Source organism: Mycobacterium shunyiense, assembly GCF_058270035.1.
Genome location: NZ_JBZDPT010000004.1, coordinates 226,888 through 281,427, shown reverse-complemented (window position 1 = coordinate 281,427; position 54,540 = coordinate 226,888). Strand labels below are relative to the sequence as shown.

Genomic DNA, 54,540 nt, shown 5'->3' with positions numbered 1-54,540 from the left:
CTCACCCTCAACCCGTCCGCCCCCAATGTCGTCGATGCCGCGATCACACAGGCCCGTACCGCGTACGCCGCCGGGGTCCGCCAGATCTGGGTGGCCCAGCAGTTCGACATCGACGCCATCACCCTGGCCGCGTTGATCGGGTCCGCGGTGCCCGGTCTCGGCGTCGGCACCTCGGTGGTGCCGCTCAATCCCCGTCACCCACTGGTGGTGGCGTCAGCCGCGCAGACCGCGCAGGCCGGCACGCACGGGAACTTCACGCTGGGTCTCGGCCTGGGCTCGCATGCGCCCGAGCACCGGGCATTCGGCACGGTGTGGCCGGATCCGGTCGGCCGGTTGCGGGAGCACCTCCAGGTGCTACACGCGATCCTGCACGACGGAGCGGTCGACTTCCACGGCACGGAGTTCACCGCCAGCCCCGAGTGGCCCGTGCATGTGCCCGGTGGTGCCCCGGTCCCGGTGTACGTCGCCGCGATGGGGCCGAAAGCTCTGCGAGTGACCGGTGAGCTGGCTGACGGGACACTGCCGTACCTCGCCGGGCCGCGCACGGTGGGGGACTTCATCGTGCCGACGATCTCGGCCGCTGCTGCCGCGGTCGGCCGTCCGCAACCGCGTGTGGTGGCGATGGTTCCGGTACTGGTCAGCGATGATGCCGACAGTGCCCGCGCTGCCGCTGCGGAACGGCTAGCATTCTATGAGGCCATCCCTTCGTATCAGAAAGTGATTGCCCGAGAACAGGTTTCCAGCGTTTCTGAACTCGCCGCGGTCGGGACGACCGAACAGGTGCGCGCGCAGTTGCAGCGCTACCTCGACGCCGGGGCCACCGACGTGGCGCTCAGCCCGATCCGGACCGAGCCGGAAGATCTCGCCGCGATCTGGGCGGTGGCTGCCACCCTGCCCTAGTTGGTGGGAATCCGTTCGCGTATGTCGTAGGCGATGGCCACGGCGCGTGCTGGATCTCCGGTGCCACACACATCGACGGCAACGACGATGTTGGACTTGGCAGCCAGGGCTTGGGTGCAGTCCGGGTTCGCGGTCGACGACGCCGAATCAGGCATGGACAGAATGCGTTCCTGTACTCCGAGAGTTCCGAGAGTCCGGGGCTGCGCCTCGCCGTAGCGGTTCAACGCGGCGGTCATGCCTGCGCAAGCGTTCCAGCGGTCCAGGGCGCCGGCCATGAACTCCTCTGCCTGGGCAGGGTTGTCGAACATCATGGCGCGTTCACGTACCCACGGGCCGTCGCCGGTGAAGGCACGTTCGCGCACAATCGGTGTTTTCGCCAGAAAGTCTTCAGGCACACACTCGTCGGGTGTGGCCGTGTTGTCACGGTCGGGCGTGATCGTGTCGGGGCCGGTGACGCTCAGGCGACCCGCGCCCGACAGTGTCTGGGTGGTCTCCGCGCTCAGCAGGATGGGTTCGAGGTCGGAGGGCTGGAAGACCCGCACCACCTCCGGGCACTGCCAGTACGGGTCGACGGTTCCGCCTTTTGCCACCTGTGTGGAGTTCACGACACCCGTGATGCGGTGTGACGCATCGGGTGTCACCGTGATGACGTAGCCATTCTCGCGCGACCACCGGGCGGGCACCAGCACATAACGTCCGCCGTGCGCTTCCAGGACACGCAGGCACTGGTAGCGATAGACCGGGGCCGCGGGCGGGCCCTCCGCGGGCAGAGTCGATTTCTTGACGAGCGAGCCCGGAATGCCCAGTACCTCGGTGGTGTCCAGCTGCACTGCGGTGTATTCACCGTCGGCGGCCCACAGCACGCCTGCGGCGAAGGCTCCGTCGCGCTTGCCCTGATCGGATGCGTAGATCTTCGTGACCCAGAACAGGGCCGCGACCGTGGTGATCACTGCGAGCACGAGCATCGTCCGCTCGGCGATCTTCGGCAGCCGCCCCAGGCTGCCGACGCCGCCGGTGAGGGCCAGCACCGAATAACCGGCGACGAGCAGCGCGATGCCCGCCACGATCAGTCCCGCCATATAGATCGGGGGAGCGCCTTTGATGACCCAGTTGATCATGCTGTACTCCGACGTCAGCCAGACGACGGCAACGATCAACCCCGCCGCACCTGCGGCCGCTGACAGCCATGCGATGGTGCGGAGTAACGGAATTCGACGTTCTGAAGCTGCCCAACGCCGAACACCCACGGTCAGAGCCACCAGCACGGCCATCACGACGAGCACGCGAAAGGCGGCGAAGAAGAACACCCTGATGGTGGTGACGGCGTAGTCGGCCGACGTGTATCCCAGGGTCGACGGGTCGACGCCGAAGTAGTGCAGTCGGTCGTGGATGAACAGCAGACCGTAGAAGTAGCACAGCCCGGTGATCAGCGATGTCGGTGCCACGATCAGGGCGGCCAGGCTCAGCCACCGTTCGGCGGACTGGGTGAGCGACCTTGTCTCGTCGCTCACGATGGCGGTGTCGCCGGCGATGTGGTGGTGGTGATGGTCGTCGTCGGAAGCGTCGTGGTGGTCGTGGTGGTGGGGGCAAGCGTCGTGGTCGTTGGCGGGGTCGTCGTCGGGTGCGTGAACCCCACGCCCGAGGTCGTCGTCGGGTCCGAGTACGCGGTCGTCGTTGTCGTGATGGTCGTCGTAGGCAGCGGGACCGTCCCGGTCGTCGGGGTGTGCGTCGTCGTCGGGTCTGTGTGGTCCTGTTGTCCGCCACAGGCCACCGCCAGCACTGCCGATAACCCAAGCGCCGCGATCCCCATCGCGCGCCCCACCGTCGATCCGACGTTCATCAGGCCTCCCACCAGTGTCTTTACGATGGTGGCAAATTTGGGAACGTTGCGCGCGAGTATCGGACTACTCGATTCGCGGACGTCCCCGTTGAAGATGGGCGTACCACTCGATCGTCCACGGCGTGCCGGAATGGCGCAGCAAAGTGTCGCGATCTGCGGTCGATTCTTTACAGGATGACAACCGGCCGCCTTCGGGCGGGCTGGCAGCATGGCAGGCCACACGCCACTTCGTCCAAAGGGGTGAACGCCTTGTCCCGCACGCTGTTCGACAGGCAGCCGCCGCTGGAATTCGTTGCGCGACAGGCGATCCGAGATACCCCTGTCAGCCGTCCGGCGATGCCGTTCTACCGCTCACCCCGCAACCTGCCGCCACCCGCATTCGATGCGTGGAGCTGGCAGTTGCACGGCCTCTGCCGGGACCATCCGGCGGAGGTGTTCTTCCCGGAGGAGCTTCGGGGCCGTCCGCTGCGCAGGCGCGAGGACGCGGCCAAAGCTCGATCTGCCGGGCCTGTCCGGTGCTGGACCGGTGTCGCTCGCATGCCCTCTCCGCTCCAGAGCCGTACGGCATCTGGGGAGCGATGACAGCCCGGGAGCGCGCCATCAAGCTGAGCGACGAACGCTAGACCCGCAACGCCTCGAGTCGGCGGATCGCCTCTTCCATGGTCTCGTCGCGCTTGCAGAAAGCAAAGCGCACCAAGTGATTCCACAGATCGGCGTGCGGAGCCTCGGCGTCGCAGAAGGCTGACATCGGGATGGCTGCCACCCCGGTCTTGTGTGGCAGTTCGGCGCAGAACTGCGCGCTGTCCGCATAGCCCAGTGGCCGTGGGTCCGCGCACAGGAAGTAGGTGCCGTGACTGTCGTGCACCTCGAACCCGATGTCGGCCAGTGCGTTGCCCAGTCGATCCCGCTTGGCCTGGAACGACTCCCGCAGGCCGGCCACCCACGCGTCCTCGTGATTGAGCGCGTGGGCCACCGCGGGCTGGAACGGCCCGCCGCCCACATAGCTCAGGTACTGCTTGGCGGCACGCACCCCGGCGATCAATTCGGCCGGCCCGCAGGCCCAGCCGATCTTCCAGCCGGTCACGTTGAACATCTTGGCCGCGCTGGAAATGGTCACGGTGCGCGCGGCCATACCGGGGTAGGCGGCCAGGGGAAGGTGCGCGACGCCGAACACCAACTGCTCGTAGACCTCGTCGGTGATCACCAGCAGGTCATGTTCGATGGCCAGCGCAGCGATGGCGCGCAGCTCGGCGTCGGAGGCCACGGCGCCGGTCGGATTGTGCGGCGAGTTGAGGATCAGTGCCCGGGTGTTGGGCGTGATGGCGCGGCGCAGGCCCTCGGTGTCGATCGCGAACCCGGCACCATCGGCCGTCAGCGGCACGGCCTTCCGTACACATCCGGCCATGGCGATCACGGGGGAGTAGGAGTCGTAGAACGGCTCGATCACCAACACTTCGGAGCCCGGTTCGACCAGGCCGAGGACGGATGCGGCGATGGCCTCGGTGGCACCGACGGTCACCAGCACCTCGGTGTCGGGGTCGTAGTCGATCCCGTAGTGCCGTTTTCGCTGTGCCGCGATGGCCTGGCGCAACTCGGGGATGCCGAGGCCGGGCGGGTACTGGTTGTGGCCTTCGGCGATGGCGTTCTGCGCCACTTTGAGCATCTCGGCCGGGCCGTCCTCGTCCGGGAAACCCTGGCCCAGATTGACCGCGCCCAGTCGGCCGGCCAGTGCAGACATCTCCGCGAAGATGGTGACGGCGAAGGGCTGCAGCCGTGTGACAGTCATGTTGCATGAGGCTAATGCGGGAATGATTGCCGCGCCCACGGCGCTTTAGACCGGCGTGAGCTACAAACTGAACGCCGACGCCGCACTGCTTCAGCCGATCCAGGTCGGCGACACCGTCGCCACCAACCGTCTGTTCATGGCACCGCTGACGCGTTCGCGCGCCGATGCCGACGGCACCCCGTCGCCGCTGGCCGCGCAGTACTACACGCAGCGTGCCGGAGCAGGCGTGATCATCAGCGAGGCCACCGCCATCGCCGAGACCGCCAACGGCGCCTACATGAACACCCCGGGCATCTACACCGACCGCCACCAGCACGGCTGGGCCGAGATCGCCGATTCGGTGCACGCCGCCGGCGGCAAGATGTTCGTCCAGTTGTGGCACGTCGGCCGGATGGCTCACCCCGACATCAGCGGGTTCGAACCCGTCGCGCCCTCGGCGATCGCCGCCGACATGGTCACCCACACCCCCACCGGCAAGAAGCCGCTGCAGACCCCGCGCGCCCTCGAAACCGCTGAGATCCCCGCGATCGTCGAGCAGTTCCGGGCCGCCGCACGCCGGGCGATCGACGCCGGCATGGACGGTGTGGAGATCCACGGCGCCAACGGCTATCTGCTGCACGAGTTCGCCTCCGATGTGGTCAACCAGCGCACCGATGCCTATGGCGGTTCCCCCGAGAACCGGGCCCGGCTGACCGCCGAGGTGGTCGAGGCTGTCGTCGACGAGATCGGCGCGGGCCGGGTCGGGCTGCGGATCTCGCCCGGGAACACCGCCGGCGACATGCACGAGAACGACCCCGTCAGCACCTACGAGGCACTGCTGGAGCGGATCGCGCCGCTGGGCTTGGCCTACCTGCACGTGCTCATCGATCCGGGCACCCGCACCTTCGGCGCCATCCGAGCCCTGTGGTCCGGGACATTCGTCCTCAATACCGGCCGTGCCACCGGCACGGACTTCGCTGCGCTGGAGGGCTATGCGGAGTGGGGCGCGATCAGCGCGGCCGCGGTGGGTCGGGCATTCCTCGCCAACCCGGACCTGATCGACCGGCTGATCCTCGGCGCCGAGCTCAACGAACCCGACGTGTCGACCTTCTACGCCCCCGGTCCGATCGGTTACACCGACTACCCGTCGCTGATGGCGATCGAGGAGCCCCGCTCCGCCTGAGGTGTGCGCTTTGAGCTGTGCGTCTTGAGGTGTGCGTCCTGAGGTGTGCGTCGTTTTCTACGCCTGGGTCGCTGCGTCGCGTGGTGTGCAGCCCTGGTGTCGAAAACGGCGCGGGGAGGCGCGGGGTGCGGCCTCGTGTGGCGGCGCTTCACGCCCGTTTTCTACGTCAGGGTCGTTGCGCCGCGTAGTGCACAACCCTCAGGTCGAAAACCGCGTCGAGGCCGCTCGTCTGATCGAGATCGAGGAGCCGCGCTCCGCCTGAGGTGTGCGTCGTTTTCTACGTCAGGGTCGTTGCGGCGCGGGATGCACAGCCCTGGTGTGGAAATCCGCGACGAGTCCGCGGACAGACCGCGAGGAGTCCGCGACGAGTCGGGTCGACGACCGGTCAAAGAGATGCTGAGCACAGGCCCAACCAACGGGTTGGGCGAGGCTGCTACGCTGCCGTTCAGAGGACTGCACCCGTAATGGGGCGGTTCCACAACCCAACCTGAACCTGGACGCCGATACGGCAGGGGAGCAGACATGTCCGAAGAAGCCTTCATCTACGAGGCGATCCGTACGCCCCGTGGCAAGCAGCGCGGCGGCGCACTCAACGAGATCAAGCCGGTCAACCTGGTTGTCGGCCTGATCCAGGAGATCCGCGCGCGGTACCCCGACCTGGACGAGACGCTGATCAGCGACGTCATCCTGGGCGTGGTGTCCCCGGTCGGCGATCAGGGTGGCGACATCGCCCGCACCGCCGGTCTGGTGGCCAAGCTGCCCGAGACCACCGGTGGTTTCCAGCTCAACCGCTTCTGCGCGTCGGGCCTTGAGGCCGTCAACCTGGCCGCACAGAAGGTCCGTTCCGGGTGGGACGACCTGGTGCTGGCCGGTGGTGTCGAGTCGATGAGCCGCGTGCCGATGGGCTCCGACGGCGGCGCCTGGGCGTCTGACCCGGAGACCAACTACCGCATCGGCTTCGTCCCGCAGGGCATCGGTGCCGACCTGATCGCCACCATCGAGGGCTTCTCCCGCGAGGATGTCGACGCTTACGCAGCCCGCTCGCAGGAGCGCGCCGCGGCGGCGTGGTCCGGCGGCTACTTCGCCAAGTCGGTCGTGCCGGTCAAGGATCAGAACGGCCTCGTCGTCCTCGACAACGACGAGCACATGCGTCCCGGTTCGACCGTGGAGAGCCTGGGCAAGCTGAAGACCGCGTTCGACGGCATCGGCGCGATGGGCGGCTTCGACGACGTGGCGCTGCAGAAGTACCACTACGTCGAGAAGATCAACCACGTCCACACCGGTGGCAACAGCTCGGGCATCGTCGACGGTGCCGGCCTGCTGCTCATCGGTAGCGAGAAGGCCGGCCAGAGCCAGGGCCTGACCCCGCGCGCCCGCATCGTGGCAACCGCCACCAGCGGCGCCGACCCGGTCATCATGCTCACCGGCCCCACCCCGGCCACCAAGAAGGTGCTGGACCGCGCCGGCCTGACCGTCGATGACATCGATCTGTTCGAGCTCAACGAGGCCTTCGCCTCCGTGGTGCTGAAGTTCCAGAAGGACCTCAACATCCCCGACGAGAAGCTCAACGTCAACGGTGGCGCCATCGCGATGGGCCACCCGCTGGGCGCCACCGGCGCCATGATCACCGGAACCATGGTCGACGAGCTCGAGCGTCGTGGCGCTCGGCGTGCCCTGATCACGCTGTGTATCGGCGGCGGCATGGGCGTGGCCACCATCATCGAGCGCGTCTGAGAGGGCTGAACAACAATGGCTGAGAACACCATTCAGTGGGACAAGGATGTCGACGGCATCGTCACCCTGACGTTGGACGACCCGACCGGTTCGGCCAACGTGATGAACGAGCACTACAAGGAATCCATGCACAATGCTGTGGAAAAGCTTGTAGCTGAGCAGGATTCGATCACCGGTGTGGTCATCACCAGCGCGAAGAAGACCTTCTTCGCCGGCGGCGACCTCAAGGGCATGATGAACATCGGCCCGGACGACGCCGCCGAGGCGTTCGAGATGGTCGAGACCATCAAGGCCGACCTGCGCAAGCTGGAGACCCTGCCGAAGCCCGTCGTGGCCGCCATCAACGGCGCCGCGCTCGGCGGTGGCCTGGAGATCGCGCTGGCCACCAACCACCGCATCGCCGCGGACGTCAAGGGCAGCCAGATCGGCCTGCCCGAGGTCACGCTGGGCCTGCTGCCCGGCGGTGGCGGCGTCGCCCGCACCGTGCGCATGTTCGGCATCCAGAAGGCCTTCATGGAGGTCCTGAGCCAGGGCACCCGCTTCAGCCCGTCGAAGGCCAAGGACACCGGCCTGGTCGACGAGTTGGTCGGCAGTGTCGAGGAGCTGGTTCCCGCCGCCAAGGCGTGGATCAAGGCCAACCCCGAGGCCCACACCCAGCCGTGGGACGTCAAGGGCTACAAGATGCCCGGTGGCACCCCGTCGAGCCCGGGCCTGGCCGGCATCCTGCCGTCCTTCCCGGCACTGCTGAAGAAGCAGCTCAAGGGTGCCCCGATGCCCGCGCCGCGGGCCATCCTGGACGCCGCTGTCGAGGGTGCGCAGGTCGACTTCGACACCGCGAGCCGCATCGAGAGCCGCTACTTCGTCTCCCTGGTCACCGGCCAGACCGCCAAGAACATGATTCAGGCGTTCTTCCTGGACCTGCAGGCCATCAACGGCGGCGCATCGCGTCCCGAGGGCATCGCCAAGCAGGAGATCAAGAAGATCGGTGTGCTGGGCGCGGGCATGATGGGCGCCGGTATCGCCTACGTGTCGGCCAAGGCCGGCTACGACGTCGTCCTCAAGGACGTCACCATCGAGGCCGCCCAGAAGGGCAAGGCGTACTCGGAGGGCATCGAGGCCAAGGCGCTCAAGCGTGGCAAGACCACCGAGGAGAAGTCCGCGGCCCTGCTCGCCAAGATCACCCCCACCGCCGATCCGCAGGATCTCAAGGGCGTCGACTTCGTGATCGAGGCCGTGTTCGAGAACCAGGAACTCAAGCACAAGGTGTTCCAGGAGATCGAGGACATCGTCGAGCCCAACGCGCTGCTCGGCTCGAACACCTCCACGCTGCCGATCACCGGTCTGGCGACCGGCGTGAAGCGCCAGGAGGACTTCATCGGGATCCACTTCTTCTCGCCGGTCGACAAGATGCCGCTGGTGGAGATCATCAAGGGCGAGAAGACCTCTGACGAGGCGCTGGCCCGGGTGTTCGACTACACCCTGGCGATCCGCAAGACCCCGATCGTCGTCAACGACAGCCGCGGCTTCTTCACGAGCCGTGTGATCGGCACCTTCGTCAACGAGGCGCTGGCGATGCTGGGCGAGGGCGTCGAGCCCGCGTCGATCGAGCAGGCGGGTTCGCAGGCCGGTTACCCGGCGGCGCCGCTGCAGCTGAGCGATGAGCTGAACCTGGAGCTCATGCACAAGATCGCTGTTGCCACCAAGGAAGGCATCGAAGCCGCAGGCGGCACCTACGAGAAGCAGATGAACGAGGTCGTCGTCGAGAAGATGATCGAACTCGGTCGCCCGTCGCGCCTGAAGGGCGCGGGCTTCTACGAGTACGTCGACGGCAAGCGCGTCGGCCTGTGGCCGGGGCTGAAGGAGACCTTCAACTCGGGTTCGGTGGAGCTGCCGCTGCAGGACATGATCGACCGCATGCTGTTCGCCGAGGCGCTGGAGACCCAGAAGTGCATCGACGAGGGCGTGCTCACCTCGACCGCTGACGCGAACATCGGCTCGATCATGGGTATCGGCTTCCCGCCGTACACCGGTGGTTCGGCGCAGTTCATCGTCGGCTACCAGGGTGCCGGTGGAGTCGGCAAGGCGGCGTTCGTCGCCCGCGCCAAGGAACTGGCCGCCAAGTACGGTGACCGCTTCCTGCCCCCGGCCTCGCTGGAGAGCTAAGCACCAAACGTCAAGAGCCCCCGACGCAAGTCGGGGGCTTTTGCGTCTGGTCGTCGGCCCACGGTGCGGCAGTATTGAGAAATACCGACGACAAGGGGGCGTAATGGCGGACGCGACGTTGATCCCGCTCGAAGTGCTGCTCGGCAATCCGGAGCGCGCGGGCGCACAGATCTCACCGGACGGAACGCGGCTGTCGTACGTGGCTCCGCTCGACGGCGTGCTCAACGTATTCGTCGGCGTCATCGGGGCGGGTGACGATCGTCCGGTCACGCACGACACCGACCGGGGGATCGCCAACTATGTGTGGGCGCACGACAACCGGCACATTCTCTATGTGCGCGACCGCGACGGCAGTGAGAACTTCCGGCTCTACGACGTCGACGTGGAAACCGGTGTCGAACGTGACCTCACCCCGTTCGACGATGTGCAGTGCCGAATCATCAGACTTCCCAAGAAGTTTCCCAACGATGTGCTGGTCGGGATCAACAAGGACAACCCGCAGCTGCACGACGTCTACCACCTCGACCTGACCACCGGGGAGTTGCGGAAGGTGGTGGAGAACCCCGGTTTCGTGGGCTGGCTGGTCGACGACGAACTGCGGGTCCGCGGCGCGATGCAGCCGACCGCCGAGGGCGGCATGACGATCCTGGTGCGCGACGACGAACACTCTGACTGGCGAACCCTGTTGGACGTTCCGCCAGAGGATGCCGAGACGACGGCCCCACTCGCCTTCAACGGCGACGGCACGGCGATGTACCTGCTGCTGTCGGTCGGCTCGAACACCACCCGACTGGTGACGATGGACATCGCGACCGGGGCCGTCGAGGTGCTCGCCGAGGATCCGGTGTACGACGTCAGCAACGCGGTCTTGCACCCGGACACCCGTGAGGTCCAGGCCGCGACCGTGTACGGCGAACGGTTGGAATACCGCATCTTCGACGAGTCGATTCGCGGCGACATCGAGGCGCTCACGCGGGTGAGCCCGGGCGACCTGTCGATCACCGACCGCAGCCACGACGACGGCACCTGGCTGGTCGCGTTCGACCAGGACGCCGGGCCGGTGAAGTTCTACTCCTGGGACCGGGCTTCGCAGACCCCGACGTTCCTGTTCGACCATCGCCCTGAGCTCAACGACTACCCGCTGGTGCCGATGGAGCCGTTCAGCTTCACCTCCCGCGACGGCCTGACCGTGCACGGCTACCTGTCGTTCCCGCCCGGCGTGGAGCGCTCCGGCTTACCCGCCGTGCTCAGCGTGCACGGAGGGCCGTGGGCCCGTGTCGGCTGGGGCTTCGACCCCGAGGCGCAGTGGCTGGCCAACCGCGGCTATGTCGTCGTGTCGGTCAACTTTCGCGGCTCCGCCGGCTATGGCAAGGAGTTCCTCAACGCGGGCAACCGCGAGTGGGGCGCCAAGATGCACGACGACCTGCTCGACGCCGTCGAGCATCTCGTGGGCAAGGGCTACATCGACGCCGAGCGGGTCGCCATCTACGGCGGCTCTTATGGGGGCTACGCGGCACTGATCGGCGCGACGTTCACGCCGGATGTGTTCGCCTGCGCGGTCTCGATGGTCGGTCCGTCCAACCTGAACACGCTGATCGCGTCGTTCCCGGAGTACTGGAAGCCGATGATCCAGTTGTGGCACAAGCGAGTTGGGGATGACCCCGACTTCTTGTGGTCCCGTTCTCCGCTGTCCAGGGTCGACGCGATCAAGATCCCGATGCTGATCGCGCAAGGCGAGAACGACCCTCGGGTCAAGCGGGCCGAATCCGAGCAGATCGTCGCGGCGATGGCCGAGCACGGCATCGACCACGAATACGTGATGTACGAGAACGAGGGTCACGGCTTCGCCAAGCCCGAGAACCGGCTGGACTTCTACCACCGCGCCGACCGCTTCCTGGCCAAGCATCTGGGTGGCCGCGCGGAGTGAGTCAGCCGGGGTTCGAGTAGACCCGGGTGGGGGCGATCAGCACCGCGGTGCGACGCTCCTCGCGCATGACGCGGTCGTAGGTGTCCCAGTCGTCGTGGGTGCCGCCGGCGGCTTCGAAGATGGCACGCAAGAGCAGCCGCAGCCCCTCGGCGTCGGTGCCGGGATCGGGGTCGTCGGGTCCGATGATCTCGGCGGTGCCCTCGACCGTCACCCACTGCCAGCCGGCCCGGGCGACGACGGTGGTGCGGGGATCGGCGCGCAGGTGCTGCAGCTTGCGCGCTCCGCCGATGGCCACGAGTGCGACGACGGGATCGCCGGTGCTCGGGTGTGCCATCACACCGGCATTCACCACCGAGGACTGGATGCTGCCATCGCGACGCAGCGTGCTCAGCACACACAGCCCGTGGTCACGGGACAACATCTCGGCGAATGCGGAAACCTCGGCCACAATGCCTCCCTTCAGTCCGCCACGTCGAATGCGGCATGGACTTTCGTCGGCTTGACCCGCACCACGAGTTCTCCGGGAACCCCGTTGCGCCGGCCGAATTCCTCGGCGCGCTCGGCGCCCATGTATCGGCCGCCGATGCGGGTGGCGGTGGCGAGCAGCTCGTCGGGATCCTCGCTGACCGCCGCGACACCTTGGACCTGGACGAACGCGAACGGCGGGGTGTCGTCGTGGATACACAGCACCACCCGCGAATCCCGGGCCAGTGCCCGGCCCTTGGCGGTGTCCTTACCGGTGTTGAAGACGAGCGCGCCGTCGTCGACCACGAACCACACGGGTGCCGACAACGGCCGACCGTCTGCTGCCACCCAGCTCAGTACGGCGGTGCGGGTGCCTTCGGACAGAAACGCGATCACTTCCTCGGAAAGTTCGCCCATGCCGCCACGCTACGCCCGCCGGCGCGTTCTGATCAGTGAAGCGCGGCAGGCCAGGTAGGCAACGGCATGGTGTCGTAGAGCCGTACCCCCTTGGTGTTGAGCCGGGCCAGCGACTGCGTCACGCCCAGCGGCAGCAACGAGATCAGCCTGCCTGTGCCCACCAATGCGCGTATGCCCCAATTGCTCATGGGCACCACGGTTTTCGCGTTGACGGCCGCGAGCTTTCGGCTGCCTTCGACCGGTGGGCGCATCGTGCGTTCATACGCGGCGAATGCGGCGGCGTAATCGTCGCCGGCCCGGACCATCTCGGCGGCCAGGACGTAGGCGCCGTACACCGCCAGGCTGGTGCTACCGCCGACCGCCGGGCCGGGGCAGTAGCCCGCATCGCCGACGAGAGTCACCCGGCCCCGGGACCATGTGGCCATCTGCAGCTGCGTGATGGCGTCGAAGTAGAACGTCGGCGTCTGCGGTACCTCGTCGAGCCAGCGGTCGACCTCGGGCGCCGTGTGCGCGAATGCGGTGCATAGTTGCGCCTTTTGACGTTCCACGTCGCGGTAGTCGTAGTCCAGTCGTTGACCCGGGCGGAAGATGAACACCGCGCGGGCATCGTCCAGGTGGTCGGCGGTGTAGATACCTGCCATGTGGCCAGGCTTGAAATAGCCGGTCATCTCACCGTCGCGGGCCAGATCCTTCGGCACGGACACCACCGACAGATAGCCGCCGAGGAATCTCTCGGAAACGTTGTCGCCGAACGTCAGACGACGCACACCGGAGTGCAGTCCGTCGGCTCCCACCACCACGTCGAAGCGCCGGGGTGCGTTGTGCTCGAAAGCAACGTCCCCGTCCGGTGAGATCGAGGTGATGGTGTCGCCGAAGAGGTACTCGACGTCGTCGCGGCCCGCGTTGAAGTAGATCTCGCTGAGGTCATCCCGCATGATCTCGACGTGCCGGTCGGACATGGCGCCGATGATCTTCAGATAGTCCAGATGGGCTGGGCGCGATCTGCCTGGTCGACGGATGATCATCTCGGTGGTGCCGGTGGCGTGCGCCTCGATGTCGGACAGCACGCCCATGCGTTCGGAGATCTCCATGGCAGGCCGGAACAGATCGACGGCGTGGCCACCGGTTTTGCGCAGCGCGGGTGAGCGTTCCACCACGGTGATGTCGAATCCATGCCGCGACAGCCAGTAGGCGAGAACCGGCCCGGCGATGCTGGCGCCGGAGATGAGTACCTTCACGATGCCCCCTTACTTAACGGTCGGTAAGTGTTTCGATGGCCAGCTTACCGATCGTTAAGTAAGTTAGGGTGGCTACGTGGCCAAGCCTGCATTGGATACCCGCCAGCGCATCCAGGACGTGGCGCGCGAACTGTTCGCCGAGAAGGGCGTGGTGCGCACCAGCCTGCAGGACATCGCCGACCGCCTGGGCATCACCAAACCCGCCTTGTATTACCACTTCCGGTCACGCGAAGACCTGGTCCGCAGCATTCTGCAGCCCCTCATCGACGAGGGTGAGGCCTTCATCGCCGAGCAGGAACGCAAACGCGGAGCGGCCCGCGCCACGCCGCGGGAGCTCCTGGAGGGCTACTTCGACTTTCACTACCGGCACCGCGCCGATCTCATCCTGATCGTCTCCGAGCTGACCACATTGGTCGATCTGGGGCTGATCGACCAACTGCTGGCCTGGCGCGCCCGGCTCGGTGTACTGGCGTTCGGGCGGCGCCCCACCCTCGAACAATCCACCCGCGCCGTCATCGCCTTCGGCGGCCTGCAGGACTGCTGCCTGCAGTTCCCCGACGTCCCCGGAGATCAGCTGCGCACCGCCACGGTCGACGGAGCGCTGGCCGCGCTCGGGTTGTGAAATCAGCCGAGCTTGCCCACGAGCTGGCCGGCGACTGCGGTGACGGCTGCGGCCGATTCTGTGGATGAGACCGCCACGATCGCCGTGCCCGCCAGTCGGTATTCCGTGGCGTCGCCCGAGCCCCCGCCTGACAAACTGGGATTGGGTTTGCGCTTCTGGGTGAAGCGCACGACATCGGACCCGCTCTCACCCGGAGTGACGACGAACGGTATGCCGTCACCTGCTGACGCCTTGGCGCATGCCGGAACTCCCGCGGCGAGCTGTGCGAACTTCTGCGAGGCGGTGTCCGCATCGGGATATACCGCGATTGTCTGGCTGACGAAGTGCTGACGCGGCCCGCCTGCCCACTGCGAGACGTACTTGGCGGTGGCTGGGGTACCAGCGGCGAAGTACAGCGTGTTCACCGCATCGCATACCGCCGTGGGCCCCGCATCAGGAACTCGCGGCGTCGTTTCGGCCGGATTCAGCGAGTCGAACTCTGCGGCACCGGGATTCGCCTGTTGCACAATGCTGTTCAGGGTGTCGACAGATAACGTCAGGGTGGCGGTATCGGTGGGTGCGGTTGTGGTGTCCACCGGGGTGGCCGTGACGGGGGCGGCATGGGCGGGAGTCGTGGGCGAGGTGGCTCCGAGGGTCGACGGGCCCTGCGAATGACAGGCGCTCACCGTCAGCAGGGCTGCCGTGCAGAGCGTGCCAAGTGTGCCAGTTCTCATTTTCGGGTCTCCAGGTCGAGGTTGTGACGGAATCAGTTGGGCCGCACGACACGGACGGTACCGTCGGACGTCGTCGCTGCCTGTGAGTGTGCGGGCGTACCGGATTCGCTGGTCTCGACCGTGACACCGTTGCCCATGTAGATCGCGACGTGCGCCCCCGCGACGCCCAGGCCGCCGTCGTAGTAGATGACGTCGCCGGGTTGCAGTTGCGAGGTGTCCAGCTTGGGCCCGGTCTGCACCACGGACCCGAATGCTCCGGCCCCCTCGGTCATGTTCCCGAACTGCACCGATGTTCCCTTGCCCGGGTCATACCCGGTGGCCTGGTAGATCGCGTATTCGGAGAGGCCGCTGCAATCGAAGCCGGTGTGTTCGTAGTCGTGCATCTGGTCCGCGTACGGATCCGTCCCTTTGGCCGGTGCTCCTGAAGTGCCGCCGTCCTTGCTGCCGCCGCCCCAGACGTAGCGCGTACCCTGCTGATTCTCGGCCGCACCGATGATCTTGAGCTTCTTGTCGGTGACCGCCTCCGGCAGCGGGTAGGCCGCAGGGGGCTCTCCCGACGGCCGTTGGGTGCCGTCGCCGTTCTTGCCGTTGAGGTAGTCACGCCAGTTCTGATCCCGCGCTTCGCCCGGTGGTTGCGCCGGGTATCCGGGCGGGTTCGTCTCACCTTTGGCATCGACCTTCCACCCGGGCTTGGGAGCCACCTCCGCCGGGTCGCCAGGCGCGTGGGGCACCTTGTATCCGGGGTCGCCCGGTTTGGCGTCCGGACCTGGAACCGGCGCGTTGGTTTCGTCGCTGTCGGGCTTCGGCTGGTCGGGAGGGGGTTGCGGCGGGGTGTTCGGGTCCTTGGGTTTGTCCTCGGCCGGGTTCAGGCCGTCGGTGGCCTTGCGTATCGCATCAGCGAGTTCACGGTCCTGGCTGTCGAATTGGGCCAGCAGGGTCTTGAGCTTGACCGAGTTGGCGGCTGCCAGTTGCCGAATCTCGAGGGCCGTGACCGGACTGAGTTTCGCCGCGACATCCAGCGGGCCGCCGGGACGGATTGACACGGTGCCGTCGTCGGCCACCTGATAGCCGTATTGCGTGAGGTTGTCCACCGCGTCGATCAGGGCGGTTCGACTGGCGGACAACCGCCCGCCGCCGTCGGTGAGGACCGTTTGCAGCCGCTGCAGGGCGTCGGCCACCTTCTGATGATCGGTGAAAGTACGGTTCGCACTGGCATTCGCGGCGTCGGCGGCCGAGCCGTTCCACCCCTCGTCCAGCTTCTTGAGGGTGCCGTGCCCTTCGGCGATCTGCTGCGAAGCCTTGCCGGCAGAGTCCGCCGCGCGATGACCGGCATCGGTCAACTGCTCGGGGTGAGAGTTCTTCACCTCGGAGATCGTCATCGTCATGTCGGGCTCAGTGCCTCAGCATTCCCAGATCGAGCACAGCTGGGGGTTCATGGCGGCGAAGACATCCTCGTCGGCAACGGTCTGCCACTGTGCCTCAGGTGTTCCGGTGGACCACACGCTCAGTTCGGTCACCGTACTTCCCACGACTGCCAGGTATACGTGCGCCGTGATGTGCTTGTCCGGCAGTCGAATTTCGGCTGCGACTTGATTGCAGCCGCCGCGTTGCACGCTCGGGCAGAACTGCTTCGGGGTGGTCATGGTCAGTTGCGCTGTCGGAGAGGTGGTCTGGCATTCGGTCAGCGTGTCCAACGTGGCGGTGAACAACGCGTGCGCGGTCTGGCCCATGGTCCAGGGATCGCCGGGATAGTGGACGATCACTTGTTGCGCCGACCAGTTGTCGTCGCCTCGATCGATCAGAGATCGTGCGTTCTCGCCGCCGCCGAGTTGCGCCGGCGTGCCTCCACACAGGCCGTCGATCTGGAACGTGTTGCTTCCCAACGGCTGTGCCGAGTCGGCCAGATTGGGCCAATGCTGGGAGTCGTTGAGCGGGAGGCGATTGGAGTGCACCCACGCGGTTGTGGGTACGGCTTCGGCGTTCGGCGCTGTCGTGGACACCGGGCTGGCAGGGCTCGTCGCGGGGTGGATCATGCCGGTGGTCGCGGAAGAGCTGTCGGCCCTGGGTGTGCCGACGACCGGAGTGTCCTGACATGCCGTCAGCCCCGCCACCATGGCGCCTACGGTCAGGACGATCGAGACTGCGCGCGTGAGCTTCACCAATTCTCCTGTCATCTCAGTAGCCCTGATGGGTGCCCGGATTGGTCTGCGGAATCTTCGCCCGGATGTCGGATCCGTCGGGATTCACGCCGTACTCCCCGACCAGATAGTTCATCGATGCGGCGATGTTCGCGGCTGGATCGTAGATATTGTTCGACGTCCCGGGCTGGTGGTACTGCGCGAAGGTTCCCGGGACGCATTGGGCGAGTCCGCGTGAGCACCCGTTGCCGTAGCCGTCGGACACGTCGTAGGTCGAGTTCGGCGGTTTCGCGTTGACGTCCCAGTCATTGACCGACATGGGGTTGTAGGACGATTCGTGTTCGGTCAGGGTCAGGTAGGCGTCCATCCAGCGTTGCCTGGCCGCGGGATCGGTCACGCCGCGTTGGTCCAACGCCTGGTTGATGTAGTTGCGGGTGGCGTCCTGCCCCGATGGCCAGGACCCCTTGTCGTAAGTCACCTGATCCACCGGAATGGCCTCGGGCCCGGGCTGGGCCGCCGGTGGGGGAGTGGCGCCTTCGCCGCCGTCGTCCGGCCCACCCGTGTCCTCACCGGCCTTCTTCACCTTCTTGCCCAGGTCGGCATCGGTCTTCTCGTATGTGTCGGCCGCCGAGTTCAGATTGGTCGAAAGTTTGGCGTACTGGTCTGCCACTCGCCGGCATGCGGTGTCTACAGCGGTTCCGGCCTGCCGGCAGGCGTCACCGCTGCTCAAACCGCGAAGCTGGGCGGGCAGTGCGGTGAATTGCAGATTGGTGCCGGTGCCGGCGCTGTCGGTGCCCAGATGGTCGAAATCGCCCGCGGCCGACCGGAGGGTGGCGGGATTCACGCGCAGCGGCGAGGTCATAGCGGAAGCCTAATGGCGCCGCAGGGTCGGGCCTGACACCAATTCCGTTGCGGGAGAACGGCTGTGAACTACCTGTGGATTTACTGCGGAGAGGTGCCGATCGTATGCCGCCGGGTGTAATGCGGCTCGCCGTCGGGCGACCTCATGCGGCGCGGCGGAACAGATAGAACCGCGCTGCGTTCGCCCCGTTGTGGTCCATCGCCAGCTCGTCCCCGCTGGACATCAGCGTCCAGCCCGTGCTGAAGCGCCGGAGCACTTCGTCGAACCCGATCCCGGGCACACCCATGGATGCACCCGGGATGAACGCCACGATCAGCAGTTGTGCATCGGGGGCGGCCACTGCGCTGACCTCCCGGACGTAGGCGTCGCGGTCGTCGGCGTTCATGCCATGCAGGCAGCCACTGTCGACGATGAGATCGAAGCCGCCGCCGATACCTGACCAACTCAGTTGGGTCACATCGGCTTTGGCGAAGATCGCGGGCAGTCCGGCGGCCTTGGCGCGTGCTTTCTTCAGCGGTTTGGCCACGTAGTCAACACCGGTGACCCGCCAACCGTGTCTGGCCAGGTACACCGCGTTGTCCCCGGTGCCGCAGCCCACGTCGAGCGCGGTCCCGGGAGGCGTCAACGCGTGTGTTGTGCCTTCCACGATCGCCATCAGGCTATGCGCCAACGGGTGGCCGTCCCAGGGGGTGAACCCCACCCGGTACAGCCACCGGAACAAGCGTTGACGCGAACTCACCGAGCTAGAGCGAACCCAGGTCGGAGGACAGCCAGTGCTCGGGCTTGAGGAACACTGCCACGCTGTCGCCCTGCTCGCGGCGGGCGAATTCCAGATACGGCTCCACCTTCTCCGGGGCCAAATAGCGCTTGGTCATCTCGACGAGTTGCTCGTCGGTGCCGGGTTCGATGCGGTCGACGGCGCCGTCGACGGCCACATAGCGCACCGACGGCTCGAGCCGCTCGACCATCAGGCTCAGATGGCCGGCTGCCTCGATCAGCCGGTGCTTGCGGGACCCGGTACCGGTCAGCAACCATGGCTGCCCGCCGGGGGTGTACTGATACCAGATCGGGACGGTCAGCGGACCGCGCTTGTCTCCTGCGTACACCGACAGGGCGGCGATGTGCGGTTCGGCCAGAAACTGCTCGCGTTCTTCCTTGGAAAGGGGCATGTTGACAGCCTAGACCGACTTTGAAAAAACTTGCCCGACAACGGTTTCAGCTGATGGCAGATGTCGAATGGCCAGTTTTTGCGCGGCCACGGCCAAATTGTGTGCGACATCTGGCCACTGGGCGCCCGGCGTCGTAAAGTCGGGGTCCATGCGCTTTGGACTCTTCATCCCGCAGGGCTGGCGTCTCGACCTGGTCGACATTCCCACCGAAAACCACTGGTCGGTGATGCGTGACCTGGCCACTTACGCCGACGCGGGCGCCTGGGACTCACTGTGGGTCTACGACCACTTCCACACTGTTCCGGTGCCGACCGACGAGGCCACCCATGAGGCCTGGTCGCTGATGGCTGCGTACGCGGCGACGACGTCGCGCATCAAACTCGGCCAGATGTGCACCGCGATGTCGTACCGCAACCCCGCCTACCTGGCGAAGGTCGCCGCCACCACGGACATCATCTCGGGTGGCCGGGTGCAGATGGGTATCGGTGGCGGCTGGTACGAGCACGAGTGGCGCGCGTACGGCTACGGGTTCCCGTCAGCCGGGGTGCGGTTGGGCCGGCTCGACGAAGGCGTGCAGATCATGCGCGACGCCTGGCGGGACGGGCGGGTCAGCTTCGACGGCAAGCACTATCAGGTCGACGGTGCCATTGTGGCCCCGAAGCCACTGCAGGACAACGGCATTCCGATGTGGATCGCCGGCGGCGGGGAGAAGGTCACGCTGCGCATCGCGGCCAAGTATGCGCAGTACACCAACTTCACCTCCGAACCCGAGGGATTCGCGCACAAGTCTGAGGTGCTCGCCGGGCACTGTCGCGACGTCGGCACCGACTACGCCGCGATCGTGCGCTCGGCCAACTTCAACGCAATCATCGGCGAATCTGAGGCCGACGTAGCCGAACGCGTCGCGCGGCTGCGGGCTCGGCAGGTCCCGGTGGCCGGGGAGGCTGCCGTCGACGCGATGCTGGCCAACGTCACCGCACCCGAATCGGCAAGCGGCACACCCGAACAGGTCATCGAGAAGCTCAAGCGGCTGCGCGACCTCGGGTGTGAGTACGCCATCCTGTACTTCCCCGAGGCCGCGTACGACCGGTCCGGTATCGAGTTGTTCGAGCGTGAGGTCATCCCTGCGCTGGGCTGACCTGATAGAACGCAATGCGCCAGCCTGCCTCGCCGCCGGTCACCAGCACGCTGAGATTCAGCGGGATCACCGTGCCGTCGGGCCGGGTGAAGTCTGCGCGCAGGTAGCCGAGCGCCACATCGTCGGCGGGCCTACGGGTCTCGTGAAACGAGTAGGCCACCGTAAGCCCGGCCGGCTGGGATTCGTAGTAGTCGATCACCCCCTGGCGTCCGACGCTGTGCGGGTGCAGGCCCTGAAAGATCGCGTCTTCGGTGAACACCGCGGCCACCCGTCGCGGATCGTGCGTGGCGATTCCGGCCCGCCACTCGTCGAGTACCTCGCGCAGGATCTGCTCGGTGTTCTCAATGTCCGGCACTTTGACCTCCATCGACGTGCAGGATCTCGCCGGTGACGAATCCGGCCTGCTCCAAGTACAGCACTGCGGTGACGACATCGTCGATATCGCCCATGTGGCCGACCGGGTGTAGCGCGTCGAGGAACTCGTGTGTCTCCGGCGAATGCATGGGTGTGCGGATGGTGCCCAATGCCACCGCGTTGGCGCGGATCCCGCGTGACCCGTATTCAATTGCCAGTGCTCTGGTCGCGGCGTTCAGCCCGCCCTTGGTCAGCGACGCGAGTGCCGACGGCACCTGCGAATTGGCGTGGTCGACCAGGCTTGTCGAGATGGTGACGACATGGCCGCCCTCGCCGTGCGACTCGAAGGCCTTGATCCCGGCTCGGGTCAGTTCGAAGAATCCACGCTGATTCACGCCGGTGACGGCGTCGTAATCGGCGTCGGTGTACTCGGTGAACGGTTTGGCGATGAAGATGCCGGCGTTGTTGACGATGGTGTCGACCCGGCCGAATCGTTGCACGGCGGCGTCGATCACCCGCTGACCGACACCGGGCTGCCCGATGTCGCCGGCGACCGCCAGCACCATCGGATCGTCGCTCTGGCCGATCGTCCGGGAGTTGGCGACGACGGCGTAACCGAGCTTGCGGTAACCCGCCACCAGGGCTTCGCCGATGCCCTGCGAGGCGCCGGTGATGACTGCGACGTGCGGTGTGGTGCTCATTGGGGTGGTCCTTTCTGGTCCGATGTACCGCTCAACGCGGCCGCAGTACGTGGCGATGTCCGTCCGATGTGACGGGATGGCTCGTTGCTGAGAGGTTCTGCCTAATAGGCTGCGACGGTGGAACTGCGCCAGTTGCGGTACTTCGTCGCCGTCGCCGAGGAACTGAACTTCGGCCGCGCCGCCGAGCGGCTGCGTATCGCCGGGCCGTCGTTGTCCCAGCAGATCAAGGCGCTGGAACGCGACCTCAAGGTGCAGCTGTTCGACCGTGACCGGCGCTCGGTTGCGCTGACTCAAGCGGGTGCCGCACTGTTACCCGGGGCGCGGGACCTGATTCACCAGGCCGACGAACTGCGCAGGCAGGCACAAGGTTTGGCGGTGTCAGAGCCGGTGCGGATCGGGTACGTCAACTGGCGCCCCACAGATTTGGCCGAGCGAGCCGCCGGGGTGGCGCAGTTGCGGGTGGACACCTGGGTGATGCCGTCGCACGCCCAGGCCGCGCGGGTGGCCGACGGCACCTTGGACCTGGCGATCTGTTGGGTGCAGAACTCCGACCTCACGGCCTTGGGGCTCGATGCCCGGTTGATGGGTGTCGACCGGCTCTATGCCCTGTCCGCGGGAGCCGACGAGACGCCGGTGAACGCCGCCGACGTGTTGGTCCTGGTGGATGCCGACGACACCAGCTGGTCCTCGTGGAACCGGTACGGCGAGCAGTTCGCCGCCGAGACGGGGGCACGCGTCATGCGGACCGACGACGGCGGCGTTACCGGGCCGACGTTCTTCGAGCATGTCCGTGAACTGCGGCGTCCGGTTCTCAACAATCCCAAGGGGCAGGACGCGGCGCTGCCCAAGGGCCTGGTCCGGCGTCCGGTGCTGGCCCCGGTGCCGTTGTGGACGTGGTCATTGGTCTGGCGTCGCGATGAGGACAGTGCGTCCGTGCGCGCGGTTGTCGAGGCGTTCACGCGCGGCGTCGGTGATCTCGGCGTCCGCGAGGACGGAACGTGGCTGCCCGCCGACGACCCGTATCGCCAGCGCGGCGATCGCGGCGAGTAGCACCACCAGCGCTCCGACCGCCAGCGCGATCCGAAAACCGTTGTGCACGAATGGGGACACCGCGACCGGCCCGATGATCTGGCCGACGGAGTAACCCGCGGTCAGCAGCGCCACTGCGCCTGGGAACTGGAGCTGCCGCCCGGCCGCCAGGGCCAGGGTGCTGATACCGATGAAGGTCCCGCCGAACAGAACGGCACCGAGGACGGCCGCGACGCCGCTTCCGGTGCAGGCCAGCCCGATTCCCCCGGCCTGTAACAGCAGCGCCCCGGTGAGCAGCACCGGATGGGAGTAGCGGGAGCTCAGCCGTGCCCACAGTGCGGCAGAGGGAATCGCCGCCAATCCGACCACCAGCCACGCGCCGATACCGAGCCGGCCCGGCGAGTTCTGTGCGATGGCAGCCACCAGGAAGGTGCCGGCGATGATGTAGCCGATGCCTTCGAGGGTGTAGCTGCCGAAGAGCAGGGCGAAGGGGCGCCACGTGGTCTTGCGTTGGTCGGCATGGGCTTTCACCTCGCTCGGGGTGGTAGCCGGACGCATGAACCAGGCGGCCACGCTCAACGCCGCGGTGCAACCGGCGGCCAACCACCACGCGCCCTGCCACCCTGCCCGGGCCGGCAGGCCGAACACCAGGCCGGCGGACAGGGCGATGCCGACGCCGACTCCGCCGAACGCCCAGCCCGGCAGATGGGCAGGGTGCCCGTGCAGATGGTCCAACACCGTGTTGACGGCGATGACGAACACCAGGGCGCTGGCCACCCCGGCGGCCAGGCGCAGCGCCATCCAACCGAAGGCATTGCCGGTCAATGGCATTGCTGCCAGGCTGACCACCAACACGATGAGCGAGACCCGGCACGCCGACATCGAACGGGACAGCCGGGGCGAGAACGCTCCGGCCACCGCGCCCACCAGATAGCCGATGTAGTTGGCGGTAGCCAGATGTCCGGCAGACTGGGGACTGAGTCCGGCCTGCGCGGTCATCAACGGCAGGATCGGGGTGTAGACGAAACGTCCGATCCCCATCGCGGCGGCCAGCACAGCGGCCGTACGGGCGACGTGCAACCAGGGGGCTTTTGGCATTGCCCCATGGTCTGCGGCGGTGGCCGGCCCTGCCACGTCCAGTTGTCTTACAGCTGGGAGGTCCAGCCTCCCACCGCAGGTATCGACATGGCCCGCGCGGAAAGGTCGTCAAACGTACATCGCGTGACTGGCAAATGGCCGCAAAAGGTATGTCGGGTGAAACGTGCGGTGGATTGGCACCGCGATGTGCTCCATGATCCCCACGTGACGCTGATATCACGGGAGTTCGGGAGCGGAAGCGTATCCGCCCCAACAGTCGGGGCCGACCTGGCCACGGTGCTCAACCCCTTGCCGCGCACGGCTTCCCGCGCGGCCGCCCCGATTGACTGTTCCCGGCCCGTGCACAGCGCTGACGTTGCCCAATCGCGCCTGTTCGAGGACATTCTGATCGGCGAAATCGCCGAGCTGCGGGACCTTCTGGCCGCGACCGAACAGCGGTGGCGGCGGCTTCGGGAACGCAGCCGGGTGGCTGACGCGCCGGTGCCGGAAGCGTTGCTTCGTCTGCACGCGCGCATCGCCGAGGCCGAGCGGTTGCTCGTCCAACTCCGGTGCCGGTTCGGTTACGAGGGAGATTCACTCCGCGTGATTTGAAATTCCGCGGGTGCGCTCCGGACGTTCCGGCGCCGTCGGCGGGGTCGGTCGAATGTCACGACGATCTTGCCGGCGGCGCCGGGTGTCGACGGCATGGAAGTCCGTCGAACTGCTCACCGACAAAGTGCTGCCCGCACCGGCCTGAATCGCGTTCGAACACATATCGCGACCCCACGCCTACGGGGCTGCCGGAAGTGGCACGATTCTGGGTATGGAGAAGATCTCGCTCACCGCGATTGCCCGTCAGCAGTTGGCCTCAGCCCGCACGGCCAACAGTGGACGCAGTGCCCACACCGTCTACGGCGGGCATGAACACCAGCTGCGCCAGACCCTGATCGCGATGACCGAGGGTACCGGGCTCGACGAGCACGAGAGCCCCGGTGAAGCCACGCTGCAGGTGATCGAGGGCCGGGTGAAGCTGGCCAATTCCGACGCCAGCTGGGAAGGATCGCCCGGCGATCACATTGTGATCCCGCGTACCCGCCACAGCCTGCATGCGCTCACCGATTCAGTGGTGCTGCTCACCGTCGTCAAGGCGATGGGGCCGCACACCTGACTCAGCGGTGGCTCAGCACATTGACCACGTTGCCCGACTGATCGGCGAAGAAGAACCGCCGTACACCCCACTCCTCGTCGCTGAGAGGATGCACGATTTCCAAGCCGGCCTCGACCGCGGCGGCATACGCCGCGTCGACGTCGTCGACCTCGATGGAGACGGACGGGTTGACCGGCGCCGTCGCGTCTTTGGTCATCAGACTCACCTGGTGACGGAGTTCGGCGTCGGCCAGGGTGACGATCCAGCCGTGGTTCATCACCTCGGTCAGCCCGAGGGTCTGGGTGTATGCGGCGGCGGTCGCGGCGAGGTCGGACACCGTGAGCACCGGCATCACCCGCGACACTGTCATATCGCCGGCCCCAGCAGGTCGTCGGCATCCTTGATGACGTAGCCGTAGCCCTGCTCGGCCAGGAAGCGCTGGCGGTGGGCGGCGTACTCCGCGTCCAACGAATCGCGTGACACCACGGAGTAGAACACCGCGCCGCCGCCGTTGGCCTTGGGCCTCAGCAAGCGGCCCAACCGCTGCGCCTCTTCCTGGCGGGAGCCGAAAGTCCCTGAAACCTGAACGGCGACAGATGCTTCCGGTAGGTCGATGGAGAAGTTCGCCACCTTGCTGACCACCAGCGTGGAGATCTCGCCGCGGCGGAACGCGTCGAACAGGGCCTCGCGCTCGGCGTTCTTCGTGGACCCCTGGATCACCGGGGCGTCAAGTTCCTCGCCCAGTTCCTCCAGCTGATCCAGGTAGGCGCCGATCACCAGGGTCGGCTCGCCGGGGTGGCGCTCCAGGATGGACTTCACCACCGCGATCTTGGTGTGCACCGTCGAGCACAGCTTGTAGCGCTCCTCGGGTTCGGCGGTGGCGTAGAGCATCCGCTCGTTGTCGGTCATCGTCACCCGCACCTCGATGCACTCGGCGGGGGCGATCCAGCCCTGGGCCTCGATGTCCTTCCACGGTGCGTCGTAGCGCTTGGGCCCGATCAGCGAGAACACGTCACCTTCGCGGCCGTCCTCGCGGATCAGCGTCGCGGTCAGGCCCAGCCGCCGCCGGGACTGCAGGTCGGCGGTCATCCGGAACACCGGTGCCGGCAGCAGATGCACCTCGTCGTAGATGATCAGGCCCCAGTCGCGGGTGTCGAAGATCTCCAGGTGCTTGTATTCGCCCTTGGTGCGGCGGGTGATCACCTGGTACGTCGCGATCGTGACCGGCCGGATCTCCTTCTTCTCACCGGAGTATTCGCCGATCTCGTCCTCGGTCAGCGAGGTGCGGGCCACCAGTTCGCGTTTCCACTGCCGCCCGGCCACCGTGTTGGTGACCAGGATCAGCGTCGTCGCCCCGGCCTTGGCCATCGCGGCCGCCCCGACCAGCGTTTTACCGGCTCCGCAGGGCAACACGACCACGCCGGAGCCGCCCGCCCAGAACGAGTCGGCGGCCATCTCCTGGTAGTCGCGCAGTGCCCAGCCATCCTGGGCCAGTTCGATCGGATGGGCCTCGCCGTCGACGTAACCGGCCAGGTCCTCGGCCGGCCAGCCGATCTTCAGCAGCATCTGCTTGACCCGGCCGCGCTCGCTGTTGTGCACGATCACGGTGTCGTCGTCGATGCGCGCGCCCAGCATCGGGGCGATCTTCTTGTTGCGCAGCACCTCCGCGAGCACGGCACGGTCGAGGCTGACGAGCGTCAATCCGTGCGCCGGGTGTTTGATCAGCTGCAGCCGCCCGTAGCGGCCCATGGTGTCGACGATGTCGACCAAAAGCGGCTGCGGTACCGGGTAACGCGAGAAGCTGACCAGCGCATCCACCACCTGCTCGGCGTCGTGGCCGGCCGCGCGGGCATTCCACAACGCCAACGGGGTGATGCGGTAGGTGTGCACGTGCTCGGGGGCGCGTTCCAGTTCGGCGAACGGTGCGATCGCGGCACGGGCCGCCCCGGCCTGCTCGTGGTCGACCTCGAGCAGCACCGTCTTGTCGGACTGCACGATCAGTGGGCCGTCAGTCATTCGCGGGATCCCATCCACTCATCGCGCGCATCGCGGGAGAATTCATCGGATCCCATTATCCCGAATCGGCGGACACGCGCATTCAGCGCGGGGTCAGCGCGGGGCGGCTGTCGGTGCCGGGGGCGGCGCGCCACCGGCCGGGAGCGGCACCTGCGGCACTCCCGGGGTACCGACCGCACCGGCCAGCCAGGGCAGCGTGGTGCTCAACACCTGTTCGGCGAACGGCCAGTCATGTCTGCCCGGCAGCGCCGTGATCGCGCAGGTGATGCCGTGGCTGCGGCCGAGGTCGCACAGGGTGTGCGCGGCCTCGGTCTGATCGCCGGGGTTGCCCCCGGCGTCCTGCCCGCCGAGGCCCACCGCATCGGGATTGGCCGCATGCGCCCCGTGTTTGACCGGGGCGTCCGAGGAGATCACGAACCAGCCGGACACGCCCTGGTATCTGCCGTGTTTGTCGATCACGGTGGCTGGGTCGTAGGTGGCCCAGGCTGCGGCGTCCCCGCCGTACAGGCGCGCGATGGTCTGCTCCCTGGTCCCCGCGTTCGGGCCGGTGTCCCCGGCGATGTCGACGAACGAACTGAACAACTCCGGATGCATCACGGTCAGGTCCACCGCGCAGGTCCCGCCCATCGACCAGCCGACCACACCCCAGCCGGTGTCGCGCACGCCGAAGGTACTGGTCAGATATGGCGGTACATCCTTGGTGAGATGGTCGGCGACATTCCCGCGCGGGCCGTTGACGCATTCGGTGTCGTTGTTGAAGGAGCCGCCGACGTCGACGAAGACGAACACCGGGGTGTTGCCGCCGTGCTCGGCGGCGAAAGCGTCGATGGTGGCGATCGCGTTGCCGCTGCGCGCCCAATCTGCCGGGGTGTTGAATTCGCCGGCGATCATCATCACCACGGGAAGCGCGGGCGCCGAGGGCGCGAACCAGGCCGGCGGTAGGTACACGAGTTCGTCGCGGTGCTTGAAGCCGGACTCGTCGGCGGGAATCGTGACGGACACCAACTCGCCCTGGGACGGAATCTCACCGCGCTGACGCTGGTCGAGAGCGGTGGCGAGGTCGGTCTCACCCGGTAGCGGGCCGGCCGTCACCTCGTTCCACAGGGTGGTGACCGTGGGGAAGTAGCCGACCCAGAGGTTGACCGCGACTCCCACGCTGAGCAGGCACAACGGAACCGCTGCCACCGAGGCGGCCCGCCGGCGCCAGCGACTGCCGAGCCAACCCAGGGCCAGCACGGCCACGGCCAATCCCGTCAGCCCGATCCAGATCCACAACGCCGCCGGTGCGGGATCGCCCGCGAGACCCTGCGAATGGACGAACCAGCGGGCCCATGCCGTCAGGCCGAGGCCGACCGCGATCGCACACGGCAGCCAGATCAGGCGCCAGCGCCGGGTGCGCCAGCCGATCGCCACGATCAACGCCACGCCCGCCAGCGCCCACAATGTCGGGGGCAGCCAACCGTGCAGCAGCGACACTCCCCGGTAGGCCGGGGGTACCTGATCCGCTGCCGTCAACATCGTTGTCACACCGCCATATTGGTGAACCGCTCTGTGAGCACGCTGTGTCGTGGCTAGTCGGAGTCGGCCGACACCACCGACGTGACGCGGTGGATGGCGAACTCGCGGACCCGTCCGGCGGCCGGATCGAACGCGGTCAACTGGCCGCCGCGCACGTTGACGGGGGACACCACCCGCTGGGTGGCGACCCCGGCCGGGTCGACGTAGCCGATCACCACGGAGGTCTGGTTGATCGCGGCCTCCTGCAACTGGGTGATGGCCATCGCCGGATCGAGGCGCACGCTGGCGAACGGACCGGCAGCCACCTTGCGCAGCACCGCGACGATCGCACCCAGGGTCTGGGCGGTCGGCGGAGTGGACGGCCGGTAGACGCGGCGCCGGGACGGTGCGACGACGCGTGCGCCGCGGGCCTTGATGTCGACGACGGTGCCGGTGGAATCCTCGGCGGCCGGGGCGAATCCGGCCTCGCGCAACACTGTCAGTACGTCGGCGATGGGTGCCTGGGACACCGCCACGGTCGGCGCCAGCAGCCGCAGCTCGAGGCGGTCGGCACCCGGTGAGGCCACCGCCTGAGCCAGCAGGGCCGGATCCTCACATCGCAGGAACGACGTGGCCATGCCGACCCGCAGCTGGCCGTGCCGGCGGGCGACGTCGTCGATCAGATATGTCAACCCTTGCGGCACCGGAGTTTTCGAGTGCTTCTCGAACAGGGTGTGCAGCTCGCTGGCGGTCCGCCCGGCATCGAGGGCGCGCCGGATCGACGTTTCGCTGATCCGGTAGACCATCGCCGCGCCCGCCGATTCGACGGTGGCCACCTCGGCCAGGTGCTCGGCCAGATCCCGCTCCAGCGGACCGGGCACGATCACCGTCAGGTCGGCCTGCAGCAGGAAGTGGTCGAGCGGTTTGGGCAGTGCCTTGGCCATCGCGGCCAGCACGTCCTCGTCGGGATCGCCGGCGAGCAGACCGCGGGCCGGGGTGCTGATCGCCCCGCGGCCCACCATGCCCAGCGCGTGCGCCTCGGCGAGCAACCCGCTGACGGTGTCCGGTTGCAGCCGCAGCGCCCAGCGTGGCCGCCGCCAGACCATCGCCCGGGCGGCCTCCGCACCGTCGACCCCGGCGCCCGGAGCCAGCTCGGCCAACACGCGCAGCAGCAGCCTGCGGTCCAGGGGAGCCGCCGTCGAATACAGCGAATCCGACAGTGCGGCAAACGGTTTGTTGTCCGGCCCGCGGCTGCCGATCAGAGCGGGCCGGGCCGGCAGGTCCAGCCAGGTCGAGGCCAACAGGTGCCAGCGGGTGGCGGTGGTGGATTCGACGAACCGGTCGGCGGCCACCGTCGGCGCCCAGTACGGCCCGGTCCCGTCACCCGGGTCCGGTTCGGGCATCCCGGCCGCGATCAGCCCCGCCCCGGCGGCCAGTTCCAGCAGCAGTCCCAACCGGGGTTCCTCGACGCCGGTGGTCTTGGCCAACCGTTTCACGTCACGCACCCCGAGGCCGCCGTTGCGCAACTCGGGAACCGGTGTGCTGCCGAGGGTTTCGATGATCAGATCGATCTCGCGCAGCAGGTCGATCGCCGCTCCGGCAGCCGCCGCGTCCACGTCGGCCGGTGTCGTCGACGACGTCTGAAGCACCGGCGTGGTCAACTCGACCGGGCCGGGAGCCTCGCCCCGCATCACCTGGCCGACCAACCGCGGCAGGATCACCGTGTCGTCGTCGATCCGGCGCAGCAGCCCGGCTTCCAGCAGCCGCGGCACCGGCCGGTCCGGCGGAGTGTCCGGTGCCGCGTCGCGGGTGCGGCCCACGGGTGAACCCTCCAACAACCGGGCCAGCAGATCGTTCTGCGCGTCGTCGAGCCCGTCGAGCAGGCCGGTGATCTCCTCGGCACTGCGCGCGGCCACCTCGACGGTGGCCTGACCGACAACCCAGGGCAGGCCCGCGGCCACCTCGGGCGCCACCCGGACCTCGGCCTCGCCCCACACCAGGGCCCGCTCGCGCAGATCGTCCAGCGCGTCGGCAAGCTCGTTCGCACCGACCCGGTCGCCCAACAGTTCGCCCAGCTGCGACACCGGCACCGCGTGGGTGTCGGCGTGCAGGACCAGCAGCGCATCCAGGATGGCCAGCCGCCGGAAGTCCAGGGAATCGGTGGCAGCCTTGACCGACTGACGTGAGGTCGCGCGCGCGGCGAGCGCGGCGATAGTTCCCGGTGGCGGCTGGCTCAGGTCGGGCCGCAGCTCCAGGAGGCGGATCAGGGCCTTGTCATCGAGGTCGGACAGCCAGGCACCCAGCGGGAATCCGGGAGTCTGTGCGGCGGTCATATCCTGACCAGCGTAAAGCAGCCCGCGCGATCCCTCTCCCGGCTCTCCCCTGCAAGCGGGGGGGACCCCCGGCCCGCCGGTCTCGCCTCCGGTGAACGAGCCTGCCACAATGTGGAGCGTGGCTGACAACAAGAAGAACCATTACGTCGACAACGGCTGGCCCGTGCTCTCCGACGGCGATGATCACGCCGTGAGTGAGCTCGCCACCGACCGCACCGGCGCGCTGTCCCCGTTCGGCGACCTCACCTTTCCGTTGCCGGCCGAGGAGCTGCCCTTCATCCAGTCGGCCACCGTCGTCAACAGGTAGTAGTGGGACTGTCGCACCTCGACGAGTCCGGCGCGGCGCACATGGTCGACGTCACGGCCAAGGACGTCACCAAACGCATCGCGGTCGCCGTGGGCACCGTGCGTACCCGCCCCGATGTGGTGGCTCTCATCGCCTCGGGCGGCCTGCCCAAGGGTGACGCGCTGGCCACGGCTCGCGTGGCCGGGATCCTGGCCGCCAAGCGGACTCCCGAGTTGATTCCGCTGTGCCATCAGCTGGCGCTGACCGGCGTCGACGTGGACTTCGACGCTCGCGACGCCGAGGTCACCGTCACGGCGACCGTGCGCAGCACTGACCGCACCGGCGTCGAGATGGAAGCCCTGACCGCGGTGAGCGTGGCCGCGCTGACGCTGTACGACATGATCAAGGCCGTCGACCCCGCGGCGCGCATCGACGACATCAAGGTGCTGCGCAAAGAAGGCGGTAAAACGGGAGTATGGGAAAGCCCGTCGGAAAAAACTCAGCGGTGACGCGGTCGGCGCGGGTCATCATCGCCTCCACCCGTGCCGCGGCAGGGGTCTACGACGACCGGACCGGCCCCCTCATCGTCGGCTGGCTCTCCGATCGCGGTTATGACGTCACCGAGCAGATGGTGGTCGCCGACGGGCACGCGGTCGGCGATGCCCTGCGCGCCGCGCTGGCCGAGCGCGTCGACCTGATCATCACCTCCGGTGGCACCGGCATCTCACCCACCGATGCGACACCGGAATCCACGATCGCTGTACTCGACTATCAAATCCCTGGCCTGGCCGACGCCATCCGTCGCGCCGGCGTGCACAAGGTGCCCACGGCGGTGTTGTCCCGCGGGGTCTGCGGCGTCGCCGGGCGCACTCTGGTCATCAACCTTCCCGGCTCGCCGGGTGGGGTCAAGGACGGGCTGGGGGTGCTGGCCGGAGTGTTGGAGCATGCGCTGGATCAGCTGAGCGGTAAGGACCACACGAGATGAACGCATCCGTCATACGCGTCGATCTGACCGAGACGCCGATCTCGTTGACCGAATACGAGGCGCTGGTGGCCCATGAGGCCGCCGGAGCCGTGGTCGGCTTCTCCGGGGTGGTGCGTGATCACGACGGTGGCCGTTCGGTCATCCGGCTCGACTACTCCGCGCACCCCAACGCACTTCAGACCTTGGAGGAAGTTGCCGCCGAAGTCGCCGCTCAGACCACCGGGGTACGGGCGATCGCGGTCAGCCACCGCATCGGCACCCTACAAATAGGAGACGCCGCCCTGGTGGCCGCTGTGGCAGCGGACCATCGCAGGGCGGCGTTCGAAACCTGTGCCCGTCTCGTCGATACCGTCAAAGAGCGGCTTCCGGTGTGGAAGCACCAGTACTTCTCCGACGGCACCGACGAATGGGTCGGTTCGGCCTGAAACTCAGCCGTTGATGACGATGTTGCCGTCGATGCCCTGCTTCTCGATGGCCTGCTGGATCTGATCGAAGTAGCTGACCGGCTGTACCGCAGGAGCGGGAGCGGGTGCTTCTTCAGGAGCCGGAGCCGGGGCCTCAGGGGCGGGTACCTGCAGCGAGGCGTCGGCGATCGGAGCGGACTCAGGGGCCGGGGCGAGCGCGGCGTCCATCGGAGCGGCTTCGGGGGCCGGGGCCGGAGCCTCAGGGGCCGGCGGGAGGTCCTCGGGTGCCGGCGGCAGCGGGGCGTCCATCGGAGCCGCCTCAGGTGCCGGGGCGGGAGCCTCGGGCGGAGGCGGCAGTTCGCCGTTGACCGCAGGTGCATCCAGCGGGGCAGCAGGAGCGGGCTCATTGACCACGTTGCGCGGGGTGGCGCCCGAGAGGCCGCGTCCACAGACCGGCCAAGCGCCCTTGCCCTGGCCGGCGAGCACGCGCTCGGCGACGGCGATCTGCTGTTCCTTGGTGGCCATGTAGGCGTTGGGTGCGTACTCGCCGCCGCCGTGGGATGCCCACGTGCTGGGGGAGAACTGCAGGCCGCCGTGGTAGCCGTTGCCGGTGTTGATTGCCCAGTTACCACCGGACTCACAACGTGCCACGGTGTCCCACTCGCCGTCGGTCGCCGCCATCGCCTGGCTGGCCATCGCGAGGCTGCCGCCTGCGATCGCAGCGCCGGTCACCGCGATCTTCGCGACGTTCTTGGCTGATGAAGACGTGGTGGGCTTGCGATGCCGTCCACTCATAAGCGTGAAGGTCCTCTCGTATGCGCCCACGAGGTCAGCTGTCGGGTTCGGGTGGGAGAGGTCACCCGGCCGTCGTCGTCGAAACTCTGACGGCTTCACCCCAAGGGGCCGCAAGCGGCTCCTGGTCCTGAAGTAAATCGGTGGACCGGTGGGTCCCCCGCCTCCATCCTTGTTGTTCGTCGTTAACCCCTGCCCGATGGATGGAGCTCGGCGCTTCGGTATGAGGGTGGGCCAACTGATTAGGGTCCGTTGACTTGGGAATGAACGGTAACTGCTGCCCGCTATCCCGTCACCTTTAGCGGCCTCGGGCGTTTTCGATCCGAGCAAACTCTAAAAGTTGTTTAAAGGTGCAGGTTATTTCTGCGTTGTCGCAGGTGGGCGAGGCGCTCCACCCCGCCGTAGCCAGCTCGTGACCATTTCGTTATGTGATGCAAATCACGTTAACCGCCGGCGAAGGGGGGTAACACATCGATCGTCTGGTGCGTTGATATCGGCTTGTCCATATCGCGGACGGCCACCCCGTCCGCCAGGTATGAGCAGCGCTTTAGCACGCGCCCGAGCTCCGCGTCGCGACCGCTGAGATGCTCGACGAGCGTCGCGATCGTGCTGCCCTGCGCCAAACCTAACGTTTCCGTATCAACTCCCGCCGCCGCGGCGGCAGCAGCGAAATAGCGGACTGTGACGGCCATGGTGTGCCCTGTCATCTAGCCGCCGATCGCGCTCATCGGCCGGGCGGGCTGCACGAAATCAGGGTTGTTGATGCCGTGCCCGGCGGGCTTGCCCCACATCGCCGTCCGCCAGGCCGCCTCGATGTCGGCGTCGTCGGCGCCACCGCGCAGCAGGGCGCGCAGATCGCTCTCCTCGGTGGAGAACAGGCAACTGCGGATCTGGCCGTCGGCGGTCAGCCTGGTGCGGTCACAGGCCGAACAGAAGGCGTGCGACACCGAGGCGATCACCCCGACGGTGCCCGCGGGGTGTCCGGCGCCTGCGGCTACCTGCCACAGCTCGGCGGGCGCCGAGCCGCGCGGCTTCGGATCGGTCCGCAGGTCGAAGTGCTTCCGGAGGGTGGCCAGGATGGTGTCGGCGTCGATCACCGTGCCGCGCTGCCAGGTGTGGCCGGCGTCCAGGGGCATCTGTTCGATGATCCGTAGTTGGTATCCGTGGTCCAGGCAGTAGCCCAACAGGGTCACGGCGTCGTCGAGGCCCGACACCGGATCCAGCACCGCGTTGACCTTCACCGGCGCCAACCCGGCCGCCTTGGCGGCCGCCAGACCGTCCAGCACGTCGGCCAGCCGGTCCCGACGGGTGATGCGGGCGAAGTGCGCGGCGTCGACACTGTCCAGCGAGACGTTGATCCGGTCCAGCCCGGCCTGTTTGAGGCCTGCGGCGCGCCGGGCCAGCCCGATGCCGTTGGTGGTCAACGTGATCTCCGGGCGCGGCTCCAGCGCTGCCGCGGCGGCCACCACGTCCTCCAGATGGCGGGTGACCAACGGTTCGCCGCCGGTGAACCGCACGCTGGTGATGCCCAGGCGGGTGACCGCGATGCGCAACAGCCGGCTCAGTTCGTCGGTGCTGAGCAGCGCGTCACCGGGCAGCCAGTCCAGGCCCTCGGCGGGCATGCAGTACGTACAGCGCAGATTGCACTTGTCGGTCAGCGAGACCCGAAGATCGGTGGCCACCCGGCCGTAGGTGTCCACCAGAGGGCCGCTGGCCGGGGCCGGTCCGAGCGATGGGCGACCGGACCCGCTCACGGCGGGCAGCCCGAGCGAGGTCAGCGTCATACCGCGGCCTTCAGCGAGTCGACCGGGACGATCTCCTTGCCCAGCGGCACCAGCGAGACCGGGATCAGCTTGAGATCGGCCAGCGCCAACGGGATACCGATGATCGTCACCGCCATGGCCACCGCGCTCACCAGATGCCCCAGCGCCAGCCACCAGCCGAACAGGACGATCCAGATGATGTTGCCGACCAGGGCGCCGGGCCGGGTGCCCGGCTTGTCCACGATGGTGCGGCCGAACGGCCACAGGGCATAGGAGGCGATGCGCAGCGAGGCGAACCCGAACGGGATCGTGATGATCAGGACGAAACAGATCAGCGCGGCCAGCAGGTATCCCAGCGCCAGCCACAGGCCGCCGAAGATCAACCAGATGATGTTCAGAATCACTCGCATTACCGGCGCATCTCTCTTCCAGAGGTGGTTTCAAGCCTACCGAGTAATAGGGGTGAAGCACCCAGGGAGGGCCGAGTAAGATCGCTCCATCGCGTCCCGGCGCTGACGGGGCGCGAACTTTATGTGTGTAGGTAGTTCTGACAAGACGAGCGGGTGAGTGCAGTGCCGACCGGCAAGGTGAAGTGGTACGACGCCGAAAAGGGCTTCGGCTTTGTGTCCCAGGAGGACGGCGAGGACGTCTATGTGCGGTCCTCGGCATTGCCCGCGGGTGTCGAAGGCCTGAAGGCCGGTCAACGTGTCGAGTTCGGCGTCGCGGCAGGCCGTCGTGGCCCGCAGGCGTTGAGCCTCAAGCTCATCGACCCGCCGCCAAGTCTGGCCCGGTCGCGGCGCGAGGCCGAGCGGCCCGAGCACAAGCACACGCCCGATGAGCTGCACGGCATGGTTTCGGACATGATCACGCTGCTCGAAGACATCGTGCAGCCCGAGCTGCGCAAGGGGCGCTACCCCGACCGCAAGGTCGCGCGCCGGGTGTCCGAGGTGGTCAAGGCTGTCGCGCAGGAGCTCGACGCCTAGTACTCCCGTGCCGAACGTCAGCTTGTGTTCGAGGATCCGCTGACTTTTCGAACACCAGCCAACGCTCGACGGGCAGACTGGGTCCATGGCTCAGGGCACCTACGTCGCCAACAAGTCCAGCTCCGGCGAGTTCAATCGCGACACCAACTACATCACCACCAGGATCACGGCCGATGGGCGTGACGGGTTCCCCGTCGAGCCCGGCCGGTACCGGTTGATTGTTGCGCGGGCCTGCCCGTGGGCCAACCGCACGATCATCGTGCGGCGCCTGCTGGGCCTGGAAAACGTTCTCTCCATTGGCTTTTGCGGGCCGACGCACGACGCGCGCAGCTGGACCTTCGACCTCGATCCCGGTGGGCTCGACCCGGTGCTGAAGATTCCGCGGTTGCAGGACGCGTACTTCAAACGCGACCCGAACTACCCGAAGGGCATCACCGTGCCGGCGATCGTCGAGGTGGCCACGGGTGCGGTGGTGACCAACGACTTCGCCCAGATGACACTGGACTTCTCCACCGAGTGGACCGAGTACCACCGCGAGGGAGCCCCGCAGCTGTATCCCGAGCCGTTGCGCGCGGAGATCGACGAGGTGGCCAAGCGCATCTACACCGAGGTCAACAACGGGGTGTACCGGTGCGGCTTCGCCGGCTCACAGGAGGCCTACGACAAGGCCTACGACCGGTTGTTCGCGACGCTGGACTGGCTCACCGACCGGCTGAGCACTCAGCGTTATCTGGTGGGCGACACCATCACCGAGGCCGACGTCCGGTTGTTCACCACGCTGGCCCGGTTCGACCCGGTCTACCACGGCCATTTCAAGTGCAACCGGTCTAAGCTCGCCGAGATGGACGTGCTGTGGGCCTACGCGCGAGATCTGTTCCAGACGCCCGGCTTCGGCGACACCGTCGATTTCGTCCAGATCAAGCAGCACTACTACCTCGTGCATTCGGACATCAACCCGACGCAGATTGTGCCCAAGGGCCCGGACCTGGCCAACTGGCTGACGCCGCACGGTCGGGAATCCTTGGGCGGCAGGCCTTTCGGTGACGGCACTCCGCCGGGGCCGACGCCTGAGGGTGAACGTGTCCCAAAGGGGCACGGCGCGTCATAGAAGCTAGAGCCCGGGCAGGCAGTTGACGAAGGGGATGAGCCCGGGGCACTGCTCGAAGATGTTCGGCGGATTCTCCGGCGGCGGAGGCGGCGGGATCGGCGTCGGGAACAGGTTGGGTCCCTCCCAGTAGTGGGCAGGGGCATGGGTTCGCACGTCGTATTCGAAGTAGTAGGTGTGGCAGATGCCCATGTCCCACACGAGGTCTGCATCCGACCTTGGCGGGTCGTTCGGCAGGGGTTGCCCGGGGCACCACTGGAACGGGCCGTAGGTGTAGGCCCGGGCGGTGCCGGCCCCCGCTCCGAGCGCCCCCGCGACGCCGCCGCACGCCAGCAATGTGATTGCCAGCCCCACCGCCAGTGGCCTCATGGAATTACGTTAACGCTGCACAACCGCGGAAAATCGCGGTCTGAGAGATCTGGTCCGACGTTGCTTGTCAAGGCAAACAGCAACCGGCCGGAGGCTCAGGGCCAGACGGTGCTGATCGACCATTCGGCGTGCGGCAGCGCGAACTCCTGGCCGTCCTGGTCCTGAACCAGGGTCAGCAGCTGCACCGCCAGGCCGGTGAGCCGGCCGCGGTTGGGATCGACCGTCGGGATGGTCACGGCCAGCGTCGTCTTGGGTGCGAAGTACGACACCGTCGTGTCGATCGGGTTCTCGTACACCTGCAGCAGCCGCCACGGTGCACGGGCGACCGCGCTGGGCACCGACAGTTGCACCGGGTTGTCCTTCCTGACCGCCAACTCGCCCGTGTCGCGCGGCTCCTTGCAGTCGTCGAGGTTGAGCACCTCGCAGTACTGGAACGGGCCGACCCGCACCGAGTGTCCGTGCGAGTACGCGCTGATCTCCGGAAGCCGGTCGCCCTGCGCACTGTGCAGCCGCCAGACCCCGACCGCGGTACCGGCGATCGCCAGTACGACCACGGCCCCAAGGACCGCAAGGACACGCTTCATCAGGACTCCCACTGTGCTGTTGTCGGGGCTGCCGCGGGACGGCTGCCGCCTTCTCGTGCGGCATGGACCGGGCGATTACCGCCCAGGCCCGGAATCAGGGATTCGCCGCGGTAGCTCACGATCGTCTGCGCCAGTCCGAGTATCAGCACGGCCGTGATCGTAGTGAACCCGACCGTGAGGTCCGTGTAGATCAGCACCCCGGTCGCCCCGCCGATCACCCAGGCCAGCTGGAGTACCGACTCCGAGCGGCCGAAAGCCGAGGCCCGCGAGGCCTCGGGGAGATCGTCCTGCAGGGACGCGTCGAGCGAGGCCTTGGCGATGGCGCTGGCGCCGGAGGTGATCAGGGTCGCTCCGGCGGCCACCAGCAGGTTCCCGGTGAGCGCGGTGGCCAGTGCGACCACCGTGACGGCGGCCGCGGCCCGCACGACCAGTTGTGCGGGACGGCCGAGCTTGAGCCGGGCGGCGGCGATGTTGCCGCCGAAGTTGCCGATTCCGGCCGCGGCCCCGATCAGTCCGAGGATCAGCAGCTGTTCCCAGCCGCTGGCATCGTGGGACTTGGCGACGAAAGCCGGGTAGAGGAACAGGAATCCGACCATCACCTTGATGGTGCAGTTGCCCCACAACGCGGTGATGGTGTTGCGGCCCAACGGTTGACGTTCGGCCTTGGGCTTGCCGGGGTGACGGCGCATCTCGTCCCGGCCGCCCGATTGACCGTGGTAGCTCAGGGTGGTGGGCACCTCGCCTTCGGTGACCTCGACCCATTTGGGGATCCGCATCGACAACACCGCGCCGGCCACCGAGACCGCGACGACCACGTACAGCGCCCCGGGCAGTTGAGCCACCTTGAACAGGTATTCGGCTCCCGCGGCGATGCCGCCGCCGACCACGGTGCCGCCGAGTAGCCCGAAGGTGGTCAGCCGGGAGTTGACCCGGACCAGGTCGATCGACGGGGGCAGCACCCGCGGCGTGACCGCGCTGCGTAGCACCGAGAAGGATTTGGACAGCACCATCATGCCCAGCGCGCACGGGTAGAGCACCCAGGACGGATAGCTGCCAGTGGCGCCGTCGTAGTTGGCGATCAAGATCACGATCAACCCGGTGCGTAGCGCGAACGAGGCCGCCAGCGCCATCCGGCGACCGTGCTGGAGGCGGTCCAGCGCGGGTCCGATCAGCGGAGCGATCACCGCGAACGGCGCAATGGTGATCAGCAGGTACAGCGCGACCTTGCTCTTGGACTCACCGCTGGCCGCGGCGAAGAACAACGTGTTGGCCAGAGCGACAGCCATGGCCGCGTCGACGGCGAAGTTTGCCACCACCGGCCAGGTCAGTGCGGTCAGCCCGGACTTGTCGGCGCCGTCGGCGGTGGCCGCGCGGTGCACGAAACCGTACATCCGCGAACCCATTTCGCGGCTGCGTGCCGCGGCTGCCCTGGTGACGGTCACCTTCTCACCGGCTGCCGCGCCGACGCCGTGGGAGCGTTGCGAGTCGTCCTGCCTCGGATGCGCGGTCGTGTGTTGCTCGTCGAGCGGCGGCAGCCAGCGGTTGGAGCTGGGCACCGATTGTCTGCGTGGCCGCCGCGGCGTCTCGTCGCTGGGGTAGTTGGCCATTCCGGGATGTTCCGCGCCGTGATCGGCCGGCGGCCGCGGCGGGTAGTAGGTCACCCCCCGATTCTCTCTTATCGGGCGCGCAGGCGGCCGACAGGCGACCGGTGTGGTCTGGGGTCGTCCCGATCAGGCACTATGGAGGCGATGGAAAGCGTGACCGAATCTGCTGAGCAGACACCCGAGACCAGCCCGGCGGCTCCGTCGCAGGAGCAGGAGGCGGTGCTGTTGGGTGCCGCCGAACAGGCTCGCGCTGCGCTGATCGAGTTCAGCGGCGAGGGCGCCGTGGGCGAATACCTCGGCGCGAGCATCGAGGACGCCTCCTCGGCCACGCACCGATTCCTGGCTGACCTGCCCGGTTACCGAGGTTGGCAGTGGGCCGTCGTGGTGGCTGCCTATCCCGGCGCCGACCACGCCACGATCAGCGAGCTGGTCCTGGTTCCGGGTCCGACGGCGCTGCTGGCGCCCGAGTGGGTGCCGTGGGAGGACCGGGTTCGTCCTGGAGACCTCGGGCCCGGCGACCTGTTGGCCCCGCCGCCCAATGATCCGCGTCTGGTCCCGGGCTATGTGGCCACCGGCGATCCGCTGATCGACGATGCCGCCCTCGAGCTCGGCTTCGGCCGGCGTCAGGTGCTCAGTGAGTGGGGTCGGGCGCAGGCGGCGCAGCGCTGGCACGACGGCGATTACGGGCCGGGTTCGGCGATGGCCCGCTCGACGCGCCGGGTCTGTCGCGACTGTGGCTTCTATCTGCCGCTCGGTGGGGCGCTGGGCGTGATGTTCGGTGTGTGCGCCAACGATCTGTCGGCCGACGGGCATGTGGTGGAGGCCGAGTACGGGTGCGGGGCCCATTCGGACACCCCGCAACCTCCCGGCACCGGGTCGCCGATGTACGAGCCGTACGACGACGGTGTGCTCGACACCGCCGACTGAGGCGAATTGGGCCCTGCCGACTGAGGCGAATTGGGCCCTGCCGACTGAGGCGAATTTGGGCCCGCCGACTGAGCTCTGCTCAGTTCTCGGCCGCGGCCTTGATCCGGGCCAGCGAGGCGTTCATTCCCTCGACGAGTTCGTCCTCGAAGCTGGGGACTCCGCCGAACAATGCGCCGACCAGAGCGTTGGACACGGCGGTGGTGCCGTTCTCGGCGTGGCGGGATTCGGTCACCCGGGTGCCGCTGCCCGTCGGTTCCAGTTCGTAGCTCCACACGGTGTTGTTGCCCTCGACCAGGAAGGACAGCTTCTTGTTGTCGACGACCTCGGTGAGACGTGACGTGGTGGGCCAGAACACGAACTTGCGCCGGTTCAGGTTGAACGTGCGGGTTCCCGGACGCAGCGGGCCGAGCGGCTTCATCAGCCGGCACTGCGGGCTCCACTGCGGCATCCGGCGGAGGTCCGAGATCAACCCCCAGACCTTGTCGACCGGTGCGTCGATGTCGATGGTGGCTTGCAGTAGGGGTGCGGCCATGGTGTCTCCTCAGGTCAATCCGCTTTGCGCACCGCGGGATCCGCGGCGCACGGCGCGGCGCTGGATCAGAAAGATGGTCGTGCCGAGAACGCCGATCGCCAGTCCGGCGACTGTGAACGGCCGCCAGTGTTGCAGACCGCTGACCGTGAAGGTCAGGACGGTGGCGATCAGCCAGCCCGTGGCGATCACCAGAATCACCGGCCACGGTTCGAGCAGTGCGGCAGGCAGGGCCGGCGGTTGGGGCTCCGGCGCGTCGTTGGTGTCCTCGGTCATCGGTGACCAACGTATCCGATGCGGTCGGCGTTCATTGGTCTTGGTTTTAGCCCTTTACCTTCGGCGCCTCAGTACTATTTCCGATGTGAAGGATCCGGAGGCGCGGCTCGCGAATGATCTGGCGCTGGCAGTTGTTCGACTCGCACGTCAATTACGTACGCGGCGTGCGGAATCCCCGGTTTCGCTGACCCAGTTCTCGGCGCTGGCCACCTTGGCCAAGGAGGGCGCGATGACACCGGGCGCGCTGGCATCGCGTGAGCGGGTGCGTCCTCCGTCGATGACCCGGGTGATCGCCTCACTGGCCGAACAGGGTCTGGTGGCGCGGGCCGCCCATCCGCTGGACGGTCGCCAGATCGTGGTGTCCGCCTCGCCGGCCGGGATGACCCTCGTCGAGGCCGAGCGCCGAGCCAGCCAGGAGTGGCTCAAGACGCAACTGTCCCGGCTGGACCCGGACGAACGTCAGACGTTGATCACCGCAGCCGATCTGATGTCGGCCATGGTCCTCGAAGGCGTGTGAGTCTGCTGCAGGTTATCAATATCGACGATCCGGCCGATTCCCGGTTGGACGACTTCCGCGACCTCAACAGCGTGGACCGGCGACCCGATCTGCCCAGCGGCAAAGGTCTGGTGATCGCCGAAGGCGTGCTGGTCGCGCAGCGGATGCTGGCGTCCCGCTTCGCCCCGCGCGCATTGCTGGGCACGGACCGGCGCCTGACCGAACTGGCCGCCGACCTCGAGGGTGTGGACGTGCCGTTCTACCGGACCGACGCCGACGTGATGGCTGCCGCGGTCGGGTTTCACCTCAACCGTGGCGTGCTGGCCTCGGCCTCGCGGGCGCCGGAGCTGTCGGTGGCGGAGGTGATCTCCGAGGCGCGCACCGTGGCGGTGCTCGAAGGGGTCAACGACCACGAGAACCTCGGCTCGATCTTCCGCAATGCCGCCGGGTTGGCGGTCGATGCCGTGGTGTTCGGGGCGGGGTGCGCCGATCCGCTGTACCGCAGGGCGGTGCGGGTGTCGATGGGCCATGCCCTGCTGGTTCCGTTCGCGCGGGCCGCCTCATGGCCGGGTGATCTGGAGCTCTTGCGGGACAAGGGGTTTCGACTCATGGCGATGACACCCGATCCGGCCGCTGCGACCCTGTCCGAAGCGATGACACAGCTCGAAGGGGACCGGGTGGCGGTGCTCGTCGGCGCCGAGGGGCCAGGCCTGACCGAGCACACGATGCGGGCCAGCGACGTGCGCGTGCGCATCCCGATGTCACGCGGCACGGATTCGCTCAACGTCGCCACGGCGGCGGCGCTCGCGTTCTATGAACGTGCCCGGCTCGGGAGCTGAACTCGCGTTAGATTGGCACCGTGACCGACGATTCCACGCCGTGGGCGACCGGCCTGACGGTGGCCGGTTTCGTGGCAGCGGTGCTCGCCGCGGCCATCGTGGTACTCGGGATGGGGCTGTTGCGCGTGCACCCGCTGCTGGCGGTGGGGCTGAACATGGTGGCCGTCGGCGGATTGGCCCCCACGGTATGGGGCTGGCGGCACCGGCCGGTGTGGCGCTGGTTCGTGCTGGGATCGGGTGTGGGGGTGGCGGCCGGGTGGCTGGCGCTGCTGGCCATCGGGCTGACCCAGGGCTGACCCGGCCCGCTCAGGCCACCAGTTCTGCCGCGGTGTAGTTGGCGTCGAGCAGTCCCGCTACGGCCTCGTCGCGGCGGAACGGCAAGCCGTGGACTGCGAACATCCGCTCGGCCGTGGTGGTTTCGGGTTGCCAGCCGGTTGCGGTCAGGTACTCCGCGACGGCGTGGCGGTCGCCTTCGAAGATCAGGTCTGACAGATCGTCCAGCTCCAGGCCCTGCTCGCGTTGGTGGTCGGTGAGGGTCCGGATCCGGCTCTCGGCCAACTCGGAGTGCTCGGTGATCCAGTCGGTGGCGATGCGGCTGCCCGGGGCGCTCAGCGCAGTGATGTTGTCGAACAGGCGATCCTGGGCGTCCGGCGGCAGGTAGCCGAGCAGCCCTTCGGCGATCCACGCCGTCGGGGCCTGCGGATCGAAGCCGCGGGCGAGCAAGGCGGCCGGCCAGTCGTGGCGCAGATCGATACCGATGGCGTGCAATTCTGCGGCCGGCGCGGCGCCCAGACCGGCAAGGGTGCGGCCCTTGAAGTCGATGACAGCCGGCTGGTCCAGTTCGAAGACCGTCATCCCGGCCGGCCAGGGCAGCCGGTACGCGCGGGCATCGAGGCCCGAGGCCAGGATGACGGCCTGGCGGATGCCTGCGTCGATGGCGGTCAGGAAGAAATCGTCGAAGTAGCGGGTGCGGATGGCCATGCCGTCGGCGATCACGTGCGGATCGAGCGGCTCGGCGGCGCCGTCGGCGACCAGGTCGCCCTGCGCCAGGCGGACGTAGTAGTCCACGCCGACGGCGTCGACCAGGGGCCGCGCATACGGGTCGGAGATCAGCGGTTCGGCGGCGCTGGAGGCCAGCGCCCGGGACGCGGCGACGCCCGTCGCGGTGGCACCCACGCCGGTGGCCAGATCCCAGGTGTCGTTCTCGGTGCGTGGCATGGCCCCTCCAGATGTATAGCAAAGCTAATTATTAGCTACTATAACTAACTTGCGGGCGTGCGTGGTTGTCGCGTGCGTCACAGAGCGGCCCGACAGCGCTGAGGATTGGGGTCATCTGGTAGCCCCAATCTTCAGCACAAGTAGTTGTCCACAGGTGCGGGGAACGGGTCTGGTCGTGGCGGAGCCGGTGGGCGAGCATCGATGGCGTGGACATCGAGGGCGTGCTTCGGCGGCAGTCGGGGGTGATCTCGCGTCGGCAGGCCCTGGATGCGGGGCTGCAGCAGCACGACATTCGACGGTTGCTCCGGCGCAATGACTGGGCGCGGGTCCACGACGGCGTATACGTCGATCACACCGGACCGTTGTCCTGGCTGCAACGAGCGTGGGCCGCAGTGCTTTACGCAGCTCCGGCAGCGTTGTGCCTGGAATCGGCGTTGACCGACGAGGGTGCGGTGATCCATGTCGCAGTCTCCCGTGACCGGGGCGTGCTGGCCGAACCACACGGAGTGCGCATCCACCATCTGGCCCACCTGCAGGAGCGGGTGCTCTGGCAGGTCGGTCCGCCACGTCTGCGCTTTGAAGAAGCCGCCCTTGACGTCGCATGTCGGGCCGTATCCGAGTTCGATGCGATTGCGGTGCTGGCCGACGCGTGCCAATCGCGGCGCACCACCGCGCGACATCTACTGCGAGCCCTCGACGCCCGTCGGCGGGTTCGCAGACGACGCTGGCTGCGGGCCGTGATCGTCGACATCGCCGAGGGCAGCTGCTCGGTCCTGGAGCACGGGTACCTCAACCGCGTGGAACGGGCGCACGGATTGCCCCGGGCCGCTCGTCAGAAGCGTTCGACCTCGTCGGTGAATGTGACCTACCGCGATGCCGAGTACGGCCAACGGCTCGTGGTCGAACTCGACGGCCTCCTGTTCCACAACACGGCATCGGCACGAAACAACGACGTCGAGCGTGATCTCGATGCCGCGGTCGACGGCCGCTCAACCGTCCGACTGTCCTACCGTCAGGTTTTCGACCGGCCGTGCCGGACCGCCGCGAAGATCGCCCAGGTGATGCGGCGACACGGGATCACAGTGAGTGGCCACGCCTGTGGACCAGACTGCGAGTTCACCGGCGTCGAGCTGGCGGCCTGACTTCGACAACGCCAACGCCAACGCTGGAGATTGCGGCTACCTGATGGCCCCAATCTTCAGCACAGGCTCGAAATCGATCAGGGCTGGGTGCCCGAGGAACGTACGCCGAGCAATACGTCCTCCCAGGCCGGAACCGTCGCACGTGCCTTTCGGCTGCGCTTGGGTGCCGGGGGAGTGGGCGCGGGCATCGGTTCGGCCGGCCGGCTGAAGTGCTCGGGTGCCGCCGCGGGAACGTCGTGGGCTTCGTCGGCCTCGTGATTGTCGAACAGGTGCGGCACGGCAGCGACCGGACGCAGCGGCCTGTCGAAATCGGGGTTGATCAGCTGGCGGGCAGCGTCGTCCGACGCCGAGACGGTGCCGCCGTGGGCCCCGGGTGAATAGCGGAAATGCGCGACGTTGTCCGACCGGCCGGCCTTCCAGGCCAGCTGCACGGTCCAACGGCTGTCCTCGTTGCGCCACGCGTCCCAGGCGATCGAATCGGGGTCCAAGCCCCGGGCCACGATGGCCTGGGTGACGGTTTCGAGCAGCGTCAGCACCGCGGGCCCGTCGGCCAGTACCGGATGCGCTGCGGTGGCCAACTCGGCTGCCCGCGCGCGCTCCAGCAATACCGGATGGGCAAATCGCTCGACCCGTTCGATGGGCACCCCGGCTGCTGCGGCCAACTGCTCGACCGACGCCCCGGCGCGAATCTTTGCCTGAATCTCCTTGGGTCGCAGCACGTTCTGCACCTCTACATCGATATCGGGCTGATTCGAGGCGACCTTGTCACCGCGGACCGCGGCGCGCAACCGGTCATCGACACGCAAGCTGAACGTCTCTTTGGAGTCGTCGTCTTCGCAGATGATGCGTCTGCCGTCTACGTTCAATCCAACGACTCTGAGTTCTCGCATACCGACCTGACCTCCTGCGCGAACCCTACTGCGTTATCAGCCCGTTACCGGGCTGACACGCTGGCGGAGGGCTACCGGGATCGAGGGATTGCTCAGAGCTGGCCGACGACCCAGTCGACGCAGGCGGTCAGGGCGCTGACGTCGTCGGGCTCCACGGCCGGGAACATGCCGATTCGCAGCTGGTTACGGCCAAGCTTGCGGTAGGGCTCGGTATCCACGATCCCGTTGGCGCGCAGCACCTTGGCGACCGCGGCGGCATCCACCGAATCGCTGAAGTCGATCGTGCCGACGACCTGCGAGCGCAGGGCCGGATCGGTGACGAACGGGGTGGCGAACGACGTGCCCTCGGCCCACGAGTACAGCCGCTGCGAGGAATCTGCGGTGCGCTTGACGGCCCAGTCCAGGCCGCCGTTGCCGTTGAGCCAGTCGATCTGCTCGGCGAGCAGGATCAACGTGGCGATCGCCGGGGTGTTGTAGGTCTGGTTCTTGAGGCTGTTCTCCACCGCGATGGGCAGCGACAGGAAGTCAGGCACCCAGCGGCCCGACGCGCCGATGGCCTCGATACGGGCCAGCGCCGCGGGGCTGACGATGGCCAGCCACAGGCCGCCGTCACCGGCGAAATTCTTCTGCGGCGCAAAGTAATACGCGTCGGTGTCGGCGATGTCGACGGGCAGGCCGCCGGCGGCCGAGGTGGCATCGATCAGTACCAGCGCATCACCGGCCGGGCGCTGCACCGGCACCGAGACGCCGGTCGAGGTCTCGTTGTGGGCCCAGGCGACGGCGTCGACCGACGGGTCGGACTGCGGCTGCGGTGCGGTGCCCGGGTCGGTCTTGACGATGATCGGGTCGCCGATGAACGGGTTCTTGGCCACGCACGAGGCGAACTTCGAGCTGAACTCGCCGTAGGTCAGGTGCAGCGATTTCTTGTCGATCAGGCCGAACGCCGCGGCATCCCAGAATGCGGTCGAGCCGCCGTTACCCAGGATCACCTCGTATCCGTCGGGAACCGAGAACAGCTCACGCAGCCCGTCGCGGACGCGACCGACGAGATTCTTGATCGGTGCCTGCCGGTGGGACGTGCCGAACAGATCCCCGGCAGCGGCCAGCGCGGTCAGTTGCTCCGGGCGGACCTTGGAGGGTCCACATCCGAAACGGCCGTCGCGGGGCTTGATATCGGCGGGGATGATCAGTTCAGCCATACCGACCAGCCTAAAGTCGGCCGCTACCGCGTCAAAATTCGGGCGCCGTCGGTGGTGACGGCCACAGTGTGTTCGCTGTGTGCGGCGCGGGCGCCGGTGGCGCTGCGAAGTGTCCACCCGTCGGGGTCGTGGACGTAGCCCGTGGTGCCGTCGGCAATCAGCATCGGCTCGATCGCGATCACCAGGCCAGGCTGCAATCTCATGCCCTCCCCGGGCCGTCCCGAGTTGGGGACGTGGGGCGCTTCGTGCATGGTGCGCCCGATCCCGTGGCCGCCGTGGTTGGCGAGTAGTCCGTAGCCGGCCTCGCGGGCCACCGACGCGATGGCGTGTCCGACATCACCGAGGGTGTTGCCGGGCCGTACCGCGGCGATCCCGGCGGCCAAGGCCGCGTCCGTCGCCTCGATCAGCGCGGTGTCGGCCGCTGCTGCAGTGCCCACGACGAAGCTGCGGGCGGAGTCTCCGCACCAGCCGTTCAGGATTGCTCCGAAGTCCACCGACACCAGGTCACCGTCGGCCAGGACGGTGCCGTCGGGGATGCCGTGCACCACCGCGTCGTTGACGCTCACGCACAGCACTGCCGGGAAGGGTTTGGGCGCCCACCGCGGGTGGTAGTTCAGGAACGGCGAGGAGGCGTGATGCGCGGCGAGGATTTCGGCGGCGATCCGGTCGAGATCGGCCGTCATATGGCCTGGAGCGGCCTGACTGGCAATTGTTTGCAGTGTGTCGGCCACCACAGCTCCGGCCGCTGCCATCGCCTCTACCTGGCCTTCGGTCTTCAGCTCGACCACGTGCGGTCACCTATCGGCAAACAATTCAAATCAGGCATGGACTTTTACTCGATACCTGCGGTACCGTTTGTACAACAGGTGGGTAGATGTAAACCTCAGACAAGTATAGAGAGGTCTGCAACATGGCTCGGACCAAGATGGTCAGGCGCTGGCGCAAGAACATGGACGTCAGCGACGACATTCAGTACACCGACATGCTCGCGACGCTGTCCGAGGGCTCGGTGCGACGCAATTTCAACCCGTACAAGGACATCGACTGGGATTCTCCGGAATTTGCCGTCATCCCCAATGATCCGCGCTGGATCCTGCCCGGGACCGACCCGATGGGCGGTCACCCGTGGTACCAGGCGCAGCCGGTCGAACGGCAGATCGAGATCGGCATGTGGCGCCAGGCCAACGTCGCCAAGGTCGGCCTGCACTTCGAGAACATCCTCATCCGCGGTCTGATGGAGTACTCGTTCTGGGTGCCCAACGGCTCGCCGGAATACCGGTACTGCCTGCACGAATCGGTTGAGGAGTGCAACCACACCCTGATGTTCCAGGAGATGGTCAACCGCATCGGCATGGACGTGCCGGGCATGCCGCGGCTGCTCAAGTGGCTGCAGCCGCTGATCCCGCTGGCCGCCGGCCCGCTGCCGATCCCGTTCTTCTTCGGCGTGCTCGCCGGCGAGGAGCCCATCGACCACACGCAGAAGAACGTGTTGCGCGAGGGCAAGGCCCTGCACCCGATCATGGAGCGGGTGATGGCGATCCACGTCGCCGAAGAGGCCCGCCACATCTCGTTCGCGCACCAGTACCTGCACAAGCGGGTGCCGAACCTGCGGCGTCGTCAGCGCTGGATCCTGTCGCTGTTCGTGCCGCTGACCATGCGCATCCTGTGCTCGGCGATCATCGTGCCGCCGCGCGCGTTCTGGAAGGAATTCGACATCCCGCGCTCGGTGCGCAAGGAGCTGTTCTTCCGTTCCCCGGAGTCGCGCAAGATGCTGCGGGACATGTTCGGCGACGTGCGCATGCTGTGCCACGACACCGGTCTGATGAACCCGATCGCCAAGCTGATGTGGCGGATCTGCAAGATCGACGGAGCGCCGAGCCGCTACCGTAGCGAGCCACAGCGCGAGCACCTGGTCTCGGTCGCCTGAAGCTCGTCCGGAAAGCGCAAGGTCTGCAGAGGTTCTAGATGCCCCACGTGATCACCCAGTCGTGTTGTAGCGACGGGTCCTGTGTCTACGCGTGCCCGGTGAACTGCATCCATCCCTCACCGGATGAGCCGGGCTTCGCGACGGCCGAGATGCTCTACATCGACCCCGAGGCGTGTGTGGACTGCGGCGCGTGCGTGAGCGCCTGCCCGGTCGGCGCCATCGCGGCCGATACCAAGCTGACGGACAAGCAGCTGCCGTTCATCGAGTTGAACGCCGCCTTCTACCCGAAGCGGGAAGGCAAGCTGCCGCCGACATCCAAATTGGCTCCGGTGATCGCGGCGCCGCACGTCGCGGCGCGGTCCGGTGGGCCGTTGACGGTGGCCATCGTGGGCTCCGGCCCGGCCGCCATGTACGCGGCCGATGAACTGCTGACACAGCGCGGCGTGCGCGTCAATGTGTTCGAGAAGCTGCCGACGCCCTACGGGCTGGTGCGGGCCGGTGTGGCACCGGACCATCAGAGCACCAAGCGGGTGACGACGCTGTTCGACACCATCGGCAGGCAGCCCGGTTTCCGGTTCTACCTCAACGTCGAGGTGGGCAAGCACCTGTCGCATGCCGACCTGCTGGAGCACCATCACGCCGTGCTGTACGCGGTGGGTGCGCCCAACGACCGCCGGCTCGACATCGACGGCATGAACCTGCCCGGTACGGGCACTGCCACCGAGATGGTGGCCTGGATCAACGGGCACCCGGAGTTCACCGATCTGCCGGTGGACCTGAGCCACGAGCGGGTCGTCATCGTCGGCAACGGGAACGTCGCATTCGACGTCGCCCGGGTGCTCACCACCGATCCGGATGTGTTGGCCCGCACCGACATCTCCGATCATGCGTTGGCGGCCCTGCGGTCGTCCCGGGTACAGGAAGTGGTGGTCGCGGCCCGCCGCGGCCCCGCCGAATCGGCCTTCACGCTGCCCGAGCTGATCGGCCTGACCGCGACCTGTGACGTGGTGCTCGACGAGGCCGATCACCAGCTGGTGGTCGCAGACCTGGCCCGCGAGACCGATGCGCTGACCCGCAACAAGCTGGAGATCCTGACCAAGCTGGGTAATGCCTCCGCGCCGCTGACCCGGCCGCGGATCCGGTTGGCCTACCGCCTCACCCCGCAGCGGGTGCTCGGCGAGGACCGGGTGGCCGGCATCGAATTCGGTGCCACCGGAACCGATCAGGTTCGTGAGCTGGAGGCGGGCCTGGTGCTGACCTCGATCGGCTACCGCGGCAAGGCAATTGCCGATCTGCCGTTCGATGACGATGCCGCCGTGGTGCCCAACGACGCCGGACGCGTGCGCGGTGCGTCAGGCGCCTACGTCGCGGGCTGGATCAAGCGCGGGCCCACCGGCTTCATCGGCACCAACAAGTCGTGCGCGGCGCAGACTGTGCACCAGCTGGTCGACGATTACAACGCCGGTGCACTGACCGATCCGGTGCACAAGGCGGCCGCCTTGGAGAAGCTGGTGCGTACCCGCCAGCCGGCCATGGTCGACGCCGCCGGGTGGCGGGCGATCGACGCCGCCGAGGTCGCCCGCGGTGGCGAGGACCGTCCCCGGGACAAGTTCACCTCGGTCGACGAGATGGTCGCGGTCGCCGCGACGGCACCGAAACCGACTGTGCGCCAGCGACTCACCGCGAGCCTGCAGGCACACTGAGTTGCCGGGGCCCGGCTCGGGATTACTCGAAGCCGGGCCCGTGCAACGGCTCCCCGAAGCGCATCGAAAGATTCAGCAGCGGGTCGACGGTGCGCAGCGCCAACTCGACACGATCGGCCAGTGAGCCCGTCAGCAGCACCCAGGAGTGCCCGGCCGCGGTCAGGGCGTCGGCGAACCAGCCGGTCATCGCCGCCCGCATGTTCAGGTCCCCCTCCCGCATGCCGTCGTCGTGCCATGGCACGTCCGTGTGGTCGGTGAGCAGATACACCGCACGGCGCGGCACCCGGGTCCATGGTTGACCGCTGCGCGCGGCCATGCCGAGATAGCGGCGTTCCCACACCGCGGTGGCGAACGCATCGGTGTCACACACCAGGATCGGTGAGCCCTCGCGAGCAGCAGCTTCTTCCCGGCGGTTCTGCTCGGTCCCGATGTCATCGAAATCGGCGTGATCCCAAACCAATTCGTCGATCGCTCGGTCGGGTTGGCGTTCCCAGAGCCGGGCCGTGTGCTCGCGACCGTACTCCTCGACGTTGCGCGTCCTGGCCCACACTCCGCCGCGTGCCGCATAGTGCTCCTGGAGTTGCGCGGCGACTGTCGTCGTCCCCGTCGACTCGGCGCCCAGCACGACGACCCGGGTGGTCAGTCCCGCACGCGTGGCCGGGGCCAGTTCGAGCCACCGGTCGGCCAGGTCGCGGCGGACGGCCGAGGCGCTGACCGGGCTCCGGGTGATCCGCACACTCGCGGCGTCGAACCAGCGTGCCAGCTCGACACCGTAGTCGTCGCCGCAGAACACCGCGTCGACCTCGGTCGGGCAGCCCGCCGCCCGCAACCCGGCCCGCATGGCGGCCACCTGCGCTGCCCACACGCGTTGGTCGGTGACGTCCAGCGGTGCATCGCAAGGGATTCCGGCGACGGTCACGTTGGTCTGCTCCGAGTGTGTCTCGCGGAGCCAGGCCACCCGATCGGCCAGCGGCACGGTTTCCGGTGCGGCCGCCATCACCAGCACGCTGACCCGGTCGCACCGGTCCGCGGCGATGTCGATCGCGGCGTGGTGTCCGCGATGGGGCGGATAGAACTTGCCGATGAACAGGCCATGACCGAACTCGCTCATGACACCCGCACCTTCCGCCAGGACTGCAGCCCCGACAGGCACAGCACCAGGAACACCGCGTAGATCGCCGCGGTCAGGTTCAGATCCCGGCTCACGTACAGCGGGATGTAGACGCAGTCAGCGGCGATCCAGAAGTACCAGGTTTGGACGTACTTGCCGTTCAGCAGCCACTGCGCGACCAGCGACAGGCTCGTGGTGAGCGCGTCGAGAAACGGGGCTGCATCGTGGGCGGCCCGGAGGACGACCGTCAGCAGAGCCGTGCCGGCCACGACAACGCCGATGCACCAGCCGATTTGGTCGGGGCGGGCGCGGGTGACCATCAGTGGCGTGCGACCGGCGTTGCCGTACCGCCACTGCCACCATCCGGCGAAACCCAGCGCGATGTAGAGCACCTGAAGGCCGGCGTCGGCCCACAGCCGGGCCGAGGTGAACAGCACCAGGAAAAACAGGCAGTTGGCGATGCCCACCGGGAAGTTGGCGATGTGCCTGCGCACGGTCAGCGCCACGCACAGCCCGCCGGTGAGGAAGCCCAGCAGCTCGGCCCAACTGACCGCGTCGCCGCCCAGCACGAACAGTGTGGTGTTGAGTGGCTGCACGAGCTGCGCCAGCCAGTCCAGCATCGACTCTCCCCTCCGGTTGTTCCGCGTCGACCCTAACCGGGAGCGGTGAATTCGAATCTGCCTGCGGTCAGCACCGCGATCAGATCGGCGCACGCCCTGGGGCGGAACCGCGCAATGAACTCGTCCTCCTGGGCGGCCCACCGGTCCCAGTGCGGCCGGTAGGTCTCGCCGTCGCGGTCCAGTGCCCGGCGCTTGCGCTCGGTGTCGTCCGCATCGACCCAGATGCCCAGATCGGCCAGCGCCCGGCCGGCCGGGGTGAGCGCCCCGATGCCCTCGACGATCAGCCGTTGCCCGGGTTCGACCTCGTGGTGGCCGCTCGGAGCGGCGGCAGCCCAATCCCATTGCCGCCAGCACCCGTTACGTCCGGCCGCCCGCGGCTCGAGCAGCGAACGCTGCACATGCTCTGCGGCCCACGCCAATCCATCCCATCCCGGGTAGATGTCGTCAAGGCGGACCACGACGGAATCGGCCCAGCTCTCGTGCAGTTGTACCGCCAGCGTCGACTTGCCCGACCCGGAACGGCCGTCGATCAGCACGGTCGTCGCAGCGGGACCGAGCCGGCTCAGGATCTCATCGAGCGCCAATGAAGTTCCAGGCTCCGGAGGAAACCGAGACGCCGATGGCGACTGCGGCGATGACGAATCCTGCTGCGATCAAGGCGAACTCGCGGGCGCCGAACGTCGACGGCCGGGCCCAGGTACGGGTGGGGTAGGCGCCGAACCCGCGGGCTTCCATCGCGGTGGCCAGCTTCGACCCGCGCCGCACGGCGAACACCAGCAGGGCGAACGTCTGCCCGGCGACCCGGCGCACCCTCGCATGGTCGGCCACCCCGCGGGCCCGCCTGGCATAGCCGAGATACTGCCAGTCCTGCCCGAGCAGTCCGACCAGTCGCAGGCCGGCCAGGGCGCCGATCACGAACCGGGCCGGCAGCCGCAGCACCTGACCCAAACCGTCTGCCAGTTCGGTCGATTCGACGTCGATGAACAGAATGACCGACGGCAGCGCGATGGCCAGGACGCGGAGGAAGGTGGCTGCTGCCAGGGCGATGGATCCGTCACTGATCGTGACGAGGAAGAAGTGCCAGTACACCGTTCCGCTCACTTGCCCGTAGAGCAGGATGGTGATCGCGGTGAGTGTGGCTGCGAGCGCGACCACCGCGCCTCGGGTCAGTGCCGCCCGCAGTCTCACCCCGACCACGGCGAACAGCACGATCTCCCCGACCAGTGCGGTCAGCGCCGAAACCCAGTCGACCGACAGCACCAGGGCGCCCGCGATGACCAGCGCGGTGAGCAGTCGTGCGACCGGGTTGATCGTGCGCACAGTCACGGCCGCGTCTCCGCGGTCGGCTCCCAGTCCGGCAGCACGATCCGGGCGTCGGCGAGCACGTCGGCAAAATCGAGATCGTGGGTTGCGGCGACGACCGCCGTACCGCCGTCGGCGATTTCGGCCAGCAACCCGGTCAACTCCTCCCACGTGCGGCGGTCCTGGCCGAACGTCGGCTCGTCGAGGATGATCACCTTGGGTGCAGTTGCCAGCATCGTTGCCACCGACAGGCGGCGCTTCTCGCCACCCGACAACGTGTAGGGGTTCACCGCGGCGAGGTGTGTCAGGTGCAGGCGTTCGAGGAGTTCGTCGGTGCGGGCGGCGATCTCGGCGGCGGGGAGCTTGATGGCCTTGGGACCCAACGCGAGTTCGTCGCGCACCGTGGCGGTGAGGAACTGATGCTCAGGATCCTGGAACACGCTGCCGATCCGGGTGAGCAGTTCTTTCGACCGCCATTTGACGGGCTTGCGGCGGGACGGGGAAGGGGCGAAGTCGGGGTGCGCCTCGAGACGTCCGGCGGGCACGGGCAACAGGCCACCCAGGGTGAGCGCCAGCGTCGACTTGCCCGCTCCGTTCGGGCCGGTGATCACCGTGGTCTGTCCGGCCTCGATCTCGAAGTTCAACCCGACGTGCATCGGAGGATCGCCCGGGTGGGCCAGTGCGAGATCCGTGGCATGCAGCAGTGATTCGCGGGTTCCGGACCGGTGGCGGGTGATCTCGGGCAGCGGGGTGTCAGGCACCCACACACCCGATCGGACCAGGTAGTCGTGATTGTGCCGGATGGTCGTATCCGGGGTCCCGCCGGCGAGCACCCGACCGTCGGCGCCGAGCACGACGACGCGGTCGACAACGGGCATCCACACATCGGTGCGGTGCTCGATGACGATCAGTGTCGCACCGGTCCGGGCGGCGGAGGCGGCAACCGCATCCCGCACTTCGAGGACACCGGCGGGGTCGAGATTCGCCGTCGGTTCGTCGAGCAGGATGAGCCCGGGATCCATCGCGATCACCCCGGCCAGCGCAAGCCGCTGCTTCTG

Annotated in this window: 60 protein-coding genes, 1 pseudogene and 1 riboswitch (2 of these 62 cut by a window edge); of the genes and pseudogenes, 24 read left to right on the top strand and 37 right to left on the bottom strand. The window is 67.5% G+C overall.

The window, feature by feature from the left end:
• Positions 1-900, top strand: the 3' portion of a protein-coding gene (locus AC4ELS_RS05315) for an LLM class F420-dependent oxidoreductase (protein WP_499046232.1). It extends 18 nt beyond the left edge of the window; 900 of the gene's 918 nt are visible here — the last part of the coding sequence; the start codon falls outside the window, past its left edge; the stop codon is at positions 898-900.
• Here the strand turns inward: AC4ELS_RS05315 and AC4ELS_RS05310 are convergent.
• Both AC4ELS_RS05310 and AC4ELS_RS05305 read right to left on the bottom strand, forming a co-directional pair.
• Positions 897-2,411: a sensor domain-containing protein gene (locus AC4ELS_RS05310; protein WP_498888795.1), complete on the bottom strand. Its 1,515-nt coding sequence runs from the start codon at positions 2,409-2,411 to the stop codon at positions 897-899. The genes AC4ELS_RS05315 and AC4ELS_RS05310 overlap by 4 nt on opposite strands.
• On the bottom strand, positions 2,408-2,740 hold the full coding sequence (locus AC4ELS_RS05305) for a hypothetical protein (protein WP_498888797.1): 333 nt from the start codon (positions 2,738-2,740) through the stop codon (positions 2,408-2,410). The genes AC4ELS_RS05310 and AC4ELS_RS05305 overlap by 4 nt, the downstream gene beginning before the upstream one ends.
• A 122-nt stretch (positions 2,741-2,862) precedes the next feature.
• Between AC4ELS_RS05305 and AC4ELS_RS05300 the strand changes: the two genes are divergently transcribed.
• The gene (locus tag AC4ELS_RS05300; protein ID WP_499046230.1) at positions 2,863-3,363 is read left to right on the top strand and encodes a WhiB family transcriptional regulator; all 501 of its coding nucleotides are present in this window, start codon (positions 2,863-2,865) and stop codon (positions 3,361-3,363) included.
• Here AC4ELS_RS05300 and AC4ELS_RS05295 read toward each other — a convergent pair.
• The gene (locus AC4ELS_RS05295; protein ID WP_499046228.1) at positions 3,360-4,526 is read right to left on the bottom strand and encodes a pyridoxal phosphate-dependent aminotransferase; all 1,167 of its coding nucleotides are present in this window, start codon (positions 4,524-4,526) and stop codon (positions 3,360-3,362) included. The genes AC4ELS_RS05300 and AC4ELS_RS05295 overlap by 4 nt on opposite strands.
• A 55-nt stretch (positions 4,527-4,581) precedes the next feature.
• On the opposite strand from AC4ELS_RS05295, the gene AC4ELS_RS05290 reads away from it, so the two are divergent.
• The 4 genes from AC4ELS_RS05290 to AC4ELS_RS05275 all read left to right on the top strand — a co-directional run bounded on the left by AC4ELS_RS05290 (position 4,582) and on the right by AC4ELS_RS05275 (position 11,512).
• Entirely contained in the window at positions 4,582-5,688 is a 1,107-nt protein-coding gene (locus tag AC4ELS_RS05290) for an alkene reductase (protein ID WP_499046226.1), read from the top strand.
• Between the two features lie 522 nt (positions 5,689-6,210).
• Positions 6,211-7,422 (top strand): acetyl-CoA C-acetyltransferase, encoded by a 1,212-nt coding sequence (locus tag AC4ELS_RS05285; protein ID WP_064884899.1) that lies wholly within the window; start codon positions 6,211-6,213, stop codon positions 7,420-7,422.
• 15 nt (positions 7,423-7,437) lie between these two features.
• Positions 7,438-9,585: a 3-hydroxyacyl-CoA dehydrogenase NAD-binding domain-containing protein gene (locus AC4ELS_RS05280; protein ID WP_499046223.1), complete on the top strand. Its 2,148-nt coding sequence runs from the start codon at positions 7,438-7,440 to the stop codon at positions 9,583-9,585.
• A gap of 103 nt (positions 9,586-9,688) precedes the next feature.
• The gene (locus AC4ELS_RS05275) at positions 9,689-11,512 is read left to right on the top strand and encodes a S9 family peptidase (protein ID WP_064884903.1); all 1,824 of its coding nucleotides are present in this window, start codon (positions 9,689-9,691) and stop codon (positions 11,510-11,512) included.
• A gap of 1 nt (position 11,513) precedes the next feature.
• On the opposite strand, the gene AC4ELS_RS05270 is transcribed toward AC4ELS_RS05275, so the two are convergent.
• From AC4ELS_RS05270 to AC4ELS_RS05260, 3 genes are read right to left on the bottom strand one after another with little or no spacing between them, the layout of a single operon-like run.
• Positions 11,514-11,960, bottom strand: a complete 447-nt coding sequence (locus tag AC4ELS_RS05270; RefSeq protein ID WP_498888804.1) for a TIGR03618 family F420-dependent PPOX class oxidoreductase — start codon at positions 11,958-11,960, stop codon at positions 11,514-11,516.
• An 11-nt stretch (positions 11,961-11,971) separates the two neighbouring features.
• Positions 11,972-12,394: a PPOX class F420-dependent oxidoreductase gene (locus AC4ELS_RS05265; protein WP_064884905.1), complete on the bottom strand. Its 423-nt coding sequence runs from the start codon at positions 12,392-12,394 to the stop codon at positions 11,972-11,974.
• Between the two features lie 32 nt (positions 12,395-12,426).
• Positions 12,427-13,632, bottom strand: a complete 1,206-nt coding sequence (locus tag AC4ELS_RS05260) for an FAD-dependent monooxygenase (RefSeq protein WP_498888806.1) — start codon at positions 13,630-13,632, stop codon at positions 12,427-12,429.
• 76 nt (positions 13,633-13,708) lie between these two features.
• Between AC4ELS_RS05260 and AC4ELS_RS05255 the strand changes: the two genes are divergently transcribed.
• Entirely contained in the window at positions 13,709-14,254 is a 546-nt protein-coding gene (locus tag AC4ELS_RS05255; protein ID WP_448448298.1) for a TetR/AcrR family transcriptional regulator, read from the top strand.
• Between the two features lie 2 nt (positions 14,255-14,256).
• Here the strand turns inward: AC4ELS_RS05255 and AC4ELS_RS05250 are convergent, their stop codons facing one another.
• The 6 genes from AC4ELS_RS05250 to AC4ELS_RS05225 form a co-directional block, all read right to left on the bottom strand.
• Positions 14,257-14,967 (bottom strand): sensor domain-containing protein, encoded by a 711-nt coding sequence (locus AC4ELS_RS05250; RefSeq protein ID WP_448448299.1) that lies wholly within the window; start codon positions 14,965-14,967, stop codon positions 14,257-14,259.
• 32 nt (positions 14,968-14,999) lie between these two features.
• Positions 15,000-16,352 carry a C40 family peptidase gene (locus AC4ELS_RS05245; protein WP_448448300.1) on the bottom strand — a complete coding sequence of 451 codons (1,353 nt, stop codon included), beginning with the start codon at positions 16,350-16,352 and terminating at the stop codon, positions 15,000-15,002.
• 15 nt (positions 16,353-16,367) lie between these two features.
• A complete protein-coding gene (locus AC4ELS_RS05240) occupies positions 16,368-17,126 on the bottom strand; it encodes a hypothetical protein (protein ID WP_448448301.1) in 759 nt (252 codons plus the stop codon).
• Positions 17,127-17,142: 16 nt separating this feature from the next.
• Entirely contained in the window at positions 17,143-17,967 is an 825-nt protein-coding gene (locus tag AC4ELS_RS05235; RefSeq protein WP_448448302.1) for a type VII secretion target, read from the bottom strand.
• Positions 17,968-18,109: 142 nt separating this feature from the next.
• Positions 18,110-18,706 (bottom strand): class I SAM-dependent methyltransferase, encoded by a 597-nt coding sequence (locus AC4ELS_RS05230; RefSeq protein ID WP_448448303.1) that lies wholly within the window; start codon positions 18,704-18,706, stop codon positions 18,110-18,112.
• Between the two features lie 4 nt (positions 18,707-18,710).
• Positions 18,711-19,136, bottom strand: a complete 426-nt coding sequence (locus tag AC4ELS_RS05225; protein ID WP_448448304.1) for a pyridoxamine 5'-phosphate oxidase family protein — start codon at positions 19,134-19,136, stop codon at positions 18,711-18,713.
• 148 nt (positions 19,137-19,284) lie between these two features.
• Here AC4ELS_RS05225 and AC4ELS_RS05220 point away from each other — a divergent pair, with 148 nt between their 5' ends.
• On the top strand, positions 19,285-20,274 hold the full coding sequence (locus AC4ELS_RS05220; protein ID WP_463792626.1) for an LLM class F420-dependent oxidoreductase: 990 nt from the start codon (positions 19,285-19,287) through the stop codon (positions 20,272-20,274).
• On the opposite strand, the gene AC4ELS_RS05215 is transcribed toward AC4ELS_RS05220, so the two are convergent.
• Together AC4ELS_RS05215 and AC4ELS_RS05210 are read right to left on the bottom strand one after the other, a co-directional pair.
• Positions 20,255-20,629 carry a YybH family protein gene (locus AC4ELS_RS05215; RefSeq protein WP_499046220.1) on the bottom strand — a complete coding sequence of 125 codons (375 nt, stop codon included), beginning with the start codon at positions 20,627-20,629 and terminating at the stop codon, positions 20,255-20,257. The two genes, AC4ELS_RS05220 and AC4ELS_RS05215, sit on opposite strands and share 20 nt — an antisense overlap.
• A complete protein-coding gene (locus AC4ELS_RS05210) occupies positions 20,616-21,329 on the bottom strand; it encodes an SDR family NAD(P)-dependent oxidoreductase (protein WP_499046217.1) in 714 nt (237 codons plus the stop codon). Before AC4ELS_RS05210 ends, AC4ELS_RS05215 begins: the two co-directional genes overlap by 14 nt.
• Before the next feature lie 117 nt (positions 21,330-21,446).
• Between AC4ELS_RS05210 and AC4ELS_RS05205 the strand changes: the two genes are divergently transcribed.
• Complete coding sequence (locus tag AC4ELS_RS05205; protein WP_082941793.1) at positions 21,447-22,379, top strand: LysR family transcriptional regulator; 933 nt, start codon at positions 21,447-21,449, stop codon at positions 22,377-22,379.
• Positions 22,380-22,418: 39 nt separating this feature from the next.
• Here AC4ELS_RS05205 and AC4ELS_RS05200 read toward each other — a convergent pair.
• Positions 22,419-23,456: pseudogene (locus tag AC4ELS_RS05200) on the bottom strand (YbfB/YjiJ family MFS transporter); the annotation flags it as partial.
• A 156-nt stretch (positions 23,457-23,612) separates the two neighbouring features.
• Between AC4ELS_RS05200 and AC4ELS_RS05195 the strand changes: the two are divergent.
• Together AC4ELS_RS05195 and AC4ELS_RS05190 are read left to right on the top strand one after the other, a co-directional pair.
• The gene (locus AC4ELS_RS05195) at positions 23,613-24,047 is read left to right on the top strand and encodes a hypothetical protein (RefSeq protein ID WP_499046215.1); all 435 of its coding nucleotides are present in this window, start codon (positions 23,613-23,615) and stop codon (positions 24,045-24,047) included.
• A gap of 211 nt (positions 24,048-24,258) precedes the next feature.
• Positions 24,259-24,603, top strand: coding sequence for a cupin domain-containing protein (locus tag AC4ELS_RS05190; protein WP_064885597.1), 345 nt, complete (start codon positions 24,259-24,261; stop codon positions 24,601-24,603).
• 1 nt (position 24,604) lies between these two features.
• On the opposite strand, the gene AC4ELS_RS05185 is transcribed toward AC4ELS_RS05190, so the two are convergent.
• From AC4ELS_RS05185 to AC4ELS_RS05170, 4 genes are all read right to left on the bottom strand, one after another.
• Positions 24,605-24,952: a VOC family protein gene (locus AC4ELS_RS05185; protein WP_064958943.1), complete on the bottom strand. Its 348-nt coding sequence runs from the start codon at positions 24,950-24,952 to the stop codon at positions 24,605-24,607.
• Positions 24,949-26,598, bottom strand: a complete 1,650-nt coding sequence (locus AC4ELS_RS05180) for a DNA repair helicase XPB (RefSeq protein WP_064959111.1) — start codon at positions 26,596-26,598, stop codon at positions 24,949-24,951. Before AC4ELS_RS05180 ends, AC4ELS_RS05185 begins: the two co-directional genes overlap by 4 nt.
• Before the next feature lie 93 nt (positions 26,599-26,691).
• Positions 26,692-28,116 (bottom strand): alpha/beta hydrolase, encoded by a 1,425-nt coding sequence (locus tag AC4ELS_RS05175; protein ID WP_499046345.1) that lies wholly within the window; start codon positions 28,114-28,116, stop codon positions 26,692-26,694.
• A gap of 53 nt (positions 28,117-28,169) precedes the next feature.
• On the bottom strand, positions 28,170-30,428 hold the full coding sequence (locus AC4ELS_RS05170) for a helicase-associated domain-containing protein (protein ID WP_498888817.1): 2,259 nt from the start codon (positions 30,426-30,428) through the stop codon (positions 28,170-28,172).
• A gap of 109 nt (positions 30,429-30,537) precedes the next feature.
• On the opposite strand from AC4ELS_RS05170, the gene AC4ELS_RS05165 reads away from it, so the two are divergent.
• From AC4ELS_RS05165 to AC4ELS_RS05150, 4 genes are read left to right on the top strand one after another with little or no spacing between them, the layout of a single operon-like run.
• Entirely contained in the window at positions 30,538-30,735 is a 198-nt protein-coding gene (locus AC4ELS_RS05165) for a hypothetical protein (RefSeq protein WP_055117555.1), read from the top strand.
• 2 nt (positions 30,736-30,737) lie between these two features.
• Complete coding sequence (moaC, locus tag AC4ELS_RS05160; protein WP_082941792.1) at positions 30,738-31,223, top strand: cyclic pyranopterin monophosphate synthase MoaC; 486 nt, start codon at positions 30,738-30,740, stop codon at positions 31,221-31,223.
• The gene (locus AC4ELS_RS05155) at positions 31,220-31,699 is read left to right on the top strand and encodes a MogA/MoaB family molybdenum cofactor biosynthesis protein (protein ID WP_064883673.1); all 480 of its coding nucleotides are present in this window, start codon (positions 31,220-31,222) and stop codon (positions 31,697-31,699) included. The genes moaC and AC4ELS_RS05155 overlap by 4 nt, the downstream gene beginning before the upstream one ends.
• Positions 31,696-32,124 carry a molybdenum cofactor biosynthesis protein MoaE gene (locus AC4ELS_RS05150; RefSeq protein WP_463792637.1) on the top strand — a complete coding sequence of 143 codons (429 nt, stop codon included), beginning with the start codon at positions 31,696-31,698 and terminating at the stop codon, positions 32,122-32,124. Before AC4ELS_RS05155 ends, AC4ELS_RS05150 begins: the two co-directional genes overlap by 4 nt.
• A 3-nt stretch (positions 32,125-32,127) precedes the next feature.
• On the opposite strand, the gene AC4ELS_RS05145 is transcribed toward AC4ELS_RS05150, so the two are convergent.
• The 4 genes from AC4ELS_RS05145 to AC4ELS_RS05130 form a co-directional block, all read right to left on the bottom strand.
• Positions 32,128-32,898 carry a transglycosylase family protein gene (locus AC4ELS_RS05145; protein ID WP_064883666.1) on the bottom strand — a complete coding sequence of 257 codons (771 nt, stop codon included), beginning with the start codon at positions 32,896-32,898 and terminating at the stop codon, positions 32,128-32,130.
• Positions 32,899-32,906: 8 nt separating this feature from the next.
• Positions 32,907-33,090, bottom strand: a riboswitch (cyclic di-AMP (ydaO/yuaA leader).
• A 248-nt stretch (positions 33,091-33,338) separates the two neighbouring features.
• Positions 33,339-33,587, bottom strand: a complete 249-nt coding sequence (locus AC4ELS_RS05140) for a MoaD/ThiS family protein (RefSeq protein ID WP_236734791.1) — start codon at positions 33,585-33,587, stop codon at positions 33,339-33,341.
• A gap of 15 nt (positions 33,588-33,602) precedes the next feature.
• Complete coding sequence (gene moaA, locus AC4ELS_RS05135) at positions 33,603-34,679, bottom strand: GTP 3',8-cyclase MoaA (protein WP_499046211.1); 1,077 nt, start codon at positions 34,677-34,679, stop codon at positions 33,603-33,605.
• A complete protein-coding gene (locus tag AC4ELS_RS05130; RefSeq protein ID WP_064933364.1) occupies positions 34,676-35,068 on the bottom strand; it encodes a YccF domain-containing protein in 393 nt (130 codons plus the stop codon). Before AC4ELS_RS05130 ends, moaA begins: the two co-directional genes overlap by 4 nt.
• Positions 35,069-35,230: 162 nt before the next feature.
• On the opposite strand from AC4ELS_RS05130, the gene AC4ELS_RS05125 reads away from it, so the two are divergent.
• Both AC4ELS_RS05125 and AC4ELS_RS05120 read left to right on the top strand, forming a co-directional pair.
• Positions 35,231-35,641, top strand: a complete 411-nt coding sequence (locus AC4ELS_RS05125; protein WP_055117540.1) for a cold-shock protein — start codon at positions 35,231-35,233, stop codon at positions 35,639-35,641.
• 85 nt (positions 35,642-35,726) lie between these two features.
• Entirely contained in the window at positions 35,727-36,749 is a 1,023-nt protein-coding gene (locus AC4ELS_RS05120) for a glutathione S-transferase family protein (RefSeq protein WP_499046208.1), read from the top strand.
• Between the two features lie 3 nt (positions 36,750-36,752).
• Here AC4ELS_RS05120 and AC4ELS_RS05115 read toward each other — a convergent pair whose 3' ends face one another.
• The 3 genes from AC4ELS_RS05115 to AC4ELS_RS05105 form a co-directional block, all read right to left on the bottom strand.
• Positions 36,753-37,115, bottom strand: a complete 363-nt coding sequence (locus AC4ELS_RS05115; RefSeq protein ID WP_110777391.1) for a hypothetical protein — start codon at positions 37,113-37,115, stop codon at positions 36,753-36,755.
• Positions 37,116-37,210: 95 nt separating this feature from the next.
• Positions 37,211-37,699: a DUF2771 domain-containing protein gene (locus AC4ELS_RS05110; RefSeq protein ID WP_064958952.1), complete on the bottom strand. Its 489-nt coding sequence runs from the start codon at positions 37,697-37,699 to the stop codon at positions 37,211-37,213.
• Positions 37,699-39,306 carry an MFS transporter gene (locus AC4ELS_RS05105; protein ID WP_463792711.1) on the bottom strand — a complete coding sequence of 536 codons (1,608 nt, stop codon included), beginning with the start codon at positions 39,304-39,306 and terminating at the stop codon, positions 37,699-37,701. The genes AC4ELS_RS05110 and AC4ELS_RS05105 overlap by 1 nt, the downstream gene beginning before the upstream one ends.
• Before the next feature lie 141 nt (positions 39,307-39,447).
• Here AC4ELS_RS05105 and AC4ELS_RS05100 point away from each other — a divergent pair, with 141 nt between their 5' ends.
• A complete protein-coding gene (locus AC4ELS_RS05100) occupies positions 39,448-40,230 on the top strand; it encodes a DUF3027 domain-containing protein (RefSeq protein ID WP_135358798.1) in 783 nt (260 codons plus the stop codon).
• A gap of 79 nt (positions 40,231-40,309) precedes the next feature.
• Here the strand turns inward: AC4ELS_RS05100 and AC4ELS_RS05095 are convergent, their stop codons facing one another.
• Together AC4ELS_RS05095 and AC4ELS_RS05090 are read right to left on the bottom strand one after the other, a co-directional pair.
• Complete coding sequence (locus AC4ELS_RS05095; protein ID WP_064883651.1) at positions 40,310-40,762, bottom strand: SRPBCC family protein; 453 nt, start codon at positions 40,760-40,762, stop codon at positions 40,310-40,312.
• 9 nt (positions 40,763-40,771) lie between these two features.
• Positions 40,772-41,035, bottom strand: coding sequence for a DUF2530 domain-containing protein (locus AC4ELS_RS05090; protein WP_064883649.1), 264 nt, complete (start codon positions 41,033-41,035; stop codon positions 40,772-40,774).
• 85 nt (positions 41,036-41,120) lie between these two features.
• Between AC4ELS_RS05090 and AC4ELS_RS05085 the strand changes: the two genes are divergently transcribed.
• From AC4ELS_RS05085 to AC4ELS_RS05075, 3 genes are read left to right on the top strand one after another with little or no spacing between them, the layout of a single operon-like run.
• The gene (locus AC4ELS_RS05085) at positions 41,121-41,552 is read left to right on the top strand and encodes an Rv0880 family HTH-type transcriptional regulator (RefSeq protein ID WP_055117529.1); all 432 of its coding nucleotides are present in this window, start codon (positions 41,121-41,123) and stop codon (positions 41,550-41,552) included.
• Positions 41,549-42,370 carry a TrmH family RNA methyltransferase gene (locus AC4ELS_RS05080; protein ID WP_499046206.1) on the top strand — a complete coding sequence of 274 codons (822 nt, stop codon included), beginning with the start codon at positions 41,549-41,551 and terminating at the stop codon, positions 42,368-42,370. Before AC4ELS_RS05085 ends, AC4ELS_RS05080 begins: the two co-directional genes overlap by 4 nt.
• A 20-nt stretch (positions 42,371-42,390) precedes the next feature.
• Positions 42,391-42,666 carry a DUF2537 domain-containing protein gene (locus AC4ELS_RS05075; protein ID WP_064883646.1) on the top strand — a complete coding sequence of 92 codons (276 nt, stop codon included), beginning with the start codon at positions 42,391-42,393 and terminating at the stop codon, positions 42,664-42,666.
• 10 nt (positions 42,667-42,676) lie between these two features.
• Here AC4ELS_RS05075 and AC4ELS_RS05070 read toward each other — a convergent pair whose 3' ends face one another.
• Positions 42,677-43,588, bottom strand: coding sequence for an SAM-dependent methyltransferase (locus AC4ELS_RS05070; RefSeq protein ID WP_498888827.1), 912 nt, complete (start codon positions 43,586-43,588; stop codon positions 42,677-42,679).
• Positions 43,589-43,794: 206 nt separating this feature from the next.
• On the opposite strand from AC4ELS_RS05070, the gene AC4ELS_RS05065 reads away from it, so the two are divergent.
• The gene (locus AC4ELS_RS05065; protein ID WP_498888829.1) at positions 43,795-44,730 is read left to right on the top strand and encodes a type IV toxin-antitoxin system AbiEi family antitoxin domain-containing protein; all 936 of its coding nucleotides are present in this window, start codon (positions 43,795-43,797) and stop codon (positions 44,728-44,730) included.
• A 77-nt stretch (positions 44,731-44,807) separates the two neighbouring features.
• Here the strand turns inward: AC4ELS_RS05065 and sepH are convergent, their stop codons facing one another.
• From sepH to map, 3 genes are all read right to left on the bottom strand, one after another.
• Entirely contained in the window at positions 44,808-45,620 is an 813-nt protein-coding gene (sepH, locus tag AC4ELS_RS05060; RefSeq protein WP_448448320.1) for a septation protein SepH, read from the bottom strand.
• Positions 45,621-45,712: 92 nt separating this feature from the next.
• The gene (gene serC / locus AC4ELS_RS05055) at positions 45,713-46,819 is read right to left on the bottom strand and encodes a phosphoserine transaminase (protein ID WP_064883637.1); all 1,107 of its coding nucleotides are present in this window, start codon (positions 46,817-46,819) and stop codon (positions 45,713-45,715) included.
• Positions 46,820-46,842: 23 nt separating this feature from the next.
• Positions 46,843-47,607 (bottom strand): type I methionyl aminopeptidase, encoded by a 765-nt coding sequence (gene map / locus AC4ELS_RS05050; RefSeq protein WP_499046203.1) that lies wholly within the window; start codon positions 47,605-47,607, stop codon positions 46,843-46,845.
• Between the two features lie 122 nt (positions 47,608-47,729).
• Here map and AC4ELS_RS05045 point away from each other — a divergent pair, with 122 nt between their 5' ends.
• Both AC4ELS_RS05045 and AC4ELS_RS05040 read left to right on the top strand, forming a co-directional pair.
• Positions 47,730-48,746, top strand: coding sequence for an AurF N-oxygenase family protein (locus AC4ELS_RS05045; protein WP_055117515.1), 1,017 nt, complete (start codon positions 47,730-47,732; stop codon positions 48,744-48,746).
• Between the two features lie 38 nt (positions 48,747-48,784).
• Positions 48,785-50,449, top strand: coding sequence for a 4Fe-4S binding protein (locus AC4ELS_RS05040; protein WP_499046200.1), 1,665 nt, complete (start codon positions 48,785-48,787; stop codon positions 50,447-50,449).
• A gap of 22 nt (positions 50,450-50,471) precedes the next feature.
• Here the strand turns inward: AC4ELS_RS05040 and AC4ELS_RS05035 are convergent, their stop codons facing one another.
• The 5 genes in view from AC4ELS_RS05035 to AC4ELS_RS05015 are tightly spaced (at most 32 nt apart) and all read right to left on the bottom strand, a layout consistent with a single transcriptional unit that may run on beyond the window.
• Positions 50,472-51,560, bottom strand: coding sequence for an AAA family ATPase (locus tag AC4ELS_RS05035; protein WP_499046198.1), 1,089 nt, complete (start codon positions 51,558-51,560; stop codon positions 50,472-50,474).
• Positions 51,557-52,180, bottom strand: a complete 624-nt coding sequence (gene pnuC / locus AC4ELS_RS05030) for a nicotinamide riboside transporter PnuC (protein ID WP_448448324.1) — start codon at positions 52,178-52,180, stop codon at positions 51,557-51,559. Before pnuC ends, AC4ELS_RS05035 begins: the two co-directional genes overlap by 4 nt.
• A 32-nt stretch (positions 52,181-52,212) precedes the next feature.
• Positions 52,213-52,764, bottom strand: coding sequence for an AAA family ATPase (locus AC4ELS_RS05025; protein WP_448448325.1), 552 nt, complete (start codon positions 52,762-52,764; stop codon positions 52,213-52,215).
• The gene (locus AC4ELS_RS05020) at positions 52,751-53,506 is read right to left on the bottom strand and encodes an energy-coupling factor transporter transmembrane component T family protein (protein WP_448448326.1); all 756 of its coding nucleotides are present in this window, start codon (positions 53,504-53,506) and stop codon (positions 52,751-52,753) included. Before AC4ELS_RS05020 ends, AC4ELS_RS05025 begins: the two co-directional genes overlap by 14 nt.
• Positions 53,503-54,540: the 3' portion of an ABC transporter ATP-binding protein gene (locus AC4ELS_RS05015; protein ID WP_499046194.1), read on the bottom strand. 447 nt of this gene lie beyond the right edge of the window; only the last 1,038 of its 1,485 coding nucleotides appear in the window; its start codon lies off the right edge, out of view; it ends in the stop codon at positions 53,503-53,505. The genes AC4ELS_RS05020 and AC4ELS_RS05015 overlap by 4 nt, the downstream gene beginning before the upstream one ends.

What these genes read in the sequence shown, in the direction of transcription:
- AC4ELS_RS05305 (WP_498888797.1), bottom strand. Translation starts at nt 2,740, where the DNA reads ATGAACGTCGGATCGACGGTGGGGCGCGCGATGGGGATCGCGGCGCTT.
- AC4ELS_RS05295 (WP_499046228.1), bottom strand. Translation starts at nt 4,526, where the DNA reads ATGACTGTCACACGGCTGCAGCCCTTCGCCGTCACCATCTTCGCGGAG.
- AC4ELS_RS05285 (WP_064884899.1), top strand. Translation starts at nt 6,211, where the DNA reads ATGTCCGAAGAAGCCTTCATCTACGAGGCGATCCGTACGCCCCGTGGC.
- AC4ELS_RS05280 (WP_499046223.1), top strand. Translation starts at nt 7,438, where the DNA reads ATGGCTGAGAACACCATTCAGTGGGACAAGGATGTCGACGGCATCGTC.
- AC4ELS_RS05275 (WP_064884903.1), top strand. Translation starts at nt 9,689, where the DNA reads ATGGCGGACGCGACGTTGATCCCGCTCGAAGTGCTGCTCGGCAATCCG.
- AC4ELS_RS05265 (WP_064884905.1), bottom strand. Translation starts at nt 12,394, where the DNA reads ATGGGCGAACTTTCCGAGGAAGTGATCGCGTTTCTGTCCGAAGGCACC.
- AC4ELS_RS05250 (WP_448448299.1), bottom strand. Translation starts at nt 14,967, where the DNA reads ATGAGAACTGGCACACTTGGCACGCTCTGCACGGCAGCCCTGCTGACG.
- AC4ELS_RS05245 (WP_448448300.1), bottom strand. Translation starts at nt 16,352, where the DNA reads ATGACGATGACGATCTCCGAGGTGAAGAACTCTCACCCCGAGCAGTTG.
- AC4ELS_RS05235 (WP_448448302.1), bottom strand. Translation starts at nt 17,967, where the DNA reads ATGACCTCGCCGCTGCGCGTGAATCCCGCCACCCTCCGGTCGGCCGCG.
- AC4ELS_RS05225 (WP_448448304.1), bottom strand. Translation starts at nt 19,136, where the DNA reads ATGCCCCTTTCCAAGGAAGAACGCGAGCAGTTTCTGGCCGAACCGCAC.
- AC4ELS_RS05220 (WP_463792626.1), top strand. Translation starts at nt 19,285, where the DNA reads ATGCGCTTTGGACTCTTCATCCCGCAGGGCTGGCGTCTCGACCTGGTC.
- AC4ELS_RS05210 (WP_499046217.1), bottom strand. Translation starts at nt 21,329, where the DNA reads ATGAGCACCACACCGCACGTCGCAGTCATCACCGGCGCCTCGCAGGGC.
- AC4ELS_RS05190 (WP_064885597.1), top strand. Translation starts at nt 24,259, where the DNA reads ATGGAGAAGATCTCGCTCACCGCGATTGCCCGTCAGCAGTTGGCCTCA.
- AC4ELS_RS05185 (WP_064958943.1), bottom strand. Translation starts at nt 24,952, where the DNA reads ATGACAGTGTCGCGGGTGATGCCGGTGCTCACGGTGTCCGACCTCGCC.
- AC4ELS_RS05180 (WP_064959111.1), bottom strand. Translation starts at nt 26,598, where the DNA reads ATGACTGACGGCCCACTGATCGTGCAGTCCGACAAGACGGTGCTGCTC.
- AC4ELS_RS05175 (WP_499046345.1), bottom strand. Translation starts at nt 28,116, where the DNA reads ATGTTGACGGCAGCGGATCAGGTACCCCCGGCCTACCGGGGAGTGTCG.
- AC4ELS_RS05170 (WP_498888817.1), bottom strand. Translation starts at nt 30,428, where the DNA reads ATGACCGCCGCACAGACTCCCGGATTCCCGCTGGGTGCCTGGCTGTCC.
- AC4ELS_RS05165 (WP_055117555.1), top strand. Translation starts at nt 30,538, where the DNA reads ATGTGGAGCGTGGCTGACAACAAGAAGAACCATTACGTCGACAACGGC.
- AC4ELS_RS05150 (WP_463792637.1), top strand. Translation starts at nt 31,696, where the DNA reads ATGAACGCATCCGTCATACGCGTCGATCTGACCGAGACGCCGATCTCG.
- AC4ELS_RS05145 (WP_064883666.1), bottom strand. Translation starts at nt 32,898, where the DNA reads ATGAGTGGACGGCATCGCAAGCCCACCACGTCTTCATCAGCCAAGAAC.
- AC4ELS_RS05140 (WP_236734791.1), bottom strand. Translation starts at nt 33,587, where the DNA reads ATGGCCGTCACAGTCCGCTATTTCGCTGCTGCCGCCGCGGCGGCGGGA.
- moaA (WP_499046211.1), bottom strand. Translation starts at nt 34,679, where the DNA reads ATGACGCTGACCTCGCTCGGGCTGCCCGCCGTGAGCGGGTCCGGTCGC.
- AC4ELS_RS05130 (WP_064933364.1), bottom strand. Translation starts at nt 35,068, where the DNA reads ATGCGAGTGATTCTGAACATCATCTGGTTGATCTTCGGCGGCCTGTGG.
- AC4ELS_RS05120 (WP_499046208.1), top strand. Translation starts at nt 35,727, where the DNA reads ATGGCTCAGGGCACCTACGTCGCCAACAAGTCCAGCTCCGGCGAGTTC.
- AC4ELS_RS05115 (WP_110777391.1), bottom strand. Translation starts at nt 37,115, where the DNA reads ATGAGGCCACTGGCGGTGGGGCTGGCAATCACATTGCTGGCGTGCGGC.
- AC4ELS_RS05110 (WP_064958952.1), bottom strand. Translation starts at nt 37,699, where the DNA reads ATGAAGCGTGTCCTTGCGGTCCTTGGGGCCGTGGTCGTACTGGCGATC.
- AC4ELS_RS05105 (WP_463792711.1), bottom strand. Translation starts at nt 39,306, where the DNA reads ATGGCCAACTACCCCAGCGACGAGACGCCGCGGCGGCCACGCAGACAA.
- AC4ELS_RS05100 (WP_135358798.1), top strand. Translation starts at nt 39,448, where the DNA reads ATGGAAAGCGTGACCGAATCTGCTGAGCAGACACCCGAGACCAGCCCG.
- AC4ELS_RS05095 (WP_064883651.1), bottom strand. Translation starts at nt 40,762, where the DNA reads ATGGCCGCACCCCTACTGCAAGCCACCATCGACATCGACGCACCGGTC.
- AC4ELS_RS05090 (WP_064883649.1), bottom strand. Translation starts at nt 41,035, where the DNA reads ATGACCGAGGACACCAACGACGCGCCGGAGCCCCAACCGCCGGCCCTG.
- AC4ELS_RS05070 (WP_498888827.1), bottom strand. Translation starts at nt 43,588, where the DNA reads ATGCCACGCACCGAGAACGACACCTGGGATCTGGCCACCGGCGTGGGT.
- sepH (WP_448448320.1), bottom strand. Translation starts at nt 45,620, where the DNA reads ATGCGAGAACTCAGAGTCGTTGGATTGAACGTAGACGGCAGACGCATC.
- serC (WP_064883637.1), bottom strand. Translation starts at nt 46,819, where the DNA reads ATGGCTGAACTGATCATCCCCGCCGATATCAAGCCCCGCGACGGCCGT.
- AC4ELS_RS05045 (WP_055117515.1), top strand. Translation starts at nt 47,730, where the DNA reads ATGGCTCGGACCAAGATGGTCAGGCGCTGGCGCAAGAACATGGACGTC.
- AC4ELS_RS05040 (WP_499046200.1), top strand. Translation starts at nt 48,785, where the DNA reads ATGCCCCACGTGATCACCCAGTCGTGTTGTAGCGACGGGTCCTGTGTC.
- AC4ELS_RS05035 (WP_499046198.1), bottom strand. Translation starts at nt 51,560, where the DNA reads ATGAGCGAGTTCGGTCATGGCCTGTTCATCGGCAAGTTCTATCCGCCC.
- pnuC (WP_448448324.1), bottom strand. Translation starts at nt 52,180, where the DNA reads ATGCTGGACTGGCTGGCGCAGCTCGTGCAGCCACTCAACACCACACTG.